Below are 57,671 nucleotides of genomic sequence, written 5' to 3' on the forward strand. Positions count from 1 at the left end.
TAATTTTTCATCGTACACCAAGGCATTATAGTGGTAAGCTATTTGGTGCCCTTTTTCTACTATGAAGTTGGCAAACATTTTATCCTCACCATAAATAACGCCTTCCATTAGCTGCTCCACTTCCTTATCAAATAGAAATGACTCTAATAATGAAGTCAAAAAAAGCCATACCTGAACCTGATAAATTAGAAGATGAACCCAATTTATATGGAGCGTATTTATCTTCATCATTATGATATTTTTCACCTGTTTCATCAAGTGAGGCAACGAATGTATCCAGATTTTTGGCCACCCTTCTACCTTGCACAGCCATAAAATACGCTATCTAGTTATTCATCTCCATTAAGAAATCACTATGCACCAGATTATCAGAATCCAGGATGATAGATGTATCATGCTCCCGCACATAATGGGTTACAGCATATTTAATAGACTTGAGTTTAGAGCTTAAAGCTGTTTCGGGTTTCAAGATGCTTAATTTCAGATTCTCTTTCACCAAACTACAATCCGGGCAATCATCTGCCACCACATAAATGTGATAGTTAGAATAATTTGATTTGTAAATGGAAGATAAGAGCTGAGGGACTAGATCCACATTTTTATAAGCAGTTATAATCAGAGCCATATCTCACTACTTCCGCTTTAAAGGTGGTTTTTTGGGGCTGGTAAAAAGGGATATTATTGTTACTATCGAACTGAATAACAATAATGATGCAAAAATGCAGGTTAAAGCTATTAAATAGAACTGTCATGATGTAATTAATTAAGTAACCATATAATAGACTTGTTTATATCAAATTAAAACAAATAATAAACATATTATAGTAATTACTATTTTATTTCATCACATTAATATTGATAATATTTAAATAAACTTACATCAGTCATTCAGCCCGCTTATAACTATCTGGCAATATCTTACCATCGAAATAATCGAAACTAACTATTTGAGAATCTGGGCTTAATAATTTCAGGTGATATACCTTATCCGGAGTACACATGGGGAAAGTTTTTTATTGTGTCTTCATTTTTAAAAAAGTAGAGATCTTTAAGATTGAATCTTTATAATATAGTGCAGATCTGAACAGCTCTCCTGATGGATAATAGCTCCCGAATTTTGATGCCTGAGACTATCTTGGTATTTCGTTTCCGCAGCCTTCCCTCCTCTTTTATAATAATCGACTCGAAGCTGTTCTCTATCGATTTTTTTAAAATAGATAGTTCTGAAGTATTCTTTTTTTGGAGGTACAAATCTTACTGGAGCTGACTCAAAAACGAAGTATACAATTATGAAGCCTATTATTATGGAGAGAAAAAGCAATACAGATAATCTTCGGTTACGAGAGGACTGCTTCCTTTCCCACTTCAGACGCAGACCTACCCGCTCATTAACATCTGCTTCATTGAAATGATCGGTGTGGCTCTTATGCTCGTGCTCGTAAATATCCTTTAATGATTTTCTTTTATTTCTTAAGTCACGGTTTTGCTTAAGAGAATCATTCATTCCTTTAAAAAACCTCCGAGCATAATTATTTTCATTTAAAATTAAGGTTTCCAATTTTATAAATAATCACCAAATATAAAAATCAAATCACTTGTTCTTTGATATTCCATCCAGCATTTAACACATAAAAACCAGAAGTTGAAGTCCCGGTTTTTTTATGTAATCAATTCTCTTTTAATGATCTGCCTCGCAGCTGCAGCCCACTTTCATGTAACTTTCAGCGGTTTCATGCCAGTCAAACGCCTCGTTATTTTTCTTATTTTCCCCATATAATTTGCTTCTGGTTTGCTCCTGATTACCTATCTCATTCATGGTGGCGGCATCATACAACCTGCCATTAGCCATAGTATAACGTACAGAGTTAGAGTTCGTAATTCCATTTAAAGGATTTTTATCTAACCCTTCTTAAATCAGCGAGTTTACCTTCCTTTAAAGAGCCCACTTGCTCATCTATACCTAAATAATTAGCTCCATTGATAGTAGCAGCTTTCAAGGCTTCCATATTACTCATTCCTCCCTGCTTGAGCATCCATAACTCCCAGTGAGCACCAAGTCCATGCAGCTGTCCATGTGCTCCAAGGTTTACCTCACGCCATGATCGGCCAATGTTTTGCAGGTTTCTGACACCGGAATGTTGCCATTTTGATACTCCTCTTCTGGAGCCATAATTCTGTGACGTAATGGAATGTATAATACCCCTCGGGTAAAATGTAAGAAGCTTTTCGTCTTCCCAAACATTATAATTCTGATAGAAATAATTCTCCGCTAAGACCTCCATAATTCACGATTAATGTTAGGATTATGTCCGGAATTCTATTTTTCCAAAGCTCCAACACATCTTTATAAACAGGAGCTACTGGTATGTTGTTTTCTATTCCGGTATGTCCGTCATTAACCATGCTCATGTTATGGTCCGAAGGTAGATCCTCCTTCAGGTACCACTAGCATGTTCAACTCTCTGGCAGCTTGAATGACCTTGTTCCTGGTTTCTTCTTGGCTGGTTATAGTTATTTCTTTACAGAGAATGCTCCAAAAGGCGTTCAGTCTCCTTAAAGCCAAACGTGCATGTATTCAGACTATTAATTTTAGCTTTGGAAATCGCCATCTGCACCATCGAGGATGATACGGGTTGAGAACAATCTCGGACCGCTCATCTCTCCTGCATTAATCAGCTCTGACATAGCAAACACCGTCTCCGTGTTAGCTGAAGGATCATGTGCTGTAGTTACGCCATACGCCAGGTTAGCATATAAAGGCCAATGTTTCTGAGGTGTAATTCCGTAACCAAAAGCACTTACATGAGCGTGTACATCTACAGAACCAGGCATAATGGTTTTTCCCTGTACATCATACACTTTAGCGCCAGCGGGTATAGCTACTGATGCATCTCCAATGGCCTCTATTTTATTGCCATTAATTACTATGGTTCCATTTTCAATTACCTGATCATCTTCCATAGTAATAATGGTAGCTCCCGTAAAAGCGATAACACCATCAGGGCGGTAAGTATCTGCCTCAAGAGCTACTTTGACACCCACAGTATCCACAGGAGGGATACTATCAGGAGATCCTTCTAAAAAGGTAAACCTCTCATTAATATCATTAGTGAAATACTCATCGCCTAAAGTCCAATGGATTTTCTTACTATCTGCTGACCAGTGTAGGTTAATACCTGCATCTCTAGTGATAGGCGCCACCGGCACCGATTTACTATTAGGATCGATATCCAGCGTTTGTCCGGTTAATGGAAGCGGCGCTAGATAAGCCTTATGCAAATTCATAAATGCCACCCATTTGTTATCAGGACTAGGAATTAGTCGGTTAGCATATTTAGACTCTACATGCGTAATTTCATCATCACCGCTAAGGTTGACACTTTTTAGTCTTTTAGTAAGGTTGCCAAAAACGTAGCCTCCCGTCTGGTAAAATATACTATGTCCTTTTACACTAAATTGAGGATATTCCCCACTTTCGGTAATTCGTTTACCTTTGCCGCCTTCAATGAGAACCGTATAGATTGCCTGGCTTTTTATCGAATGTGCCACCTAAGGTGTTGTTACCTGATTCCTTTCACATAAACCACCGTTTTTCCATCTGGTGAGATAGAGGGTGTGCGGTAAATTCCTTTTTACTGAAGTAACATCTACAGGCTGTCTTTTTCTTCCTTTTTAGGGTTCCCTTTTTTCACAGCTCCCATGCTTTCATCTTCCCATGATACATATACCAGTATTTGCCGTCAGGAGTGAAAGCAGGTTCAAATTCAAATTCCTTGGAAGAAGTAATTCGTTCAGGCTCCCCGTTAGGCAGTTCTTTTCTGTATAATCGACCTAAAGCGTTAAACACTAACCTCTTTCCGTCCGGTGAAGTAACGGCATTTCTGATATCCTTTACTTCAAACTTATCAGGATTAATGTCTCTCTTAAATTTAAGAGCTTCGGCTATTTTTATAGTGTTTTCTACTTCAAAAGGAACCTCTGTTACTTGAAGCGAGCTCACGTCAATTTTCTTTATTTTTCCCTCAGCCCAAAAATAAATGAACTTATCATCTGGTGACCAATCGAAGTTAGGGTAGGTTCCAAAAATAGCCCATGCTTCTTGCTGATCTTTGTTCAGCTTATCATAAATAGGCCATTCTTCTCCGGTTGCCAAATCATGAAGATAAAGTACTGTTTTAATACGAACACGTTTTACAAAAGCAAGGTATTTACCATTATTTGAAATAGTCGGGTCTACAGGCACCACCAGGGCCGCCAGTAACACCACTCACCTCTCCTGTTTCCATATCATATCTACGCACCTGATAAATCTGGCTATTCGGATCTTTATTATATTGAAAATAGCCTCCAGGATATACATCTTCACAGAAATATAAATATTTACCATCTGGCGAAGCATACGGCTCATTCACATCTTGCTGATCATTTTTCCTTTTTGTAAGCTGTAACCCACTACCACCAGTGATATGGTACATCCACATTTCTCCAGCTCCAAGACTACGGCCAGACGTAAAATGCTTTCTGGCTATTAAATAGTCTCCATCAGGAGTCCAAACGGCATTATTTAGCAGCCTGAAATCTTCTTTAGTTACCTGATGGGCATCGGACTCCATCAGTATTCATTACCCAAATATTATCACCTCCGCCGGCATCACTGGTAAATGATATCTTCGTGCCATCAGGATTAAACCTGGGCTGCACTTCAAACCGGCAAGCCCCCGACCGAAGGGCCGTAGCCTTCCCTCCTGCTATAGGCATAATATAAATATCTCCAACAGATCAAATACTACCTGACTGCCATCAGGACTCACGTCCAGGTTCATCCAGGTGCCTTCAGTAGTAGAAAGCGCCATCTCTTTAAAATTCCATTCTCCTTCAGGGTCGGGCCACATCCCATTCCTTCTTATCCTGGGCAGTGACTATCCCTGCAATGCATAATAACACACAGAGGTATAAATATTTCATAATACAGTTTTGGTTTAAGAAAGCCCAAAATATAAGAGATCAATATTTAGAAATGAAGCAAGTATTTATAAGTGGTTATTTTAAAGTCGATTTTCTGGAAGATTTAAATAATCCTAAATACTCATTATTGAATTTCGCAAATCCATACTCATTTAAATCACATTTTACTACCTTTGGTTACCCATCTGAAAATAGAAACGAGTCAAATCATTTATTATGGAATGAGATCCTACCCTATATGAAGACAAGCACGCATTTGTGTTTGATTATGGCGATTCGCTGATATCATTGCTAAACCCTCAGCTAGGAGAACGCATACTAGATGTAGGCTGTGGCACAGGAGAGCTAACCTATGAGATCAGCAGGCTTGGTGCCAATGTAAAAGGCATTGACCTCTCTGAGGACATGGTAAAAAGAGCCAAGGAAAAATACCCGAACGTACCTTTCTCTACTAAAGATGCTGCCCATTTCCACTTCAAACACCCTTTTGATGCTATATTTTCTAATGCTGCACTACACTGGGTAAAAAACTATCAGGGAGCCATTAAATCTATATATAGCAGCTTAAAACATGGTGGACGTATGGTGGTAGAATTTGGAGGAAAAGGAAATGTAGACACCATAATAAGGCAGTTAAAATTAGAATTAAAGCGGGCTGATTATGATCAGGCTGCAGCACTTGAGCCCTGGTATTTCCCTTCTATAGGTGAGTACACTTCTGAGTTAGAAAAAGAAGGCTTTGAAGTAACCCTGGCTCAGCTCTATGAAAGACCTACTCAACTGGCCGATCAGGAAAAGGTATAGAAGACTGGATCACCATGTTTGGCAAAGTGTTTTTTGAAGGCATCAATAAAGTAGAACAGATACAAATAGCCAAGAAAGTACAACAGGGTGTTTTTCACCAGCTGTTTCATAACGACCAATGGTACGCGGATTACAAGCGAATAAGGGTAGTGGCTGTTAAGAAGTAGGGTTTGATTGACATACTTGATCAAAACAACACAAAAGCCCTGCAACCATGCAAGGCTTTTATTTTTTATCTACAAATTGAGATCAAAGACCCCACACCTCTTCCGCAATAGAAACCATGTTTTTCACTTTTTCCCATTGCTGCTCATAGGCTAGTTTATTACCATCTTCTGTAGTATGAGAACCCACATTGAGGACTGAGGCATAAGTGCTCTAAAGCCACATATTCTGAAGCTTCTTTTATTCGGTTCTTAATAGCTTCCTTATCTTCTATATCTCCTGTTTTAGAGGTGATTAAACCCAGCACAATATTTTGATTCTTAGACTTGGCTAATGGAGCAAAATCACCACTACGTTCATCATCATACTCTAAAAAGAAACCATCTATATTCACACTGAACATCTCCTCTGCTATTACATCATAACCTCCAGAGTAGATCCAGGCGGAGTGGAAATTACCACGACAAACATGCATGGTCACCAATAAATCATCTGGCTTATCTTGCAGCGCATCATTCAATATTTAGCAGCCAAACGACCACTTCTACAGGATCAAGTCCTTCTGCTTTAAGCGCCTCACGCTGACCTTCGTCTACCAGCGTGGCCCAATACACATCATCTAGCTGTAAGTAGCGGCATCCTAAATCATAGAAATGCTTAATGGTGAGTCTATATGCCTCCTGATAAGTCTTTTGCCAAATCATAAAATACTAGCATATACAGGCGTATTTCTAATGTTGGGCTGAAAGAACATGTTGGGGCTAGGTATAGTCTGCTTAGCCACAAAATCATCTCCAACATGGGCTTTTAAAAAGGCAAAATGTTTAACAAAAAACGGATGATTGGGGTTATAGCGAATAGGCTCATAAATGTCTATCAATCGGCCAGGAGTGGTAATACCATGAAATTCGTAAGGAGGGCCGTCTATCTGGCGAGTACCAATAAAGTCCTTCATAAAATCAAAGTGCCACCATGAGCGACGGAACTCACCATCTGTAATGCTCTTTAAGCCAGATTCCTTTTGTTTTTCTATCAGTTTTATGATTTCCTGATCTTCTACTTCCTTTAACGCCTCGGCATTAATGGTGCCGGCGGCAAATTTCTCTCTTGCTTCTTTAAGTGCCTCAGGCCTTAGGAAAAGCTCCCCACATGATCTGCTTTAAAAGGAGTCAGTTTTGTGTTTAGGGTTGTTCCCATAATATGTATTACTAATAATTGATTTTAAAATGCTTTATAAGCTCTTTAAAATGCTTCGTAATGCTATGAGAAAAGAAATTTTAGAAATAATAATGTACAGAAATGACAGAGTTTACCTGTTGAGCAACACGCACTACCATTAATGTATTCATTGTAAGACCTAAAGCTTCAAATCGCGAAAGCATTGTCCATTCAGAATAGGCAGGTCTCCTGACTTGTAACCGATTGATCAGCCTTCCCATTCCTGATAAGCTCAGAACAGTGGACATTGAAAATGATGAATCGTTTGGTGTGTTACTTACAGTTGCGCGACAGTTCGTGATTTTCACACGATTCCCTATTAATCTACGTTAAGTAAAACCTTTTCTGATTGATGAAAGTATGTAAAAGAACCAATGAAGGGTAAAGTTAAAGATCCTTTTCAATTTTATAGCATGATTTGCTGGTACCCGGCTAAAATAGCTGTTGCTCTTGTATGAAGATGAATAAAAGATGCGTCACCAATGCCCATAGACTTACAAGTGCCATAATCTAAAGTCTCATCAGGGTGATATTAAAAGAGCCATCTTACTGCAGTTACAAAGCCAATGACTACAAAAATCCCAATAAGCAATAAAATCAAGCCCACGACAAATGCCATTACTTTTCCTTTAAAAGTTTGTTTATTGTTAGAATGACACCCTTTTTATTCGTTTTGGGGGCTGAAAAGTGGGGACGTAATTATTCTTCTTTTTACTGTCTAATTTTAATTCCGACAATTTCTTTTGAGCATATTTAGATAGTTTAGACTTATCTCCACGAAAAACAATTTCTTGCAATATTTGATACCCAGAATAATTAACTGACTTTTCGTAAATGGCAACGCATTTTTTCAATTCGATCGCTGACAGGTTCTGTTAAAATCCAATATTTTCCCGCTGCATCCAAAAAACCACTGTCATAATAAAGTTTGGCAAGTTTATCCCATAATTCAATCTCATTAGGATTCTTTGTATCAAATTCCGCAAGCTATCAGCAGCTTTGAATTTTAGTCCACGATCAATTTCAGAATCGATTCTATCTATTTTTTTCTGTAAACTGACCACTTATGCTTAGCAGACGACAACCTCATATCGCCTTTCATTTTTAAATTAAAACTGACTTGTGAGATATTATGAATTCTGATAATCAGACAATACCCATCTCAATCATAACGATAATTTAATTATTTTAATAAAAAATCAAGCTTAATAGGATTAAAACTTCCCCAGCACATCCAATCCATTTTCCGCTAATAGATCAAGAGACCATATAATTGTTGAGCAAGAGCATTTGGCCTATCTTCACACAAATTTTCTGCAGCATGATCCAAGACAACACTTACAATCTTAAATTGGTAAAAGCATTTACTACTATAGCTATACTGGAAGCCATATCTTATCTGGCTTTGCTTCTAATAGCTATGCCTTTGAAATATTTCATGGATATACCTGAGGCTGTAAAATACACAGGCTGGGCCCATGGACGACTATTTGTTCTCTATGTAACTATGCTGATGGCCTGCTGGATAACCTATCGCTGGAGATTTTTAAGAGTGGTAACATTTTTTGTAGGCTCTCTCCTACCCATTGTTCCTTTTATAATAGAAAAGAGGCTGAAGAAAGAGTATAATTTATGAACAGAAAAACCTGGACGCTCCACTTTCATATAAAAAGCTTTATATCAAACGGTTACAGAAAATGTAGCATTACAAATGCCTTAGGAGTTGAAATTGGAATTTAGTGGAGATGGGGCAGCCTGTAATGAGCTTTAAACTAAATAAACTCAGATTTTCTTAAGCCAAGTTTCGGTTTGTTTAATTTTTCAATCGATTCTCTTACTTGGGCTCTTGTTTCTGATTGCAAAAAAGTTGGGATCAAAACATTTAGTTTAACTCCTAAAATCCGATGAATAATTACTAAATCCTTAAGTGTAAATTGAGAGACCCCATTCATTAATTCACTCATATATGATTTTGGATGGCCTAAGACCAATCCTAAATCTTGTTGGGTCATATCAAACTCTTTAAGCCTTTTTCTAATCACCTCTTTTCGTTTGTTAATGAATTTTTGTTCATAATTCACTATCTCCTCTGCTTTATCAGACTCATCTACTTGTGAATCAGTAATATTTTCAAAATCAGACCATTCTTTATCCTCGTATTCTTTAATCAAATCACGAAGCTTTTTTCTCAAAGGCTTTAACTCTGGATTGTCATCAATCATCAATCGTAATTTACGTTCTAGTAGAGATGCCTTTTCCAAATCATATTCATTCTCCAACCTATCTATATCTTCAATTTCTCTTATGTCTAGAATATCTCTCATAATTACTTTTTTAAATCCAGCTATTATCTCTCAGCCATTTTTTAATTACATTCCGATTGTTTTTAAAGGTCAGTTCATAATCATCATAACTACCAGCCAAAACTATCGTTGCTTCACCGTTTTCTTCAAATTCAATCATTATCAACGTACGGTGTATATTAATATTGAAGAAGTAGAACTCTCCGCCATAAACACAATCTGCATCAGATCGATTTGTAATTAAATCATGAGGTGTTTTCCAATCGCCCTCCTCAATATTAGAAATCAATTGATGAACAGATTTTACCAATTTTGAATTACCCCGATTCTTCCTAATCAGTTTGCCCAGAATGTGTTTATTAATAATCCTCAAATTATTTTTATTATAATCATTCTATGACAAAGATACGGAATAGTTCTGTAATATTCCGAACTTTATTTTTATACAAAACTCCTTCCCAATTCTAATAATAGTCGGCACTAAAAAGGAATGACAGCTTTTCATGACTGAACTCTTTTTTCAACTTGGTATAATTGGGCGTGATTAAATTTTGATAGGTTTTAGGTGATATATTATAACCATTGAATTTTGAAATATAATATTTCACTTCTTTCAGTTTCAATTTTTGGAAATACTCAGGAATATCATTTTCAAACGTGCAGCTATTAATTCCCAAGTATTGTAACTGTTGCAGATCAGCAATCCATTTAGGGAAACCGACAAATTGTATACCTTCTAAATAAAGGGTTTCCAAATTAGAAAACGCTTTAAGGTAATCTGGAAGTGTTTCTATTTTATGATGAGGATTAAAATCAATAAGATCCAGGCTGGTTAAACTTTCGGGTATGGTTTTAATATCATCTCCAACTCCCATCAGATGCAGCCTCTGCAAGGCCGTAAATTGATTAAGCTGAGCATAAGCTTCTTTACCAAAAGCATAACATAAAGACAACTCTATATCTTTTAGCTTAGGAGCCTCTAGCGCGGCCAAAGAAGACACCTCGGTACGCGATAGAGAAAGCTTTTTAAATGATTCAGCTGCACGGCAGGAAATTCGTGTATTACCTGGTTCTATTGAATGGAAAGCGCCTGTAAATTGGGCATCTCCTGAAGTAGTTGAAGCACATTTTCTGCCTTATAATTCTCTAGTTTTAACCCTTTTAACTGTGGAGCCAGATGGGCATTAAGTGCCGCTTCGCTTCCGGCCTCGTTTTCTATAAATAGTTTTTCAAGGTTAGGGCAATGCTTTAAAACATCTTTAATCGCTTCTGGAGACCATTTTAAGCGCAATTTTCTTAAGTATTCAGGCTTAGGAAGGTAGGCCGAATAATCGACAGCAGGAGCTGAGAGGTCTTTTGGCAAAGATAGATCTAAAGTCTCTGCTATTATTTTACTGAAAAAACCTTCCATATCTGTAATGCTTACGGATTGTAACAAAGCCTTTTCAGTGTTTATGAATTGTTCTCCTACAATAAATTCTTTGATTTGAAGAAGGTAAAGATCATTAACTTGCTGAGGAAGTGCATCCGCTTGAATAATCAAATTCGGACATCTTTGAATTTCTAAAGAATCAAGTAAGGCTATACTTTTCAAAATTTCAGGTAGCCTCTCTACATCAGAATTCCATATTTTTATAGCAGATAAGTTAGGACATGCTCCCAGATTAGAGAATAAAGAATCGAATTTTCCCACACCAAAACAAGCAATTTTCTCTAACGCAGGTAAACCTTCTAAGCCGGCAGAAAGCTCAGGCAGCTCATTCATACGGTAGATTTCTACCTCTTTTAGATTCGGGAAACTTTCAGGATGTTGAAAAACATAGGCTAATAAATCTGCTCTGTGAAAACTCAGTTTAGCAATCTCCAGCGCTTTACCTGTATGTATAATTTTAACTGATTTATCTAATCGAATAGCTCCTATATTCGGCAAAAAAGCACAGTAATCTTCAACCTCCTTCACCTTGGGCAATTTTTTAAACTCGGCTTTTTCTAAGGTTTTTAACTGCGGAATACATTTTGGTATTTCAATCAGGTTAGGGCAGTCGTAAACTTCTATTTCTTTCAGACTTTTTAAAGAAGATATATCCGGGAAAGCTTTCAATTTCGCTAAATCCTCCAATTCCAATACCTGTATAGAAGTCGGAAGTTTTAATTGATCAATACTTGTAGTGGTTAACCCTTCTAATTGTAAGGTTTCAAGATTGCTGAGTTGCTGCAAATCTTGTGGTATTTCTAAAGTCACAGGCTCTTCTGCCCCGGTCTGATCAATGGAAAGCTCTTTTAAATGCTCTAATTGGCTGAAATATTTTGGAAACTCTTGTAAATATGGGGTTTTCAGCTTTAAAGTTTCTAAGTCTTTTAAGTTACTGAAGCTATCCGGCAATTGGGTATATGCTCCATCAATTTGAAGCACGTGTATCGAATTTACTGTCCCGAATTCTTCTGGAATACCGTTGGCAAATACATCTCCTATAAACAAGCCCGTTATACCTTGAAGACGTCTGATTATAGAAGGGTCTTTGCTTATTTTTTTAGCCACGCTTTCTTCATCTATAAAAAAGCAAATAAACCCTAACAGCTGATATAGTCTGCCAATAAGAAAATCAGGATCTATAGTGGCAAAATGCACTAGCGCGCTAATTATTTTACTCGTATCATCTAATTTTTCAGGAAGTTTATTACGGGTTTTAAAAGCTTTTAATTGGGCTTTGTTACCATTTTTTTCTAAAGTATCGGTAATCTCCTGTACAATTTCTTTATCTCTGCAGATTTTACCTATCATAAAAAGTTCATAAAGGACACCCTGCGGGTAGTTCTTGTTTTCTTGCAGATGTTTGTAGTAAGATGATATATTTTCTACATTAAATTTCATGGCAATTTTACGTCTTCGTGTTGTATGATCTTTCGCTCTGTTTTGATCGTTTGATCCTATTTCTATTCAAATAATAAGCACACTTGAAATGTGTAAGGCTTTAATACTACTTTTAGAGTTAACCGATAGCTTATTTCAAAGCCAATCTGCTTCTATACCTAATTTCTCAAATTCTTCCACAATGGATCCTGAGGCATAACACAGGGTTACTTCTTTTAAGTTAGGAAAGTGCTTAGCATCTTCTACACTTTCTATATCCCAATAGTCTACTGCTCCACCAGAGAAAGGAGCTAAATTCATATAAACATCATTACCTCCATCCTGATAGATCTCCGTTAATTTGGAAGCCAAACGTTTAGGAATCGGTAAGTTTTTGAAATATTGCGTCACTTCTGCGATAGGCTCGTAGCCTTCTTCATCTACATCAATGTCTCTCTTGGTATACCATTTTGCGAATTCATAGACATCAAACTTAGGAGTTAACAGCTCTTGAGTATACATCAACTCTTCTATCACCGCGAGTTTAAAACCAAAATCAGTAAAGGTAATGAGCTCTTCATCGGGTGTAGTAATCTCATATTTATCTTTCGGAATACCTGCTGCACGGTCATACGGCTTGTAATGACTAACTTCAATGGCTTTAATACGGTCTTCTTCAACATCAAACCAGGCACTTACCGCATTGACCACCAAGGCTCCGGAGGAGTCTCCCTCAAACAGTTTTACTCGCTTTTCCGGGTGATTATGATAATAAGTAACAATAGCCTCATCTTCAAAATCAAAGGTTCCAGAAAATGCTTGAGAAGGACTAAATTGATAATCTTCTTGCTCAAAAATGGCGCTTATAGCATAGATAACATTTTCTTCTTTACAATAGCCAAGTATACCAAGCTCATCCCAGATGTAGACACCGCCTTTTTTACCCTTAAAGAAGCGAGGATTTTCACCTAGTACACTTTCTAATAGCGTTAAAGAAACGGGGAATGTAATGGCTGTATTATTGATTTCAAAACCAGTTGTAGAAAGGCGTAAATTCATCATAATGAGTTAATTTATAATACTTTATAAAGGCTTTTCTCTTTTAAGAATTTATCAAAGGAACCTGAAACTTTAGTTATTCCTCCCCCATCATGGTAATAGGCCCATAATGAAAAACTACATTCCGGATCAATATAGAGATAGTCTCCATTTTCGTGTGCTATCACAAAACCTTTGGCTACCCTCTCGAGTTTCACCCTACCAAAATGTGCCGAATGAGCGTATATATCTTCCGAGTGCTCGCTTTGTACCTGAGTGTAAAGCTTTAAACATTCATAATTAGCGGCTTCACCCACTCCGTCCATAGTCCAACGTTTTAATAGCTCTTCTTTACCCATCATATTCCAAGTACGTGCATCATAGCGCCCTTTAATTTTAATCTGAGTGCCATCAGGGTGCTTATCAAGAAATTGAAGATACCTGTTTGGTAATTCTTGCTGAAAAGTTTCGCTAAACTCTAATTTCATAGACCAGTGTGTTTATTAAAAGTATGGTCACAAAACTGAGAACATTTAAAGGAAATAAAATCACTGATTTCAGTGATATTGAATTTTAGGGGTGATCTACCATTGAAGAATGGCCATGAAGCCGATAGTGCCTCGGGCAGGGTGAAATGACCTTAACTTAAACGGCATTACCAATGCCTTTGAAGGTCGAAATCGCTGTCTTTTTGTGGTGGAGTTGGGTTTAAAACTTCCATTTATCAAAATACTTCAAGAAAATCTTACTGATGTTCTTCGCGTCATCAATTCCACGATGATGCATCCCATCCAAATTTAGATTTTCATGCTTAAGAGCATTTGCTAGTCCTATTGCTCTTTTTAACCTATTAATGGTGGCATGTTGATGCTTAAGGCTGATGTGATTGGCAAGCCATCCTTTATCTAATTGATGCAAATCACAATCCTGTTCAAGTTGCTTTTTATCGTAGAAACCCCAACTACATAACATGTATTTTTCATCGGGATTGATCCAATTTTTAAATCGATGTAAAGCCTCCGGGAAATGATCAGCCTGATCAATATCTGACTGCTGAATAGTAGTTAATTCTTGACAAAAATCTGATAAGATGGGATGTATGGCCGGTTTCACAAACGCATTAAATTGATCGATCATTTTAGCTTGTTCGCTGATCTTGACTGCACCAATTTCAATCACCTCTCTTTTTCTATCAGTTTTATTTTTCCAGCACGTTGCCTCTAGATCAAATATTATGTAATTCATTTTTTATAGGGTGTAACGACTCGGCTAAAAAGCGTAGGCTGGACATGTGTAAATATCGGGAAAGTATCTTGCCCTACCAACCTAAACAAGTACCTCAGTAAGCCTATGGATTTAGCATTTGTTACAGCTCGTTTAGTCATTTTTCATAAAGTATTTGCAAACAGTTCCTGGTCGGACCTCCCTAAATGGAAAGTTATTTCTTAACACTTCCTCAAATTCAATGTCATGTTCCCAAGGCGCATTGACCAGACACCAATTCATATCCCAAAATTTTTGATCTGAATTATGATATACAATCATTCCTATGCATTTGTCGAGTTTCTGATCATACTTATGGGCTTCCGTATAATTTAAAAGAGCGTTGTGCCATTTATCCTTATTCTCAAACAAAAAGGGTATAAATACAAAACCACATTTAGTATTGAGGCTTACAATTCTATATGGAATTGTGAATTCTTGATTTTTAGACTTTTCCAAGGAGAGAGTCCAACGTTTTTTGAACTCTCTTAATTCTGCTCTGTGGAGTTTTGCAATTTCTTTTATGATTTGATAATAATCCCGATTTTCGGGGTTCTTAATGATCATGTCTTGGAATCGATCAATTACAAACGAAATATCAAAGCTCTCAAAATCATCCTGTAATCTTGCGAAGTTGTTGATATAGGAGGCATTAATATGGTCAGTTTCTAGAGTTTCAAAGTAGTGTCCCAAAACATATTGTTCCGGCAATGAATTAAGAGATATCTTCTGAGCTTGATAGAATCATTCTCTAAATTTTAAATACTCATGAATTTCAGACGGTGTTACTAGATACTTACAAATCCATGAATAATCCTCCAAATGCAACAGGTGTATCAAACCAGCACTTGAACTTTCATGAAATTTCTGGAATCGAATACTATCGGGTAAATCAGCTGAGTAAATGATAACTTTTTGTTGGAGAGATATTCCTGGCCTCAGAAACATCAAACTCATGCCCCTTTTCATTTTGAACTTTGATTTGCTTAAAGCTATTTAGGTATTCTAGACTGTTTTTTATTTGACCTACTGCAACATTTCTAACCTTCTTTTTGTACCACTTTTCTACTGATCCTGTAGCTTTTTCGTTTCTTCCCTTAATTTGGAAAATAAAAAGAAAATCATCCAGCCATACAAAGTTGTCAGCTAGTTCTACCTCTTCTTTTTGTCGATGGTGGTTGGAATTTATTTTTACTGAATGTGAACTCCTTGAAAAAGAAATTTGCATTTACTGCTGAAATATGTTCTTCTGAAGCCTCCATGTATGAGCTGTAACATCGGTGTAAGGGAAACGCATTCCCCTATTTCTTTTATGGGGTCAATATAACTAATTTAATCTTAAAAATGAATAACAGCGTTTTGTGAGACTTTTAAGGTTTGGTATGGATAGCCAGGCCAGCCTATTCAACTGAGTTGGGGTAACCATGCCGAGCATGGCGGCAACGGGGGGTAGCGTTTTAACTCCAGCTCATGTCAATTATTACTATTCTATTTGCTTTGTCGATATAAACATGACCACCAATAGAACCTTCTTGTCCGTCAATCCAATATTCTACTTGGTCTACTTCGGTCTTTATTGGATCAATATTATTTAGTCCGCTTTGCTCAATCCATTCATTCAGTCCTTCTGAATCACATTGAAATTCAACAATAAATTCTCTTGTAAACATGCTTCCTGCAGTTTCTACCGAAAGAATATCAGCAGATTCTGGAATGTCTGCAAGTCCACCCCAATTCAATGTAGCTTCTATTGCTTCCGCTCTATCCCATGGCATTACAATGTTAGCAAAGTAAGGCACAACGAATAGCCCAATGAATAGAGCAATAACTATTGCCAGTCCTATAAATACACGTATTAATATTTTCTTAAAGGTTTTCATTAGCCCGATCAGATGAAACTATGCTACACATCCGCATAAAGGAAACACATCCCTTTTTTCTGTTATTGGGTCAATCTAACTAATTTAATCTTAAAAACGAATAGCCGCATTTTGTGCGACTTGCGAATAGCCAGGTCTCACGATGCAAAAGAGCTATGGTAGGCATACCTCCATGCTGGGCATGGCGGCAATTGGGGCTAGTTTTTTCTATTTAAATGTTAATTGCCATTGATACTTATCAACCTGTTTAAACGAAGATTCAATTCCCTTAATCCCATTTAGTGATAAAGTGTCGTCAGAAATTATGGTCATTTTATTGAATAAATCATAGTTAGGTTTTATGCCTTGCCCATGCTCTAAAATAAAGTATGAATTCGGTAAAACTTCATATTTAGACACAAGGTTTGTAGAATCAAAGTATATGATTTTGCTACCTTCGCTAAGTGCATATGTTTGTAGAAATGGCATATAAGGTCTTCCATCCCAAGCTTCTTCAAGTGTATTTCGGTTAAATTCAAGAATAATAGAAGAATTGTTCTTTATTGATGAGTCATAGAATGGTTCACATGAAGCAATTATGAAAGTTAAAACTAATATAAGTAATGTATTCTTCATTTTAGCAATAGTGAATATGTAATAGGATTTATGCTTATGAGCTACAACCTCCATGTAACGGTAACACATCCCTTATTTCTTTTGTGGGGTCAATCTAACTAATTTAATGTTAAAAATGAATAGCAACGCTTTGTGAGACTTTTAAGGTTTGATGCATCGCTAGGACAGCCTGTGCAATAGAGCTATGGTAGGCTGACCACCATGCTGAGCATGGCGGCAACGGGGGGTTGTAAGCACCCCAAAATTAGGACTGTTTAAATGTATAGATTTCTAACAATTATTATTATTGAAATCAGGTGTTAATTGTGGGTAACTCGATAGAGTTATCCACTGTTAACGCCCTCTGTGCATACAGCACCGGACTCAAGTCATTCAGACTTTCATGAGGCCTGAAAAAGTTATAGTCATTCATCCACTTTTCAGTAGCTTCACGCACTTCATTTATATCATCAAAAAGATACACATCCAATACATTTCTTCTGAAGGTGCCATTCAGCCTTTCTATGTAGGCATTTTGAGTGGGCTTACCTGGTTGTATATAAATGAAGTCGATTTCGTGCATTTGGCTCCATTCCTTAGTTAATGTTGCAATAAATTCAGGGCCATTATCCATCCTGATCCGCTCAGGTTTGCCTCGACGTTTAATTAAATGGTTTAAAACCCATACTATTTTATTGCTCTTAAGAGAATAGTCAATCTCTATATGTAGCGCTTCCCTGTTAAAATCATCCATTACATTGAAAGATCGAAACTTTCTGCCGTTCAATAGAGCATCACTCATAAAGTCAATAGACCAGGTATGATTGATTACAGGCGGTATTTCCAAAGGCTCTTTCACTCTTGCGGGCAGTCTTTTTTTTGTCTTTCTACGCATACTTAATCCCATGGATTTATAGACTCTATGTACTTTCTTATGATTCCATTGATGCACCTCATTGCGAAGTCGCCTGAAAGCTTTCCAAAAACCTTCTCTGGGAAACTGCTCTGCTTTTTCTTTTAAAGCAGCCATAATAGGCTCATCATTTTTAATAGATGAATAATAATAGACGGATTTGGCAAGATTTAAAACCCGGCACGCCCTGCTGATGCTGATCGCGTAATTAAATTCCCTTTTTATTTCCGTAACTAGCTGCTTATTCTGGCAGGGCTTTAAAGCTTTTTTTCGATAATCTCTTTAGCAAGCTTAAGATCAAGGGCTAATTCCGCATACATGTGTTTAAGCCTGCGATTTTCCTCTTCAAGTTCTTTTAGCTTCCGTAACTCTGAAGCATCCATGCCTCCAAATCGCTGGCGCCACTTGTAGAAGGCTGCCTGACTAACGCCATGCTCACGGCTGATCTCAGCCGCGGTCTTACCTGCATCAAATTCCTTCAAGATGCTGGCAATCTGTTGGGGTGAAAATTTCTTTCGTTTCATAGTGAACAGTTTAAATTTAATTAAATTTTTCTACTTTTAAACTGTCCTATTTTTAGGGGGCCTTACAATACTTCCAAACATTGATCTATCTGTTTCTGGCTCAGCTTCTGCGTTTCTTTGCCTCCCTTTAAATCCTCCATAGTATGATGTGTTTATGGGGTGAAGTTAGTTATTAATATTTGATCAATGCAATAGGCACCAGAATAGCCAGGCTATATTATACAATAAAGCCGTGGTAATCATGCCACCATGCCAAGCATGGCGGCAACGGCGTATCCTGACCGATAAAATTTATTCATAGCATTTATTGTGAGCTCGCTTTCAATGCTTCAAGGCTATCCAAAAGCCACTCTTCGTTTACTCGATTCGTTCTTTTGTTCGTCTCAATTTGGCGCTCCAACAATGGAATGAAGTCTTTATCTCCATAATCTTCTATGCTCTCCAAAATTAAAGATCCATGATCATCTATATTTTCCAGTTCTTTCTTGAGAATTTCCTTAACTCTAGTATCCTTTCGTTTCGACAACCCGGCAATTGCCTCATGTCGCGTTTTTTCGTCCTCATCGTTAATTCGATCCCAAAGAGCATGAATGATTTCCGAGTTGTTAGTTTCTATTTGTGAGCCGATTGCAAATGTTGCCCAGTCTCTAATTTCAGTGTTTTTGTCTCTAGAAAGTTCAATTAGTGTTTCTATAGCCAACGTATTTTCCACACCGCATAGCGCAAAAACTAAACTAACCCTCACACTGGAATATCTGTGGTTTTTGAAGTCTATTAGTTTTGAGATTTGGGTAGTATTTAAGTCTTCATTGTTATGTCCAATGGCATGCAGAATACTATAAAGAACCTTGGGCGATAGTTCGTTTTCAAGAAGTTTGAAGTACAATTTGACTGTTTGAGATTTGTTCAGTCTGGGATCGAAACCTAATTGTGCTAAAACATCTATTCCAATGATTTTTTCATTGTCATTATCAGAATTAGCAAGTTCCGTTGACCTATCATAGACCTCTTGGCTAACTCGTTTCCTCAGCTCACTTATATTATCCCAGTAGGTTTTCTGAGTTTTATTCTCCAACAGATGTTGGAATATTTTATTACTTGTCCAGTTCTTTCTACTCATCTTTTAGGAATGACAAATCTTTCTTTTAACAAAGAGGATGAGTATACAAGAATCAGATTCCCATCAGAATCCTTGTATTCTTGATCAAACTCTAAACCTGCTCCAACGGCATGTTTGCTGAAATATTCTTCGATTGCATTCTTACTTAATGCTATCTGAGGTCGACTTTTGTCTTCGCTATAACCGCTGGCCTGCATTCCTTCGAAGATAGTTCCTAATCTGTGTGCATACACTTCTGATGAATCCTTCTTATTTAACTGTAAATATGAATACCACATAACCATAGTCGCTTTCGCACTTAATGGAAATGTCTCAAGGCACTTGTTCGCTGTTAAGATAGCTTCGCTATATTTCTGTTTATCCATGAGAGAGTCAGCTTTTCTTTCAAGTCGTACATTCTCATTTTTGCCATAACCAGGATGATTTAAGGCCCCATACAATAGTGCCACAGACTCCTGCTCATTCATGTCAAGGGAATCAGAAAGAAATGAGCGCAATAATCTTTTAAAGTAATAGTGGCTGTTTGAGTCTGTTACGGCTTCATTAATGAGGTCAAGGTCTCTGTAAAAACTGACAGTTTTAAATAGTTCCTTGGTGGTTTTATAAGTAGTGCTATTCGATTTCAAATCTTCTTTCTTAAACATTGAACAGCTCGTAAATGCGGCAATAAGTGAAAGAAGACCAGTGGTGTAAAGAGCTTTTTTCATATTTCGGTTAAATGTGCCAATACGTTTCCGCTAAAGCAACACGGATCTACGAAGCGCGTTTCTGTCCAACCGTGAAAAAGCAAACTACGGCTACTTAAGTAACGGTTTTCGAGTCAGCCCTTGTAAATTTCAGCGTGTACTATATGGCCTTTTTTTATTCTTTGTTGTATTCAAAAACATCAATCTTATTAATGATTGGTCTCCAATTCTCGTCTTTAAAAAAGCCATCTATTTGATTAGGCTCGTAAAATTCAACAAAGGACGTGTCATCTTCAGCAAACCAAAAGAGCTGTTCATCTTTTAGCCATTCTAGTTTTGAGTCATAAAGCTTATCTGCTTGTTCAGTTTCCCAAGTATTTGAAGCACAAACATTACATTCATTCTCTTGCTTGTCAATTGCTTTGTATCCACATATTTCGCACGTTTTCAAGACTTCAACGGAACTTGTATGCACAATTCTGATTATCGCAATTCCAAGGACTAGAATTGAAACTATCCCAATGATTTTAGTTTTAGTCGATTTACTTTTAGTCCAACTATACAGTCCGAATCCAATTAATCCACCAAGTCCACCAAGCAGTGCACTAACAAGTGTTTGATTAATTCCTTGTTCTTCAAAATATTCACCTAGTGGCCATAAAAGCGAAACTGGTAATACAGTAAAAAGGGCAAGCCAAATAGGCTCCTTTTTCTTATCGTTCATTTTAATCTTTTCGGTCAGTTTTTTAATGCCACACAACGGGCGCGTTTAAAAATCCGTGCGCCACATTTAATTAAGGGGATGAAGTTAGCAATTTTTACTTTGCTACCTGGACCTGCTACATTTGATTGGACAGTAAGTTAAGCGCATTTGAGTTAAATTTACTAAATATGAAAAGAGTAAGAAGAGAGTTTGACAAGGAGTTTAAACAGATGGCAGTGAACCTGTGCCTGTCAGGAAAAAGTACAAGAGAAGTAGCTGATGAGCTTGGTTTAAGGACTGAGCTGGTTACCCGATGGAAACGTGAATACAATGAGTACAAAGAAGGTAGTTTTTCAGGTCATGGTAATCAGAATTTAACCTCAGAACAAAAGGAGATAGCCCGTTTAAAACGAGAACTGCGTGAAGCCCAACTAGAAAGGGATATTTTAAAAAAGGCAGTAAGCATCTTCTCCAAGGGAGACAACAAATATTCCGGTTCATAAAGGAATACAACCACAGATTTGGTGTTGAGAGGATGTGTAAAGTACTTAAAGTCAGTAGAAGTGGTTTCTATAATTGGAGCAACAGAAGGCCATCAATGAGAAAGTTGGAGAATGAAAAGGTATCCGCATATATCAGGACTATACACAGCAATAGCAGAGGAAGGTATGGTAGCCCGAAGATCACCGAGGAGTTACGAGACCTGGGTTGGCGTATCTCTCGCCCCAGAGTGGCCAGGATCATGCGTAACCAGGGCATTAGAAGTATTATTTGCAGAAAGTTCAGAGGAACTACCACCCAATCAAGACACAACTATCCAGTAGCTAAAAACCTATTAAACAGAGATTTTCAGGCAAACCTTCCGGGGCATAAATGGGTCTCTGATATTACATACATCCCCACTGGTCAAGGTTGGATGTATTTAACCATCATTATGGATTTGTACGATCGAAAGATTATAGGATGGTCATTGAGTAGGTCTATGGCGTGCCATGATACAATATGGCCAGCCTGGAGAATGGCTTTAATTAATAGGCCAATAACAAACCAATTAATATTTCATTCCGACCGGGGAGTGCAGTATGCCACCTATTCTTTTTCAGATCACCTCAAAAGTAAGGGTATACAACAAAGCATGAGTAGAAAAGGTAATTGCTGGGATAATGCTGTGGCAGAAAACTTCTTTAAGATACTGAAGTCAGAACTGGTCAAACATACCAATTTCTATAGTATTCTTCAGGCCAAGAATGACCTGTTCGAATTTATAGAAATATGGTATAATAGAAAAAGAAAACATTCGTACTTAGGATATAAGACGCCTGAACAATTTAATAACCATAACTATTCAAAATGCGCTTAACTTATTGTCCAGTTTTTTGTTGCAAATCCAACCAATGAGTTGATTGCTTTGACTAAAATGGCTTGATACACTCTTTTGCAAAGCTTGCAAAATTGCGGTTAACAAGCTCTCGGCTGGCATGAACCTGCTTAAGCGCATGGTTTTAACATAGTGTTGTGTGCTAATTTTTCAAATATCTTCTTCGATATACTCCTTTACAGTAAAAGTCTGTGATTCTATATCAAAAAAGTGATAAAAAGGTATCCCCCAGTCTGTTTCAGGTTTATTAATGATACCAAAAAACTCAATTGTATCGTTCCTTAATTCGCGAAACCAATAATTATGAAAATCAGCAATCTCTAAGAACTCCGGTCCTGTAAGTGCAATAAAGTCATCTTTTCTAAATACAGTATCTACAAGAGTTTGATTCAAATATTTAATGATTATTTGCTTCTCGCTATCACGGTATTTGTCGATATGTTTGGCTTCTTCAGCTTCAAACTCATTCACTACAAATGAATCAAGATATCGATTTATTATTTTAATTGAGATACTTGAAGATGCAATAATGGTATCAAATTCGGTAATTTCTTTCTCTGAAGGAAAGTATCTTTCAATAACAATTTGATCTTCTACAGATTCTTTTTGAGCAACTTCTTTCGACTCCGTTTTTGTTACTACTGGTTTATGCTCTGACTGTTCCTTTTTAGTAACCGTCTTCTCATTAGAATTACCACTACAGCCTAAAAACAGAAGCCCTATTATAATAATTGAATAAAATTTTATCATTGATTACTTAGTTGCACGACAACGGTTTGGGTAAGAACCGTGGCGTGATTTAGTAGTAGTTCGTTTCGGTTTTCAAAGTAGCGAATTCTTCGAATTCGCGGGCTAGCAAGTAACCGCAAACGAGACTGTCAATTCATCTCTGTCTAAACTTTGGATATAAAGAAATAATGTTTAGACTAAAGAGCAATGAACAAACAAGAGAAAGAAGAATTAAAGGAAAAAGCACTTAAACAATTTTTAAAAGGAGAATCTCTATTTGGTAAGGATGGGGCTTTCAGCCCCATGTTGAAGGAGTTCTTAGAAGAAGCTCTGGAAGCAGAAATGGAGGATCACCTATCCAGTGAAGAAAAAGGACGCTCTCATGGTAATAAGCGCAATGGCAAAGGCCAGAAAACAGTTAAGAGTAGTTTAGGAGACGTTGAGATAAATACTCTTCAAGATCGTCATAGCAGCTTTGAGCCAAGAATAGTAGAGAAACGCCAGCGTATACTGGCAGACAACCTAGAGAAGCAAATAATAGCCATGTATGGGCTAGGTAATAGTTTGAGAGATATTCAAGAGCACATCAAGGAGATGTATGACACAAATATATCAACAGAGGTGTTAAGTGATATCACAGACCGAGTGATCCCTAAAGTAAAGGAGTGGCAAAACAGGCCATTAGAATCGGTCTATTGTATTGTTTGGCTAGATGCCATGCATTTCAAGGTGCGAGATGAAGGTAAGGTGAAGCATAAAGCCCTTTATAATATTTTAGGGATCAATAAGCAGGGCAACAAGGAGATATTGGGCATGTACCTATCAGAAAGCGAAGGAGCTAATTTTTGGCTTCAGATACTTACTGAGCTACAAAATAGAGGCTTGAAAGATATTTTGATAGCCTGCACTGATAACTTGAAAGGTTTTAGTGAAGCGATACACTCCATCTACCCACAAACAGATGTTCAACTTTGTGTAGTTCATCAGATTCGAAATAGCTTGAAATATGTAGCCAGTAAAGAACAGAAAGTGTTTATACAAGATCTTAAATTAGTTTATCAAGCAGACACAAAAGATCAGGCAGAGACTGCTTTATTAGAACTGGAAGAAAAATGGGGAAAGAAATATCCTGTGGTGATACGATCTTGGAATGATAACTGGGAACTACTTAGCACTTATTTCGATTACAGTAAACCCATAAGAAAGTTAATATACACTACAAATCCAGTGGAAGGCTTTCATAGACAAGTAAGAAAAGTTACCAAGAGTAAGGGAGCATTTACCAGTGATATGGCCTTGATGAAATTAGTTTACTTAGTTTGCAGACGTATTGAGAAAAAATGGACTTCACCTTTGCGGAATTGGGGTTTGACGGTGCAGCAATTAGCCATTAGATTTGAGGGAAGATTGGAACTGGAACTAAAAACCAGTCAAACCAAAAAATAAAAAATTCCCTCCCAGGGGCTAGCCCCTGGGAGGGAAGCAGACAGAGATGAGCTAACACTCCCCCGCAAACCTCTCGTGACCTACTTACACGCTATGGTTTCTTACCCATTGTTGTAGCCGTTTTTTTAATTAAATAGCTCTGCGATTTCTGATTCTGGACACTTCTTTAGTTCAATGATTCGCGTAAGTCCTTCCGTTATCTTTATCTTAGATCTATATGATCTGAGCTGACCATGATGGTTGCTAATGGCAATAAGATTTACAGAGGATCCAACAGGGATATTCTTAAATGTGTTACCGTATTTTTTGTCATTCTTTGAGTAGTAATGATTCTGCAAAACAGAATTGATTTCATTGAAAACTAAGTATATGTTACATGTTGTAATTGTAGAATCTTTTAGCTCTACAATTAGGTCTGTTTTTTCTTTAAAATCTATGAACCTATCGCAATTAATCCAGCCAATATTTTCGAGTTCGATTACTTTATATAATTTCGAGTCCAGTGATTTGTTGACGTAAGTTGTGTCCCATATGATAGTAGTATCACTCACTTCAATTGTTCCTTCACTATATTTGTTAACTCCCCACATTTTAATACAGTTAACATCTATATCAATGCTGTCTGTAAGCTTAATATCCGATTTCTCCCAGTTCATTATTCCGTTATCTAATCGTGAGCCATAGAATAAGTTCATTTCTTTCTCAGATGTAATTGGTAATTCGACTTTCAAGTTTTTTCCCTTACTTAGGTTCAGTTTATTTCCTGATTTGTTGAAAAACTCTATGTTATAAGCTCCTCCTGATTCAAGAATTCGTTCGTCTGATATTGTCGGAGCGTTATTAAGCGCAAAGTCAGATTTATTAAATAATTCAATTATTTCTAAACGAATTTCCCCTGTTGGCTATTTCGGTCGGACTATGCCAGTTGTTTCGGTCAAACTATGCCAGTGATTTCGGTGTATCTATGCCACTTTAAGAGTTTCGTAATTTTAGTAAATATTAATGTTTCAACATACCTTTTCTCAAAGATTCTCCTTTGAGATCTATTCTATGAGAAGAGTTAACGAGCCTGTCTAATATGGCATCAGCAATAGTGCCTTCACCAATAATATCATACCAGGCTGATACTGGTATTTGAGAGGAGATTATAGTTGAAGTTTTTCCATGACGATCATCGATAATATCCATAAGTACTTCTCTTGCAATATTGTCCATGCTTTGTAAACCAAAATCATCTAGTATTAAGAGTTGGGCAGAGGTAATTCTTTTAAGTTCTTTGATATAGGTGCCATCTACTTTGGCGAGTTTCATTTTGTTGAACAGGCGAGCTGTTACCTGATAGATGGTGCTATAGCCCATCAGACAAGCTTGTCTGCCTATGGCCTGACTCATAAAGCTTTTGCCTACTCCTGAAGCACCTGTAATAATGATGTTTTCACTTTGCTTGATGAACTGTAAGGAGGACAACCTGTTGAACATGTTTTTATCCAGATTCCTATTTTCAGAGAAGATTATTTCATCCATGTCTGCCTGCTGCTTGAAGGTGGCCTTTTTCATCAGCCGTGTAATCTTCTTATTCTGCCTGTCTTCCCATTCACTTTCAGTGAGTAAGGCCAGATATTCATCTGGGGTGCATTTTTGATAAGCATTGCTGCTGAGTTGTTGTCTGTGCAGTTCAGCCATCGCAGATAGCCTCATGGATTTTAGTTTTTCTATTGTTTGATTATTGTTCATAAAATTATTGTTTACTGGTAATGGTTAGCCCCTCTGATGTTTTTGTGAGAAGGGATATGTGATTGATGATTTTCTTGTTCTATTTCATGCTCGTCCATATTATTACTGAGTATATTTTTGAGCCTTTGATAGCTGTATGTGTCATGATGAACAGCCCTTAGGCAGGCTTTATCTACACGCTCATGGCCATAGTTTTTGGCCAGCATTAAAATGCCCATGGCTCTTTTGTAGTTAATCTCAGGATAGTCACCCTGCAGGAATAAACCTGTCATAAACAGCTTTACATTTACACCTATTTTACCTCCCTGATCAGAAAAATACTGGGGACTCCATTGGCTATAAGCACGGTGTGTACTGGAGAGGTGATTCTTATTAGTAATATAAGCACCCTTACTCATTACTCTATTATGCAGCGCAATGCGTTGGCTTTTGTAGTATACTTCAACATGTTTGGAGGTGTACTGTATCTGAGTTTGAGAGCCAATGTAGCGATAGGGAACGCTATAATAAGTCTTGTCAGCCGAGAAGTATACATATCCCATCTTCTGTACCTTGGCTCTGGCGTATTCTTTAACCTGATAAGTACTTTGGGGTAAGCTTTTTAGAAGGGATGATTCTACGGATTGGAACAGCTCTTTTCTGGAAGCTTCTTTTCTTTGAAAAAGCACATTATTATAGCCCTTAAGATGATGCTGGATCTCTTCATTAAGCGCTTCAATAGAGAAGAAAGTCATTTTACGCATAGGGTAATAAATGCGCTGATAGGCCAGCTGAACAGCATTTTCTACCAGTGCTTTATCTTGTGGGGCATAACTACGTGTAGGGTTTATGGCACACCCATAGTGATGAGCGAAGTCTTTGAAAGTTTTATTAATAACCGCCTCATACTTACTGGATCGGGTAACTGCCGATTTAAGGTTGTCTGACACGATGGCTACAGGTACTCCTCCAAAGAAGCGGAGTGCATTATTGAGGCATTGAATAAAGTCCTCCCTTTTTTGACTTTTACATGCTTCCACATAAGTATACTGACTAAAAGGAAGTGTGGCCACAAAAACTTCTACCTGGCTTACTTCTCCTGTAGATGGATCTACTACTTCTAATTTCTTACCTGCAAAATCAACATAAAGCTCTTTTCCTGCCTTGTGCTCTAACTTCATAGAACCTTTGGCCTGTTTGTACTTACGCTGATAATGGGTGGTAAACTGAGTGTAACTGTAACTATCCTGAGTTTGCTCAGCATACAACTGGTAGTGGTACTGAAGGGTAAAGCCAGGGTGATGACGCTGTGGGTGCATGGTCTCAAAAAAACGCATTAAAACCGCATAACGATCATTGTTTATGGTTGTCTTAGACGAAAATAGCTCTTCTAAAGCATCAGTATCCAACTGTAGCAATGCTTCCATGGGCTGATCGCTTGACTGAAGTGATCGCAAATAATGGTTAACAGTGTTTCTATTCACACCCAGGGTCAAAGCAATTTGCCGATTGCTCAGCCCTCTCAAATGAAGATTGATAATTTGTTTTAAGTCCATTATGTCAAGTTTATTCGCCATCCTTTTTTTGGGGCGATATTAACAATCAATGAACTCTTAAAGTGGCATAAATCGAACCGTAATAGGTATCAATTATTATAATATGGTGGCACAAATCGAACCGTAATCAAATAGATACACTGGCACGGTTTGAACCGAAATCACTGGCATATACCTAACCGAAATGGGTGGCATAATTCAAACCGTTGTATCCACCTGTTTGGATTTGACCTTTATCGTCGATCAATAATTCATCTTCAAAGTGAATTTTCAATCCAGAATTAGTTGTAATAGTTGTGTCACGAGTACCATTTAATGAGAAGGTTATTGGTTCATAAGAGAACTCTTTAAGAATTGATGATTTTTCAGTCACTAAAGTTTCGCCCAGTTTTTTTTGAGTCTCTTTAGTTGCATTCTCACATGCTAGTAGAGTAATTGTTAAAACTATAAAAAGTACTTTTTTCATCTTATTGGCTACACCATCCGTGTAAAGGAAACACATTCCCCTATTTCTTTTATGTGGTTAATCTAACTAATTAAATGATAAAAATGAATAGCAGCTCTTTGTGAGACTTTTAAAGTTTTGATGCGAATAGCTAGGCCATACTATGCAGCAGAGCCGTGGTAAGCATACTACCATGCCAAGCATGGCGGCAGCGGGGTAGGATTATTGTGTCGATTTCGCATCCGATAGGACGGTGAAATCCAGCGAATCCAGCACTTGAGCTGACTCCAGCTCATACATACTACTATAAAATGTTTCTATTTTCAATATTCTTTAAATATTTTAACAAGTCCACTATGTGTTGCTCTGAATGCGACCTTATAATCCAATCCAAATGCCACGCAGCATTTTTCTCATTCAAATTTTCATAAATGCATTTAACTTCCAAAAGGTCTTTTACAATATCTGTTAAATCATCTACTGAATCTCCAATAACTGGCACTTGAACTTCCTCAATATTATTAACATCTGATATTGAGTTATAATAACCGAAATCCGGAAAATTCTGCCCAACATTTTTCCTAATTTCCTCATAGTTGAAGTTGTACAATGGTTCTTCAAATTCACTATCCATCACAAATTCATTATCCAGAAACATTGAATATAGTTTAACTAAATGCTGCTTTAAGAATAATGTTTTATTATCTAATTCAACATTTGGTTTTAAGCCAAGTATCGTAATCCTGTCAATAAGTTTTATTAGCTCTTCCAATGTTTTACAACGTTCCTTGTAGTGGAAACACATCCCTTATTTCTCACGCATTTAATGTAACTAATTTAACATTAAACATAAACACTTACACTTTCAAGACTTATAAAGTTTGATCCGAACAGCCAGGCCATATTCATACCACCATGCTAAGTATAGCGGCACCGGGGATGCAACGGCTTAGATGCTGTTTTCTGCCGGGTTTCATTTATCTTACTTGTTTGCATTTATGCTTCAATCACTCGTTTCGCAGCCGTAGCTCCTACTCTTTGTTACCTTGTATTTTTCATCACTTCAAATTCCAAATCATGCTTCTTTAGGCTATCTATCAGCTCGTTATATTCATATTCCCTTTCATCCAATTGATCTATTGATTGATCAGAAGTCAATATGATTTCTTGAGCGTCAATAAATTTAGATAGCCATAAAATAACACCTTTGAAGTATAAATTCAATTCGTCATTCTCTTTAAATTGATGCCAGTTTATCCAATTGCTAATCGAGATCGTTTTAGGAAAATATGAATGAAGATTGAAATAATCGGGTCCTGTTATCATAGCTAAATCTTCTTCTGACCACTTGTTCTTGGTATACCAACGCCATGATCTATCCCAGTAGTCTTTCAAAAAGAGCGCATCGATATTCTCCCTCGTCCATTTCCACTCCTCATAACTTTCGTCTTTTTTTATGGGCGAACATATTTCATTGTCATTGAATCTATTGGGTAAATCAAGCAATTCAATTGCTAGTAGTTCATGTCTAATTATTGCGTTTACTTTATCTCCCATTTGTTTTTAAGTGCAAGGTAACACCCGCATAACGGAAACACATTCCCCTATTTCTTTTATGCGGTCAATCTAACTAATTTAATGATAAAAATGAATAGCAGCTCTTTGTGAGACTTTTAAAGGTTGACGGGAATAGACAGGCTATACTCAGGCCCATGGTAATCATGCCACCATGTCAAGCATGGCGTCAGCGGAGTTGGCGGTAGTTATTTTTTGACTAAATTGCTATTCATAACGATTTTTCTAATTTCTTTTTCAAAATGGTAGACGATATCAATATCTCTGTCATAAACATTTTCCATTATAATGATGTCTAACTTTTTTTCTGGCACATATATTTTAAGGTTTACGAATCCGATACCTCTTCCAGCGTGTCCGATGTATTTAAATGGTTTGCCTTCGTGTATATTGACGCCATACCCATAATTCGATTGTTTATTGCTGAACGTATAATCTGAATCGACTACCTCGGAATTTACCATAAGATTGTAGGTTTCAGATTTTAAGATGTCGCCATTGTGTAATTTTGTATCCCAAATATTCAAGTCGTGAGGATTTGAAATAATGCCTCCTGCAGGAACAAAGTTTGCCCAAGATTCTTTAGTGAAATTTAAGCTATCAAAATCTACCTTTTCCAATTCTTCGTTTGAAACCCAGTAACCATTTACGAGATCAGGATTAACTCCATCAATTTCATAACAATATGTTTTAGTCATCCCTAACTCTTTAAAAAGAGTATTAGCTGCCTCCGTGTAATTGTCGCCGGTTACAGCCTCTATAGTTTTACCTAACAATCCATAAGCAGGATTACTGTAGCGAAAATCCGTGCCTGGCTTAAAAGCTAAAGGCCCTTCAATATTCAAAACTCCCGATGACATATTCATTAACTGATGGACTGTTACCGTGTCTGCCCAAGTTTGTTCAAGTTTAGGAAGATATTTCCTAATTGGACTTTCCAAATCAATATTTCCTTTTTCGGCTTCCTTCAAAACGAGAACTGCTGTTATCTGTTTGCTATTTGATTGGATTCGAAAATTACTGTTCGAGATAATAGGCGTTTTCTTTTCAAAGTCTGAAAATCCATATTCCTTGAAGTATTTGGTTTCGCCATTTTGAGTTATCAGAACAACACCATTAAACTTTCTTGGATTGGTTGTTTTGATTAAGCTATCGATTGCGGCAGAATAGTCATCGACCGCTTGTTTCTCATTTTTGGTATTCGTCTTATTCTTATTCTCTCTACAACTTATGTGGGTGAGGACGATAAAAAGAAGTAAGATTTTAAAAGTTTGTTCCATTAAATATTTGATTTCGCGTTATTGCCCTAATTACCGCCAGCACCCGTGTAAAGGAAACACATTCCCTTATTTCTTTTATGTGATCAATCTAACTAATTTAATAATAAAAATGAATAGCGCCGTTTTGTGAGACTTTTAAAGTTTTGATGCTAATAGCCAGGCAATATTATGCAAAAGAGCCGTGGTAATCATACCTCCATGCCAAGCATGGCGGCAACGGGCGCTGCATATTGTTGGGCGTTCGTTTTGTTTTATTTCCATCAATCATAAACCGCAAAATGATAGAAACCACCTTCCATCCTCTCAAAAACATCATATCTTGAAGAATCCTTATCAAGTGATTTCTGACTGTAAATGATTCCTTCTTCACCATACATAGCGGAAACTCTCCAACGGTATGATATTGTACTTTCACTAATTGCTATATCTGATATATGGCACTCTTTCATTTTAGAAATTATTGGTAATACCTTTACGCTATCAATCCTAATATGATGCATAGCAAGCAAACTATCTAAAGAAGCATATGCAATCTTATCTCCTTCTTGGTAATAGCTAAAGTAAAATCCTAATACAGGTTCAATTCCATACGTTTGTTTACTTTGATTTATCACTATACCATCAATTACAATATATCGTTCTTCAGGCAATACAGCTATATTTCTAACGCTATCAAGTTTTAGAATAGCTTCATGTAATTCATTAAATCTTCCACTTTTAATCAGTATTTTGGAATTGACTTTTACTTCGTCTGAACTAAAAATGATAGATATAAAGATGAAAAGACCAATCCCCCCCCCCCTAGTACTACCAGGAAAGCAACTCCTATATATTTAAGTATTTTCATTTTTCTAATGACGCACAACGTGTTTGTATAGGCTAAGTAGGCAATTGCGAGCTTCAAACTCATCAAACCGTTACTATTTTAAAGCGGGCTACAACCGTTGAATTTACTACTATATCGCCTATTTTGTATATACAGTGCTACCAGCTTTTATTTTATCTAAATATCTTTTAATTCCTTTTAAGAAATTTGGAGTTACTGCTGATTCCTTTATTGAATCATCAATTAATTTTTTCAGCTTATTTTTTTGATAGTCCGTTAATTCCTTAACTCTAAAATTTTCCTTTGGCAATAGCTTTTTCAAAATAATAGTCGAGCTGTTACCACAAGACTTTTTAAACTTCCTAACGCATTGCATTTCAGTTTCTGAAAGATTTTCTTTCAAAAAGAGGTGTCGCCCAGCGCTAACCTTATCATCTTTATGAAGATATAATTCAGCTATTTTGTTATGCAAATCCTGGTTGATAGAATAGTATTGGAAAAATCCTTCATATCTACTAATTGCCTTGTCGATATCGCCATCAAGTACATCTTTTTCAGCGCGTTTTATTATTCTTAATTCAAGAGCGTTTCTATAGTCTTTAATTGTTCGATGTCTCTCCCAAAGTGACAATCTTGTTTTTTTGACTTCTGAGTTTTCAGATGACAAAATCCAAGATCTAAAATTTGAGATTAGCTTCTTCATTGTTGCTGGTAACATCCGTGTAAAGGAAACACATTCCCTTATTTCTTTTATATGGTTAATCTAACTAATTTAATGATAAAAATGAAGAGCAGCGTTTTGTGAGACTTTAAAAGTTTGATGGGAATAGCCAGGCTATACTCAGGCCCATGGTAATCATGCCATCATGCCAAGCATGGCGGCAACGGGAGTTATTCTTCTCCAAATTTTCCATTCATTTCTTCTAAAATCAGATTAGGGTCATATCCATAACCATCTTTGAAAACTAACTCAACATTGCGTATGTTTTCTTTAATATCTCCATTAATTACTACAAAGTCTGCTTTTTTTCCGCTCTCAATTACCCCAATTTCAGAATTGGAAAGAACTTCCGCTCCATTACTTGTCATAATTTTGATTGCTTCCTCGCTCGTAAATCCTGCTTCTTTTAGTAACTCAAAATTTCTTTGGTCTCCAAAGCCTGGAAGTACGTGTCTACCTGCATCAACTCCTGCAGTTAAAGTTCCTCCCATTTTAAAAAATTGATATTCAAACTCCATTATTCTTTTTAATCTACTCTCCCTAACGCTATCACTCGACTTTTGAATATCGAAATTATTTCTTCTCTCATTATATTGTGATTTTAAAAATGGCGACATTACTTCTAACGCACGTTCATCTGCAAAGGCTCTATTTGGAATACTTGCCTCATAAATAGCCAATGTCGAAGTCAAAAAAACATTGCTATCAATCATTAACTGTTGAAGTCGTTTAACTTCCTCACTTTTTATATCCAACTCGTCTATGTATTCTCTTGAGCCGTCACAAATACCGAACGTTTTGTTCTTTCTAAAATCGCTTGTGCTGTTCAGTCCGTGTTCTATTCCATCAATGCCAAAATTTGTAGCCTCTTCAAAGGTGATTGAACATAAATGTCCCGTTACTTTTGCATTCCGTTTATGTGCTTCTTTGATAATAACTTCCAAGTCACTTGGTGTTGTATGGCGATAAACTTTAAACCATCGAACTCCTTTTTCTGTCCAATATTGAATGGTATCCTTTATATGGTTTTCATTGCGTGGGATAATCATATTTGGGTTACCTCCTTTTCCCGTAAAATAAGGTCCGCTTATTATTATTTTGGGTCCAATAACTTTGCCTTGCTCTATTTTTTTTGATAATTTTATTTCTTGCTCTGGTGATGCTGAACCACAAGTTTGAATAGTGGTTACTCCCGAAGCCAAGTAAAGTTTTGAGGCGGTTTCTCCAACAAATGGAAATCTTGGGATATGTAGATGATTGTGAACTCCAACAATTCCGGGAATCACTGTTTTTCCCTCTAAATCAATTATAGTCGCTCCTTTTGGTATTTTAATTTCCGAGGTATGTCCAATTGATTGGAAATAACCATTTTCAACAATCAATGTTTGTTTATTATTAGCTGAATTTCCCTTTCCGTCAAAAACAGTTGCATTGGTTAGGACAAGAACATCAGATTTATACTTTATATATTTCAGTACTTTTTGATTTAATTCAGTTCGTTTTTGGATTGAGCTTTTATCTGAGTTCAGAGCGATAAATTCAGATTTTGAATTTTGTTTGCAACCAATAAGAGTTATAAATAGAAGTATGAATGTTAATTGTTTCAATGTGTGTTTTTTATAATTGCATAGAACGGTCTTGTATATGAAAAGTAGCGGGTTTTAGGGACTAACTTTTCGGATTATAACAGACCTTAAATTCATACAATTCGTTTTCGTTTGAGCGATTAAACCGCTATTTTTTATATACGTTATTAGGCAAAGTATTTATTTGTTAATGATTTTAAAATAACTCCCGCTCTTTATCAATACTCCTTTTTCACTAATAAGCGGATGTTTTGTTCCCCACCAATTGAACTGGAAATAATAGGCATCTCGGTCACTAGGAAAACTTAATTCAAATTCTAATTCCTTTCCGTTTTCCGACCAACGTAGATTATTTTCACTACTATTTAGGTCTATAAATTGTCTTAAATTTTTTCCATCTTGAAAAATCGTTGTTATTGTATCGCTTTTCTTCATTGGTTCTGAAAACAGAATAGTGATTTTAGTTTTTCCAGAAAATTTGATGTAAGTTGAATCTTTTGGTGAGATTATTTTCGGTTTTGATAAGTCTTTCTGAATTTCAGAAGTCCAGTCTAGCATTTTAGGATATAAGTCCTTTAAAGTTTCTTTATCTTCTTTTTGATTGTAAAGAGTCAAGAGTTGTTGTGTAAATAGTTGAGGATATTCAAAACCCCTACTGTCATTTTGAAAACTCCAATTTAGGCCAACTTCATTTGCATAATTGGGAAAATGCCTTTTCAAGAATATGTCATAAACTGCCCAGGTCATATATTCGTTAAACACTCCAAATCCATTATTTTCATTGTATCCACTTTTATTGTCCCATAAATTAGCATTGAAATTTTTATTGACCAATTCTTTATATTGGTTTGTAGTTGGATTTACATATCCGTGGTCCATTTCTGTAAACAAGTTGTGAATTGAAGTGGCTATGTCTTTATCATTTGTTGAAATTGTATCGGATAAAACGTAATCAGGAATTGTTATGAAATCAGCCACAGTCATTGAATCGATATCTCTATGGCAATTCATCCTATAAACAAAAGGGGAAAGCACAACATTATATTTTTCATTGTTCGAATACTGCTCGCCAAATTCTTTTGTCAGGAACTCACGCATTTCGTTTAAGTATTGTGTTTTCTTATATTTGTTTGAAACAGAATTGTAATAGTCCTTATTTTGTTCAAAGAACTCTCTAAAGTTTGATTTTTGAACAAAGTCGTTTATTAAGTTTAAATGGTCATCAAAAGGTTGAAATCCCTTATTTGCATAGAACTCAAAACTTCTTTTTAATTCATTGTTTTCATCAAATTCGAATGCGTAAGAATCAGTCCTAAAGCTTAAATATTCTTCCCATCTTTCTCTTGAATAGTTTACAGAATCTAATAAAGGGTGTTGATTTACTGGTTTAAAATATTCTTGAACTTTGTTATAATAATCGAAACCTTGTCGGACTTCCCACTTATCAGTTTTTCCATATTTAGTAAGTGCCAGAATGATATTTGCTAATTCATAGGTTTCGGGATATTCCACACTTATTATTTCCTTCGATTCTTTACTTTCCTTTTTTGCCTTTTGGCAGGAAGAAATAAAAAACACGATTGATAACGTATAAATTGTAATTCTTAATGCTTGTTTTATTTTCATTCTCGGTTTTATATTTTGCCTAACGTTTAATGTAAAATGCATTTTAATGCATTTTTACATAGTGTTACCATTTCGTTTTTTTATCTATTGGAGGAAAGTTCAGAAATTAACCTGCAATCATCACACTTAAATGCGTAAAAGTCGTTGAATGTTGAACCATCTATCAACCAATCATTTCCGCATATCGGACATTTTCTTTCTTTGTCTTTCTTTTGTCCCCAAGCTCTATAATTGAAGAGAAAATAATAAGTGGGTATTTGTGTTACTTCCTCAATTTTTTTACAACAATCAATTCCTTGTTTACTAAGATCACTATCATGGTTTTGTAATTGGTTTTGTGCCCACCTTTCACCTACAATGCCATTAAACCAAAGTCCTTCAACCCTTTCATAATTATTTTCCCAGAAGTTAATATCGTTATAGCATTCTCCATCATGATGAGTATAAGGTATCTTGTATAATGGAATTTGATTAAGTGATGAGCCTTCAATTATTGGTGAAAACCTTGTAGTTTTAAGAATTAAAAATTCTCGCTTTTTTGGAATGATTGTTTTTCCAAACTCAGGGTCTAACCCCATGTGCCTGAAGTCAAATTTACACTTCAATTCTCCTTCAATTCGTTTTTTCCACTTAATTCCATAAATGGTTGAATTCTTCTCGCTGTACGAATCTTTCTCAGGGCAAAAAAAGTTAAGACTTAATCCATTGTCAATAGGTTCGTACTGCCATTCTTCATTTATTATTTGCTTTGTTCCATAGAGTGATTGAAAGTAATAATTGGTGCATTCAAAGAACTCCTCCGAACCTACTTCCTTACCTGTTATATTTAACTTTACTATGTGCATTTAATGAATGGTAACATCCGTGTAAAGGAAACACATTCCCTTATTTCTTTTATGTGGTCAATCTAACTAATTTAATCTTAAAAATGAATAGCGGTGTTTTGCGAGGCTTTTAAAGTTTGATGCGAATAGCCAGGCCATACTATGAAAAAGAGCTGAGGTAATCATGCCACGATGCCGAGTATGGCGGCAAGGGGGGTATGCTTCATACAATCTGATATGTGCATTAGCTTCTAGGCAGTTGAAAGTCAATGATTCTTGCTGTTCCGACTTTAGTTGGTGCTTCGTGAATAAACCACTCTCTTCCAGGTTCAAGGAATCTTTCAATTCGTTGAGCCAACAGGAATCTAACAACAACCATCTGTGCCACACCAGGCTCCAAAACTTTTGGATGGTCAAATTGGATATCCCCCATGAATGCCTCAACCATTTCTCCGTTCTCTCGATATTCAAATACGTGGTTAGGTCTGTATCCGCTGATAATTCCTGACTTGCGACCTCCCTCTTTCGTTGGTGTTAGTCTGAAGACCGCGTTTACCTTAATCAAGTGTTTAGAGTTTTCAATATCAAGATCAGTAATGCTTGAATAAGTGTACTTATCATAAGCCATTACGTCAAATACTTTTGACTGTCCAGTGTTCAGCCATCGTTTGTATATCAGTTGGCCGTTCTGGTACAAAAGCAGTTCGTTATCTTCTGTTAATTCCTTTGTAAACATGACTTTTATGATATGGCTATTTTCTCTTCAAATCAGTCATATCAAATGACTTCAATTCCAGTTTCTCTGATACTGGATTATTTCTGAAGCATTCGGCATTATAGAAGATGTGCTTCTTAGGTTTATAGTCAAGGAAGAGGTAAACACGTTCTTTTATATCTGCATCTAGAAACTTAGGTTCTACAAGATAGGCTGTTGGCCCTAGAGATGTTGTATCTCCAACCAAATAGTAATAGGTGTAAGTTGTGCATTTCTTCTTATCAATCGTTAACAGAGCAAGTTGCTTGTCTTTATAAAGCTCAACTGATTTCATTAATTCGGGATTACGTTTAGTTGAATAGTACAAGCCTACTTGCACTTCGCACTCACGAAGTTCATTTTCTCCATCAAACCGTTCTTTATCTTGCCCGAAAGCTGATACAGAAAGAACAATTAAAAATATCAATGCTAGTTGTTTCATTAGTTTAGAAGACATTAAACATAACGTGGTTTGGCTATACCCAGTAAGGGATTTTAAAGCACTTCCATTTCAATTTATTACTAATTTTCCTTGCTTGCACTTCCAATGTTTTGTCCTAATGTTTTACAACGCCCAGATATGGCGCTGTGGCCATACCCTTTCTAAATACCTCTAAAGTAGTGAAACTGCCCAACACCCACAACGCCATCTACGAGGCACGTCGCTCTGAAAGTCTAAATCCAGAAAGAAGAAAGTAGCTAGAATCACAAAGGCCAGCAGAATGGGCAGGGTCCCGGTCAAGTTTCACAGAAGTATCAAATACGCAGTTTGGCCATTCGCTATATCGCTTGTTATGTGTATGTTTTCCCAGCGTTCAACCAGTTCCGAGCTTCTTCGACAAGGTGTTTCTCAAACTTCTTCTTTTGTTCAGTTCGAGGTAGTTCGTTGTAATAAAGTAGCATACTTCCATCTTCTAAATCTTGAAGTTCGCGATACCAAGTATAAAGATGTTGAAGCCCCAGTTCTTCACCCAAATATTTGTTTGTACTTTCTTGAGGCCATTCAAAGGAGTCGACAATATCATTTTTAATCTTAGTCATGAGTTCAAAAGCACGAGGTGGTTCAGCTACCATCAGCCTCATGTAGAAGTTCAGTAAAATATTGGCCGCCTCCATTTTTGTTGGAAGGTCAATTTGAAGTTCCGATAACATCTGCCGGAAATATTACTCCAGTTCGAATGAATTATCCCGTTCGTTCATGCCTGCTAGAATTACAAGGGACTCAGATTCCAGTTTTTCGTTCATTCCAGTTAGTGCAATGTCTGGATATTGGCTAATTGTTCGGTTGCCAAGTACAAAGTCTGCAAGTTTTTGCTGGAAGTTCATCTGTTCGAGTTGCAGATATTACACACAACATCCATATAAGGGAAATACATCCCCTTATTCCTTTCATGGGGTCAATCTAACTAATTTAATATTAAAAATGAAGAGCATCGTTTTGCGAGACTTTTAAAGTTTGATGCGAATAGCTAGGCCATACTACGCAACAGAGCTGGGGTAAGCATACCATCATGCCAGGCATTGCGGCAAAGAAGTCTTTACTACTCATGAATTTCGAATTTGCTTATTACTCCGTTTCGAAAATCAACATGAAGTTGCCTGTTATCAGTATTGGAGTGAATGTAAAATTCAATCACCAAAGGGTCTTCAAAAAAGGATTCTATAGTAATAATTCTGAAGCGATTTTCCCAGTTGTTCCAGCGTTGTTCGAATTCTAGGTTTGAGAGAACATTCCCTTTAAGTTTCGTATTGATAAGGGCATTAATGCGGTCCCTTTCTTTAATAAATGGGCGAATCAGGTTCAACTTGCTTTGGTTTGGCCCGTTCTTGTCCCCAGAAACAGTAATAAAAGTTGGATGTGCTGACTCTGGATAAAAGTGTTCGTATTCCCAACAAATAAAATTTGATCTTTCCTTAAATCTGGATTTAAATTCACCGATATCAGAGACAACTGAAGAATGTTTATTACCGAATAAGAAGTTCTTGATATTATTCATCATTGGGAAAATGGAGCACAACATCCGTTCAAGGGAAACACATTCCCCTATTCCTGTTATGGCTTCAATATAACTAATTTAATATTAAAAATGAATTTAAGCGTTTTGCGAGGCTTTTAAAGTTTGATGCGAATAGCCAGGCCATACTACGCAACAGAGCTGAGGTAATCATGCCACGATGTCGAGCATGGCGGTGGCTATGCTTTCGCCTTTAATTTATTCAATTTACTTTTTATAATTTCATATAAATCCAAAAACTCATCATTTGTACCATCAGACCAAGTTTGTCTTAATTCATCGAAAGTCAAGCTACAATAATGTTTTTCAGCTACATTACTACCTCCTATACTTGCACGAACAATACTATCAGGATAAGATTTGCATATATTTTTGGCGTGGTCAAAATCACCGTATGCAATTGTTGCATCTGGAACAAGTCTTTCAATTGCAGCTGGAGGAATATAGTTTTCTAAAAGCCTTTTCTTTGTAATCTTAAAATCTTGACTATCTACCAATCCATAATTTTCTAGGTTAGTTTGATTTGGTGAAATCTCATCTGCACTATCTTTATCACTATCTAAAAATATAAAGAAAGGCTTTTCCAATTTTGTAAATAAATCTAGGTTAACCCAATGCTTAACTCCTCCACAACCCCCAATAGGAATTATATTTACACTAAGCTCGTTAAAAGTGTGCTCAATTAAGCCTTGTTGTTTATATAAATCTGCTTGATAATGCATTGCTTTAACATCATCAATTCCTTCTACTAAAAATAACAATCTAGATGTTGAGAATAATGGACTAAATACATTGTCAGGTTTAATCCCTAAATCCATAGCTAAAGCCTTAAAATCAATATTTGCTTGGTCTACTGTATATAGGTTGTTGGGTTTTGATATGTGAATAACAAATTCTCGTTGCGTATTTCCTACAATGGTTGGAGAATGGGTCGATGTTATAACTTGGTATCCATTTTCAGAAAGAGAAATTAGTTTTTCAACTAAGTTTTCCTGAGCAGAAGGATGAAGAAATGTCTCAGGTTCTTCAAATCCGAAAATTATTGTTTGGCTATCATTAGACCTTTCAGATTCTGCCAAGTATTCAAAATATGACATCATTGTTATTCTTCTAAAACCGTCGCCTCTTGAACTTAATGGAATATTATTTCCTGAAGAATTACTAACAAATGATGTTGAAATTAACTTGCTCCAATCGAAACTAATTTTGGGTTCTACCTTTTCATCTGCATTAACAACCTCATTTATTTTATTCGTAATCTCACCTAGAACTGATTCAAGAGCTGTTCGAACAGTTGTTTCAATCTCATCTGTATCAATATTATCTTTGATTAAATTGAAAGCCATATCCTTAAAGTATTTTTGAATTGAGGTGTCAGTATCAGATAAAGATGTGTCAGCTTTGAAATACTGGAAGGATGGTAAATTACTCTTAATTGAATCGCCAATTAGTCTAAGTTTTGTCTTCCCTGATGACGGAATTTCCTCATAATCAAAGGTAAAATCGATTCCATTTTGCTGATTATAAGTTCTTAATTTTTCACGTTTCTCTACATTATTGAATTCTTCTCCATTTCCTTTTGAAGTTTCAATTTCGTTAGCTTTACATTGAGCAATTAATTGTTTTTCTGTATTAAATATAAAGTCATTTTTATCAGAATATTTCTTTCTTACGATGAAAGTTTTTGGATTTGATAATCTGGTTTCTGAGACAGCCCAGTACTTTTTCCAAACAAGTAAATTTTCTTCATTTACTAATTCTTCAGATTCAATTGTTGTTTCTATTTCTTCTCCTAATTTGTAATCATTATTCTCACAATCGAAATAAAGTTCAATTGAAATACTGTCTTCTTGAGAATTTGAATTAAAATCAGACAATAATAATCTCGTGTCATTCAGTACTGCATCAATTGCCTTCAAAACTGTAGATTTACCTGCATCGTTTTGTCCTACAATTGTGTTAAAGAACCCGAAATTTACATCTACAGTACCATTAACACCTCTAAAATTTGAAATTCTAACTTTCTTTAAAATCATAGCTAATTATTTGCAGTATGGTTTTTAGGTGAAACATAACGGTTTACATATGGCTTGTTGGTGGTAGTATTTTCTTTTATTCTATTGGCCATAATTCTGAATATTATGCTGCAGCCAGCTTGCGTAATACCTTATAAATGGTAAAAGTTCCGTTGAACGAAATCGTATCATTTCAGAAGTATTCTTCTCTTGGTCTAAGAAAATAATCTCATCAATTCGGTCACAGTCGTCATAAGATTTGACTCGAATATCAAAATGGGCTACAGAGTGCCTTAGTTTCATTATCAAGTCTCTTAGGTCTATAATATCTGGATTTATCTGAGATTCTTCTAATCCCATTTCCTGTAGAAGTTCTTTTGTTAATCTGCCATTTGGAATATGGGAAATGACTTTTTCTTTTGGCATTACAATGAGTCCCAGAAGGCAATTTATCAGAAGAGTATAGTTGTATTGCTCTTCATAAGGATATTTATGCAGATTGTTTTCATATTGGGAAATCAATGCCAAAGTCCGATTTATAAAATCAAATTCAATTCTTTTGTAATTTCCCATTTGTTGTCATTTTACATCACCACCAATATCCGTGTAAAGGAAACACATTCCCTTATTTCTTTCATACATTTCATACAATTAATTTAACTAAATTAATATTAAAAATGAATATTATTATTCTACAAAGCTTTTATAGTTTGATGCCAATAGCCGAGACATACTATACAAAAGAGCTGTGGTAATCATACCACCATGCCAAGCATGGCGGCAAGGGAGATATTTACCTTCTTTATTCTCACACCACCCCCACCCCATCAAACTCCCTCCTCCTCCACAGGTATTCTCTCCAATGGAAGTTGAAGCAGTTAATTGATTTAGTGAATTTAAAAATTGGGTATCTGCATCCTTACCAGACAGTAAGGCAAAAAGGTAATTGACTAAAATGAATCGGCTTTTCATGAGTAAAAAGTTGTGCGCCAACAGATTATAATTCAGATAAAATGAATTCTAATACTGCTTCGCTTTCATTCCTTTATAAATATAAAACTTTTTAAACATTTTTTATCATTAAACAAAACACATTACCTCTTCTCTGTTACTACTACTGCATTTACAGCTCCGCACTTTCAATACGCATCTTTCGGCCTTTACTATTTTAATAGTGCATAATTTTCATTAAATTATATAACACAGATCGCTATCAGGAGGCTTCTACTGTAAAATGCTCCTGACAGGCATCTGTAACCATTTGTTAAACCTAAACCAACCACCTCATGAAAGAGCTATTATTAATGCTGTCGGCCATGTGCCTGACAGTGACGTTGGCTATAGCACAGCTTAATGTAAACTACACCATCTCCCCCCAGACCGACAGAAAACCAATAAGTCCGCTAATTTATGGCTGTAACTGGGAGCAAAATGTAAACCCTAGCACAGATGAAAATTACACTCTGGTGCGTATGGGCGGCAATCGTGCCACAGGTTACAACTGGGAGAATAATGCCTCTAATGCAGGCGAAGATTATTTCCATGTAAATGATAACTTCTGGCCCTGGCATGTAGGCGTTACTAATTCTGAAGAGCCCGGCATAGTGGTTACTACTATTGTAGACCAGGCTAAGGCCAATGATGCTGAAGCGCTCATTACCCTGCAAATGGCCGGATATGTTTCTGCCGATAAAGATGGCGAGGTAACTACCACCGCCCCGAGCCCTCGCTGGTATGAAGCCGTGTATGAAAAAGGTTCTGCCTTTAGCCTTACGCCTGATAAAACCGATGATAAGGTGTATATTGATGAATTTGTAAATTTCCTTACCGATAAATATGGTACCGGAGGCCTGAAATATGCGCTGGATAATGAACCTGACCTATGGCATGAAACCCACCCATACATCTACCCTACGCAGCCTACCTGCGAGGACCTGATCAATAGATCTACCGCCCTGGCCTCTGCAGTAAAAAATGTAGATCCTGATGCTGAAATTTTCGGATTGGTATCTTATGGTTTTAACGGCTACCTCTCCTTTCAAAATGCCCCTGACTGGCCTGCTTTACAAGGTGATTACTCTTGGTTTATAGATTATTATTTAGATGAAATGAATGCTGCCGGCACCCAGGCTAACCGCCGCCTGGTAGATGTAATAGACCTGCACTGGTACCCTGAGGCTTCCGGAGACCAGCGCATCATCGACCCTTCGGCTAATTCTACTAATGATAAACTAGCCAGGCTACAGGCTCCCCGTGCCTTCTGGGATCCTGATTACACTGAAAACAGCTGGATATTTGAATATTTTGACAATTTTATGCCGCTGATCCCTACCGTTCAAAATTCTATAGACACTTACTACCCCGGCACTAAACTGTCTTTTAATGAGTTCCAGTTTGGGGGTTATGAAGACGTTACCGGAGCCATCACTCTGGCTGATGTATTAGGAATATTTGCCAAATATGAAGTTTATGCCGCCACCCACTGGTATGATCCTGGTAGCTACGGCTCTCTGGCCTATGAGTTATATAACAACTATGATGGTAATAATGCCTCCTTCGGAGAGGTATATGTAGATGCCACCATGGATGACAAAATCAACAGCTCCGTATACGCCTCCGTAAGTGGTGATGCGGACGAAGAGCTGCACATCTTAGTACTAAACAAAAGCCTTACCTCCTCCATCAGCGGCTCGTTTGATATTTCTGGCAGCACCGTTAACTACACCTCTGCCACCGTGTATGCCGTGGAAGAAGGTACAGCCGCCATTACTCAAAAAAGCAATATGAGCCTTACCGGCAATGAGTTCAGCTACTCACTGCCTGCACTATCAGCCTATCATTTCATCCTTACCAGTGATGGCAGCTCCGTACCCGTAGCCAGCATCACCGTAAGTCCGGATACAGCCACAGTAGGCGTAGGCGCCACCGTGCCCCTCACCGCGGAAGTACTACCTGCGGATGCCACCAACAAAACCGTGACCTGGAGTGCTAATGATACCGCTATTGCCACGGTCAGCAGCACGGGTCTGGTTACAGGAATAGCCGAAGGAAATACCTACATCATTGGTACTACAGCTGATGGCAGCTTTCAAGACAGCAGCTATATTGCTGTAACTAACCAAACCATACCAGTTACCGGAGTAAGCCTCTCTTTACCGGCTGCCAGTATGGAGGTAGGCAATAGCGTGCAAGCTACCGCCACCGTATCTCCGGCCAATGCCACTGATCCTTCTGTTTCGTTTACTTCTTCTGATGAAAGCATTGCTACCGTCAGCACCAGCGGCTTAATCAGCGGTGTGGAAGAAGGCAGCGCCATCATTACGGTCACCACTACAGATGGCAGCTATACTGATCAGGCAGCCATCACAGTAACAGCAGCTGCCGATTTCTGCGCCAGCCCTACCACTGTATCGGTACCTTTCTCTAAAGATGGCGCTGGTGAATTTTGCTATTTTATTACTGGCCAGGTATCATACATCAACTCATGGAATCTGGAATTATTGGAAATCAACGGCGTAGACTACACTAACACATGGTCTAACAGTCTGCCTGCCGCTGAAAATGGAGGCTGGTACATCTATTACATAGGTAATTTTGGATGGTCTCATCTGGAAATCAATGGCCCTGCGCAAAGCATAGCCGCCAGAAGCAGCAGTAATAAGCGGTTAACCCAAATAGATGAAACCGAGGAGATGGATATTTTCCCTAATCCGGTGAATAATCAGCATATGTGGTTGAAATTTAAAGACAATCCTAACCACACCACTGTCATCTCTTTATATGATGCTGCTGGCATGCAGGTATATCAAAAAGAGCTCACTACTCAGGGTACTGACCAGCAGTTATACAAATTAACACTGGGCAATTTACCTTCCGGGTTATACACGGTCAATGTAGAAACAGACCAAAATATCTATGTGAAAAAGCTATTGATAGAATAAAATCAAATAGAGTCATAAGGAGTGCCACACTCTCCGGCACTCCTTACTTATACTACTACTGTCTTAAAATCAATGTTTAACCAAAATGAATCCCCTCATGAAAACGCACCATTATTTAAAAATGGTTACGCTAATGCTGCTCTGCACTTTTTATTTTAATGCTTTAGGTCAGCTGGCAGATAACCAAAGTAAATTTCTGGGTAACACCCACACCCGCGGACAAACGCCTTTAAATTTTGACCATTACTGGAATCAGCTCACCCCTGGCAATGCCGGTAAATGGGCCTCTTGCGAGCAAAACCGTGATGACTTTAATTACTGGCTGTGGCTAGACCGCGCCTATGACCACGCCCGGGAGTTTGACCTGGTCTTTAAAGAACATACCCTGGTTTGGGGTCACTCTTCCGGAGAACCCGCCTGGATGCGCAATGTACCTCAAAACGAACAGATGGATGAAGTGCTGGAATGGTTCGAAGCCCTCTCTGGCAGGTATCCTGATCTGGAATTAATTGATGTGGTAAACGAACCACTGCATGCCCCGCCCTCATACGCTCCTGCCCTTGGTGGTGCCGGCTCCACTGGCTGGGACTGGGTAATCTGGTCTTTTGAGCAAGCCAGAATTTATTTCCCTAATGCTCAGCTCATCCTTAATGAATATAATGTGCTGAATTACACTAGCACCTGTGATGACTTTTTGGAAATAGTAGAGCTACTACAAGACCGAAACCTTATTGATGGCATAGGCCTGCAAGCCCACAGCCTTGAAAGTATTAACTTCAGCACCATACAAAGAAATATGGAAGTAATGGCGGCCACCGGCTTAGACATTTACATTTCTGAGCTAGATCTTAGAGGTAATGATGCCACTCAGTTGGCATTATATCAGCAGCTTTTTCCTTATTTCTGGGAGCATCCATCTGTAAAGGGAGTAACCTTATGGGGATACTTAGAAGGAGATATGTGGAGAAACGAGGCCTACCTTTTAGCCGCTGATGGCGTTACCGAAAGGCCCGCTTTGCAATGGCTAAAAGATTATTTTGATTATGATGAAACTCCTGGTCCCTATGTATTTAACACCTCTGTTGATGGTGGCGGATCACTGATCCTATCGCCTCAGCAATCTTCTTATGCCAGCGGCAGCAGCGTAACGGCCACCGCAGTGCCCGATCCCGGCTATGAATTTAGTAACTGGAGTGGCGATGTGGGCGGCTCTACCAATCCTACCACCATCTCAGTAATCTCTAACCGCTCATTAACGGCTCATTTTGTATTAGAAGGAGTACCTGACACCGTTTCTTTAGCCATTTCTGTAACGGGCAGCGGCTCGGTTAGCCAAACACCAGAAGGCAGCAGCTTCGCCGAAGGCACCGAAATAACCTTAACCGCCACCCCTGATTCAGGCTACGTATTCCAGGGCTGGAGCGGTGGTGTAAGTGGCACCAGCCCTTCCATCACTTTTACTATAGAAGAAAATACAGTAATCACGGCCACTTTCACAGAAGAAGGAACTAATCCCTCCACTTGCGAAAACCCTGTCACCATTACTACGCCCTTCGCTCAGGATGGTGCCGGTGAGTTTTGCTTTATTACTTCAGGGCCAATCAGCTATATTAACTCCTGGAATTTGGAGCTTTTAGAAATTAATGGCGTGGATTATACTAACACCTGGTCTAACAGCCTTCCTCCTGCTGATAATGGCAGTTGGTACATTCATTATATCGGGAGTTTCCCATGGTCACATTTCGAAGCCGCTGCGCCTTCACAGTTCAATGCCAGAACAGCACAAGCCGAAGAGCCAATAAGCGCATGGCTATATCCTAACCCTGTGAAAGATGAATTGCACATTAGATTACCTCAGCGTAAAGCCACTTCTACCTACATCAGGCTTTACAATCAAAAAGGAATGCTTGTAAAAGAATACACTTCACAAGAAGCCTCCTCCACACTAAGCACCAGCACCTTACTGCCTGGCGTTTATTTACTTACGATTCAAAATGAATCTGATTTTCTAAAGAAAAAGATCATTAGAGAATAAACATTTTATTCAAAAGGTTGTATCTAAAGCAGGGTTTTAAATAGTTAAGATCACTTTAGATACAACTCTTTTTTATTCCCTAAGGCGGGGCTGTCTCAAGTGTAGTTACTGGATACATTCAGGTACTACCAATGACAGTTGAATAAAAGTATAAGTAAATAGCATGTAATATGAAATAGTGAAAACAATTGAGATCCGATAAATCATAAATCAGTACCGGTCGTCTACACTTCGACGGGGCTCAGTGTGACTTTGTAGATGGGGAACCTCACCTTCCCTATATGGTAATTACGAGGAAGACATGACGAAGTAATCTTGAAGCTATAGAAGGCGGATTGCTCTTTCTGCAGAGGCAAGGTTGAGATTGCTTCACTACACTTCGTTTCTATCGCAATGACCATTATAAGTACTATTATCATTTATCGTCATCCCTGCCGCAACGAAGTGAAGAACAGGGATCTCGCTATTCAGATAACACTAACCGAACATTGAGATTGCAAAAAAATAAGGAACCTAAGCTATGGAATGCAGACAGCGGATTAACCAAGCCAGCAGATGTTTGAAAAGACTATGCTAGATGAATACATAGATCTCTCCTTTCGTCGAGATGACAGTTGTGTGAAAGTATAATCAAATAGCACGTATATGAAAAAATCAAAACGATTGAGATCCAGTTAAATTATGAATCAGTACCGATCGTCTACACTTCGACGGGGCTCAGTGTGACTCGGTGGGTGCGATCGTCACCTTCCCTATCTGGTAATTACGAGGAAGACATGACGAAGTAATCTTGAAGCTATGAAATACTGTATCTCGCCGGACTGCAAAAGTAACTTCGAGATTGCTTCACTACACTTAGCTTCTATCGCAATGACCATTATAAGTGCTATCATCATTTATCGTCATCCCTGCCGAAACGAAGTGAAGAGCAGGGATCTCGCTGTTCAGGTAACACTAACCGAACAGTAAGATTGCAAAAAAGTAAGGGACCTGAGCGATGGAATGTAGAAAGTGGATTAACCAAGCCAGCAGATGTTTGAAAAGACTATGCTAGATGAATACATAGATCTCTCCTTTCGTCGAGATGACAGTTGTGTGAAAGTATAATCAAATAGCACGTATATGAAAAAATCAAAACGATTGAGATCCAGTTAAATTATGAATCAGTACCGATCGTCTACACTTCGACGGGGCTACCAATGACGTAATACACTAAATAGGTATTTGTTCAAGCTCATAACCTAATTCTTTAGCTGTTTTTACTAGCCATCTTTCTCTATGGAGCTGCATTTTTTCTTCATATGCTTTGATGCCCCGTTCTGTGTAATCAAGCCCTTTTACCATAAGCCGCCAGTAGAGTACGGCCAGTTTTCGGGCTGTAGCTTTAGTGGCTATGCCTGGACCTCTTTTGCTCTTCAATCTACGCCCAAAAGCTCCCAGTGCTATCTTTTTGCTTTCTATTAAACTTTGGGCTATTTGTCTGAATATTTGTCCTGCCTTTGGCCTGTACTTTCTGTTTCTGGTTTTATTTTTCTTGCCAGACTGGTGTTGACCTGGAGATAATCCTAGCCATGAAGTGAAGTGTTTCTCACTGGGCCACTTACAAAGTTCCATGCCTATTTCAGAATATAATTGTAGCCAGGTATAATCGGTAATACCCGGCAAACACGTAGCATCTTTGCCTGAAAAGATTTTCAGCAGGTGTCCTCCTAAGTGGTCTATATCAGGTTTATTATGTCTAACAGGTTTTCGATCTTTAACAGAATCTATTTCATTTTTGCTTTCCATATCTGAATCGTAGTTATTGAACCGCTTCATGACTTCTTCCAGTTTTTGGTCACATGCCAGTATTTGTTGTTTATAAAATTTGTAACCACTGTATGCCTGTCCCAAAGCAAATAACCCTGACTCGGTATAATAGCCTGAAAGTGCCTTGATGACTTGAGAGGCTTTCTTTTCTCTAATACTGCTATGGCACAGGGATAAGAGCTTTTGGGCATCACGTTCCCCTGCCAGGATGGCTTCTATGATCGCCAGACCACTGGCGCCATGTATCTGACTGAGCACTTCTTTGAGTCGAATGTTCATCTCTATTAGTGACTTTTGCATATGATTTACATGCATAGAGGCTGTTCTCAGATGATCTTCTCTCAAGCGCTGGTAAGCACGAACTTCCTTCACTTGTGCATCGGGAACAAAACAGCGATTCAATAAACCATGACTATGGAGTTGCTGAATCCATTGACAGTCCTTTACATCAGTCTTTCGACCTGGTACTTGTCTCGTCTGACGCCCATCTACTAACCAGACATCCAAACCTGCTGATTCAAGAATCTCATAAAGAATAATCCAGTAAACACCCGTAGCTTCCATAGCCACTGTCTGGATCCCCTCTGATAATAAATAGCACGATGCCTCTCGAAAACTTTCAGTGAAAGTCTCAAAAACACGAACATCCTTGTTTTCTACGGATATGAAAATGTGCTTGGCTCCTATATCTATGCCTGCAGCATTTGCTCTCATCTTTTTCATGACTAATTTTCTAAAAGTTAAACAAAGACCTGTAGGATGAAATATTGTACACGACAGACTACCAATCGGACATTCCTATAAAAACAAGGAAGTACCATACTTTGTGACTCCTTTCTATCCAACCATGCTCAGGGACAGGCAAATTGCACTATGCCAGGTTCGGCTATATTGTACAGGCCACTTCTATTCTTAACGTCATTTCTTTTTGTGCGGTTGAAACAAATGTTAGGTCTCAGTGTGACTCGGTGGGTGCGATCGTCACCTTCCCTATCTGGTAATTACGAGGAAGACATGACGAAGTAATCTTGAAGCTATGAAATACTGTATCTCGCCGGACTGCAAAAGTAACTTCGAGATTGCTTCACTACACTTAGCTTCTATCGCAATGACCATTATAAGTGCTATCATCATTTATCGTCATCCCTGCCGAAACGAAGTGAAGAGCAGGGATCTCGCTGTTCAGGTAACACTAACCGAACAGTAAGATTGCAAAAAAGTAAGGAACCTAAGCGATGGAATGTAGAAAGTGGATAAACCAAGCCAGCAGATGTTTGAAAAGCATATGCTAGATGAATACATAGATCTCTCCTTTCGTCGAGATGACAGTTGTGTGAAAGTATAATCAAATAGCACGTATATGAAAAAATCAAAACGATTGAGATCCAGTTAAATTATGAATCAGTACCGATCGTCTACACTTCGACGGGGCTCAGTGTGACTCGGTGGGTGCGATCGTCACCTTCCCTATCTGGTAATTATGAGAAAGACATGACGAAGTAATCTTGAAGCTATAGAAGGCGGACTGCTCTTGTATGCAGGGGCAAGGTTGAGATTGCTTCACTACACTTCGTTTCTATCGCAATGACCATTATAAGTACTATTATCATTTATCGTCATCCCTGCCGCAACGAAGTGAAGAGCAGGGATCTCGCTGTTCAGATAACACTAACCGAACATTGAGATTGCAAAAAAGTAAGGGACCTGAGCGATGGAATGTAGAAAGTGGATAAACCAAGCCAGCAGATGTTTGAAAAGCATATGCTAGATGAATACATAGATCTCTCCTTTCGTCGAGATGACCCTGGATTTTAGGGAGGAGGTTTTGTCAATTCTATTGGTGCGGTTGAGACAAAGGTTGGGCTCAGTGTGACTCGGCGGTGGCTTACTCTTGCTGTACAGTCGTGAGGTTAAAGAGGTTTGAAAAGCAGACCTTTCTCGAGTCCTTAGAGGTAATTCATTACTATGAAATGCTTCAGTGAGCGGAAGACCTCACAGCAAGAAAGAGTTTTTTGTTACTTTTTTGATCGATTGCAAAAAAGTAAGAAACCTAAGCGATGCAATGCAGACAGCGGATTAACCAGGCAAACAGCTGTATGAAAAGCTTTCTTTAAACCAATAAATAGATCTCTCCTTTCGTCGAGATGACCCTGGATTTTAGGAAGGAGGTTTTGTCAATTCTATTGGTGCGGTTGAGACAAAGGTTAGGGCTCAGTGTGATTCGATAGCGGTTTCATCTTGCTGTACAGTCGTGAGGTGAAAGAGGTTTGAAAAGCAGACCTTTCTCAAGTCCTTAGAGGTAATTCATTACTATGAAATGCTTCAGTGAGCGGAAGACCTCACAGCAAGAAAGAGTTTTTTGTTACTTTTTTGATCGATTGTAAAAAAGTAAGGAACCTAAGCGATGGAATGTAGGCAGTGGATTAACCAGGCCAGCAGATGTTTGAAAAGCATATGCTAGATGAATACATAGATCTCTCCTTTCGTCGAGATGACCCTGGACTTTAGGGAGGAGGTTTTATCAATTCTATTGGTGCGGTTGAGACAAAGGTTAGGTCTCAATGTGACTCGGCGGTGGTTTACTCTTGCATAATGAAGATTTCGAGCACTTGTTTACTTAAAATTCACTTTGAAACAACTCCATTTTTTGATTGTTGCTAAATCAATTTATTAGACATTAATTGTGAATTTGTTGAAAATAAAAACAAATTCTTTATTTTTGTCCAAAATTAGACATTAAATCAATTTTTGTCGAAAATGAAATCGAAAGAGGAGTTTGTAAAATCACAGATCATTGCTTCGTCAAAAGAAGTTTTCAGGAAACTGGGGTATGCCAAAGTAACTATGGATGACATAGCCAAGGCATCAGGAAAAGGCAGGAGCACTTTATACTATTATTATAAAAATAAGCGGGCCGTATTTGAAGCTTTTGTAAAAGAAGAATACAATGAGATCATAGAGAAAGCTCAGCAAAAAGTGAGCAGTGACCGCACTATCAACGAAAACCTATTTGACTACAATCAGATAAAATTATCCTTCCTACTCAAAAAATCAAAAGAGTATAAGCACTTGCTTTCAGACCTTAAGGAGAACGAGGACATATTGACCAAGGTATTTTTACAGATGCGTAATGCTGATATACAGCTGGTAGATAACTGCCTTACCTGGGCTATGGAGAAGAAGGAAATACAACATATTTCTAAAACTGATCAGGAGTTTTTAGCTCTGGCTATAATCACCGCCACGGGCAGTTTAGAGAAGGAAATGTTTTTATATGATTCCATAAAAGACGACATGTTTGATCGGCTACACTGGATCAGCGAACTATTAATAAAAGGACTACAATAAGAGAGAATATATAATTCATAAGTATCATGCGCAATTTAAGTACACATTTTTACTATTGTCTGCTACTGGCAGTGTTTGCTCTGGCCAGCTGTGAGAAGAAAAAGGAGACCAAAGAGGTAGATCCAATAGAAGTACAAACCATAGCCGTAGGTGAGCAAGGGGCTTTTAATGCTCACGAGATTAGTTATAGCGGCGCTATTACAGCCAATAAAAATGTAAATATCACCTTTCAGGTTCCCGGCACTATAGAACAGATTACCGTGGATATGGGTGATTTTATCAATAAAAATGATCTTATCGCCAGAATAGAAGCCACCACCTATCAAAACCAGTATGAAGCCCGAAAAGCACAGGCAGAGCTGGCCAAAGAGAACTACGAACGTATAAATGAAGTATATAAAAAGGGCAGTATTGCGGAAATAAAAATGATAGAGGCGCGCTCTAACTACAAGCAAGCTGAAGCTGCTGCCACCGCTGCCTATCAAAATGTAAAACACACTAAGGTATTTGCACCATTCAGTGGCTATGTAGGAGCTAAAATAATGGAAGCCGGTGATCTGGCCAGCCCTGGCATGCCTGTAATACAGCTGCTGGATATTGACATGGTAAAAGCCATGGTTCCATTACCTGATCAGGAAGTGAACCAATACCACAGCGGAGACAGTGCCCGCGTAACTATTGATGCGCTGGGTGATCAATCTTTTACCGGAATTATATCTGAAGTTTCTGTACAGTCTAACCGAGCTAACCCGGTTTATACCGCGCAAATTAACATTCAAAACCCAGACCATAAAATAAAACCGGGCATGGCCTGCAAGGTCAATCTGTTTAAAGGTGAGGACAGCTCTACGGCTAATAATGCTTTAGTAATTCCTATATCAAGCGTTTCTGTTACTGATGACAATAAAAACTTTGTGTACATCATAAACACTAAAGACAGTACCGCACAACGTAAATATGTTACCACCGGAGAGCTATATGATAACGGCATAGCCATTAAAGAAGGCTTGCAACCAGGAGACCAGCTCGTTACCTCGGGCTACCACAAACTCACTGATAAAACTCCTGTAAAAGTCATTAAATAATTTTTTAGCCTAGTCATGAAAAATAAGCACACACTAATAGAGTGGGCCATGAAGCATAAGGCTTTTCCTTTGGCTCTGGCCTTCACCTTTGTAGCCATAGGTATTTTAGGCCTCTTCAAAATGCCGCGAAACGAATTTCCGGAGTTCACCATAAGACAAGGCCTGGTGATAGGGTACTTCCCCGGCGCCAGCTCAGCACAAGTAGAAGAGCAGCTCACCAGTAAAGTAGAACAATACCTATTTGGCTATAACGAAGTAGATAAAACAAAAACCTACTCCTACTCTCGTGATGGCGTCATGTACATCTACGTAGAAGTAGCTAACCGCATAGATGCTAACGGCACCGAGCAGTTTTGGAATAAGCTTAAAAATGGTCTTTTTGTCTTCCAACAACAGAGCCTGCCCTCAGGCGTACGAGGAGTTATAGTAAACAGTGATTTTGGTAATACTGCCGCCATGATTCTGGCTGTAGAATCAGAAACACGGCCTTACAAAGACCTGGAAAGACATGTAGAAGATATTGAAGATAACTTCAGACAAATTGAGGACATGGCCAAGATCAGCCATTCCGGAGGTTTAACAGAACAAGTTTCTATATATGTAGACCAAAACAAACTGGCTACGTATCGCATCAGCCCGGCTACGCTTATGCAAAGCCTGCAAACACAAGGCGCTATAAATGCCGGTGGTTCACTGGAAGGGCAAGACTTTAACAGGCCGATACACCTTAACACTTTTTTGAAAGATGAAACGGACATAGCTCAGCAGATCATCAGAACCGATCAGAACGGCAATGCAATAAGAGTAAAAGATGTAGCTCAGGTAAAAAGAGAGTATGAAGAACCTGACTCCTACATTTATGCTGATGGAACCAAAGCCATGATCATTACCCTGGAAATGGCTCCCGGCCATAACATTGTGCAGTTCGGAAAAGAAATAGATGAACACCTGGAAGCCTTAGAGCAAAACCTGCCTGAAGACATCAAAATCAATAAAATAGCGAACCAGCCAGAAGTAGTGCACCACTCTATTTCTCACTTTATGAAAGAGTTTGGGTATGCACTGATCGGCGTTATTTTGGTATCTCTAATACTGCTTCCGTTCAGGGTAGCATCAGTAGCTGCAGCCACTATACCTATCACCATATCATGTACTTTGGCTATTATGTACCTGCTGGGCATGGAGCTCAACACCGTAACGCTGGCAGCGCTTATAGTAGTACTGGGTATTGTAGTAGATGACCCTATTGTGGTTATAGATAACCACGTAGAAAAGCTGGATGAAGGCCATTCCGTTTGGAAATCAGCCCTCAACAGTGCTATAGAGCTATTCCCTTCCGTGTTTACGGCTACTTTAGCCATATCAGCTACCTTTTTACCGCTGATATTCTTCCTATCAGGTGTGGCTAGCGACTTTTTGAGCACCTTCCCTTTCACCATAATGATTGCGCTCTTCCTTTCGCTGTCAGTCTCTGTGCTGTTAGTGCCTTTTATCAATACCGTTTTTATTAAAAGAGGCCTCCACAATGACGAAAAGAAGAAAAAGAACAAAAAGTCTATGCTAGACAAGCTACAAGACGTGTTCGACAAGTCAGTAGAAAAAGCCATGAACCATTACAGGTTAACTGGTGCGCTGGGTATCTTATCCATTATAGTTGGTATCTTTCTTTTCTCACTACTAAGTCAGGAGCTATTCCCGATTATTGAAAGAAACCAATTTGCCGTGGAGATTTCATTAGCTAAAGGTAAAAATCTGGCTGAAACCGAAAAAGTGGTGAAGAAATTTGAGAAGATCCTGGAAAAAGACGAGCGAATTCTGAACTATACCAGCTTCATAGGCAGTAGCTCTCCAAGGTTCCATATGGTTTATGCACCTAAGCTTCCGTCAGAAAATTTCGCACAGATGCTAATCACTACCGCTTCTGATGATGCCACTGAAGAAGTACTGAGAGAATATGATAAAAAGTATTCTGAAATGTTTCCTGATGCATATTTGAGAATGAAGCAGCTGAATATGGTGAACAAGCCTGCTCCTGTAGAAGTGCGCCTGTTTGGTGATGATATTCCTGAAATGAAAAAGTATGCTGACCAGATCATAGACCTGGCGCGTGCCACACCGGAGACCATTTGGAGTCGCAGCAATTACGGTGAAATGCAAAAATCTATTAAAATAGATATCAAGGAAGATGAAGCTGCTAAAGCAGGACTTACCAAAGAAATAATAGCTAACACCATAGCCATGAATCTGGAAGGCATTTCTGCCACTCAGATCTGGGATGAAGATTATCCTATTGAGGTAAAAATAAAGTCTACGAATAAAAAGCAGCAGAAGCCTTCTGAGTTAGAAGCACTCACCATCATATCTCCAGAAACCGGAAGCATAGTTCCTTTAAGACAGGTAGCAAACGTAGAGCCCAGCTGGAACCAGGAACAGATTGTGAGAAGAAACGGTATGCGCTGCCTCACTGTAAGAGTAGATATTGAAAAAGGAGCTGTTGCCAATGAGGTATTAAACCTTCTTAAACCTAAAATTGAAGCACTTAACATCCCTAAAAGCATTAGAGTAGATTACGGTGGTGAGTTTGAAATGCAACAGGAAAACTTACTCCCTATGGGTATATCACTGCTGATCAGTGTGCTGGTTATCTTCTTGATATTAGTATGGCACTTTAAATCTACCAAACATGCCTTTTTAAGCTTTATGACTATGCCTTTGAGCATTTTCGGGGCAGCTTTAGGCTTGGTACTGATGCAGTATCCGTTTGGCTTTACCTCCTTTTTAGGACTGCTGGCCTTGTGCGGTATTGTGGTAAGAAACGGCATTATCCTTATCGATTTTGCTGATGAACTGAGAAAGGAAAGCGGCTATTCTGTAAAAGAAGCAGCCATTGCGGCGGCACAGCGTAGAATGAGACCCATATTCCTTACCTCTTCTGCAGCTGCTGTAGGCGTTATACCTATGATCGCCAGCCGCTCCAGCCTGTGGGGACCTTTGGGTACCGTAATAGCCTTTGGGCTCATGCTCTCCATGGTGCTTACACTATTTGTGCTGCCAGTATTGTATTGGCTATTCTTCAAAAAAGAAGATGAGCACAACGATGAAAAATCTGGTGTACAATTATCAAAATCTTAAACAGCCATGAATAATAATAAAATATATAAAGGCTTTTTTCTATTGGCACTGCTTGTACTTGCTCCCTGCTGGGCTCAGGTACACGCACAAAGCAACACCATTACCCTAGAGGAAGCTAAAAAATCAGCTTTGCAATACAGCAATGACATTAAAAACGGGAAACTGAGCATAGAACAGGCCGAAGCCATTAAAAGCCAGGCCTTATCTCACTACTTCCCTACCGTTCAGGCTTTGGGAGCAGGCATCTATGGCTTCGATGATTTTGTAGAGCCTATTCCGCCATTTCTCAATGAAGGAATAGATAACGCCTACATGGCCTCAGCGGTAGCCTCAGAAGTGGTGTACGCCGGCGGCAGAGTGAGAACAGGCAATGATCTGGCCCAGGTACGTATAGAGGCCAGCAGGATCAGAGCAGAACAGTCCATTGATTCGGTAATATTACTCACAGAGAAAAAATACTGGCAGCTGGTACAGCTTCAGGAGCAGCAAAAAGTGATAGTAGCCAGCAAGGTTTACTTAAACGAACTAATAAAACAACAGCAAGACTTGCTTGATGCCGGGCTTATCCCCAGCAACCAGCTATTGCAAGTGAAGGTAAGCCGCAGCCGACTTACACTTCAGGAGAGTAAAGTGAACAATATGAGAAAACTTGCCTTATTAGATTTCGCTCTGTATACCGGCATTTCTTATGACACTACGCTAGTAGCTCAAGACAGTCTGCATGCCGTATCGGCACCCAGCGCCACCTACACTTCACCAGCATTAAACCTGGAAAGCAACAGCAATTATCAGCTGGTAGAAAAAT

64 protein-coding genes and 1 riboswitch (1 of these 65 running past the window's edge) are annotated in these 57,671 nt (G+C 38.0%); of the genes, 12 read left to right on the forward strand and 52 right to left on the reverse strand.

The genetic code is table 11. The features are described 5' to 3' along the window. Window positions 1-127: 127 nt before the first annotated feature. The 11 genes from LVD15_RS00005 to LVD15_RS00055 all read right to left on the reverse strand — a co-directional run bounded on the left by LVD15_RS00005 (window position 128) and on the right by LVD15_RS00055 (window position 4,892). Complete coding sequence (locus tag LVD15_RS00005; protein ID WP_233778259.1) at window positions 128-313, reverse strand: hypothetical protein; 186 nt, start codon at window positions 311-313, stop codon at window positions 128-130. Window positions 314-325: 12 nt separating this feature from the next. Next, window positions 326-625, reverse strand: a complete 300-nt coding sequence (locus tag LVD15_RS00010) for a glycosyltransferase (protein ID WP_233778260.1) — start codon at window positions 623-625, stop codon at window positions 326-328. A gap of 423 nt (window positions 626-1,048) precedes the next feature. After that, a complete protein-coding gene (locus tag LVD15_RS00015) occupies window positions 1,049-1,504 on the reverse strand; it encodes a hypothetical protein (protein ID WP_233778261.1) in 456 nt (151 codons plus the stop codon). Between the two features lie 174 nt (window positions 1,505-1,678). Continuing rightward, window positions 1,679-1,849 carry a hypothetical protein gene (locus tag LVD15_RS00020; RefSeq protein WP_233778262.1) on the reverse strand — a complete coding sequence of 57 codons (171 nt, stop codon included), beginning with the start codon at window positions 1,847-1,849 and terminating at the stop codon, window positions 1,679-1,681. A 46-nt stretch (window positions 1,850-1,895) separates the two neighbouring features. Next, a complete protein-coding gene (locus LVD15_RS00025; RefSeq protein WP_233778263.1) occupies window positions 1,896-2,282 on the reverse strand; it encodes an amidohydrolase family protein in 387 nt (128 codons plus the stop codon). Next, window positions 2,242-2,409, reverse strand: coding sequence for a hypothetical protein (locus LVD15_RS00030; RefSeq protein ID WP_233778264.1), 168 nt, complete (start codon window positions 2,407-2,409; stop codon window positions 2,242-2,244). The genes LVD15_RS00025 and LVD15_RS00030 overlap by 41 nt, the downstream gene beginning before the upstream one ends. 180 nt (window positions 2,410-2,589) lie before the next feature. Continuing rightward, on the reverse strand, window positions 2,590-3,549 hold the full coding sequence (locus LVD15_RS00035; RefSeq protein ID WP_233778265.1) for an amidohydrolase family protein: 960 nt from the start codon (window positions 3,547-3,549) through the stop codon (window positions 2,590-2,592). A gap of 139 nt (window positions 3,550-3,688) precedes the next feature. Further along, window positions 3,689-4,267 (reverse strand): TolB family protein, encoded by a 579-nt coding sequence (locus LVD15_RS00040; RefSeq protein ID WP_233778266.1) that lies wholly within the window; start codon window positions 4,265-4,267, stop codon window positions 3,689-3,691. Then, on the reverse strand, window positions 4,215-4,613 hold the full coding sequence (locus LVD15_RS00045; RefSeq protein ID WP_233778267.1) for a TolB family protein: 399 nt from the start codon (window positions 4,611-4,613) through the stop codon (window positions 4,215-4,217). The genes LVD15_RS00040 and LVD15_RS00045 overlap by 53 nt, the downstream gene beginning before the upstream one ends. Further along, window positions 4,585-4,758 (reverse strand): TolB family protein, encoded by a 174-nt coding sequence (locus tag LVD15_RS00050; protein ID WP_233778268.1) that lies wholly within the window; start codon window positions 4,756-4,758, stop codon window positions 4,585-4,587. The genes LVD15_RS00045 and LVD15_RS00050 overlap by 29 nt, the downstream gene beginning before the upstream one ends. Beyond that, the gene (locus tag LVD15_RS00055; protein WP_233778269.1) at window positions 4,749-4,892 is read right to left on the reverse strand and encodes a hypothetical protein; all 144 of its coding nucleotides are present in this window, start codon (window positions 4,890-4,892) and stop codon (window positions 4,749-4,751) included. Before LVD15_RS00055 ends, LVD15_RS00050 begins: the two co-directional genes overlap by 10 nt. A 331-nt stretch (window positions 4,893-5,223) precedes the next feature. On the opposite strand from LVD15_RS00055, the gene LVD15_RS00060 reads away from it, so the two are divergent. Together LVD15_RS00060 and LVD15_RS00065 are read left to right on the forward strand one after the other, a co-directional pair. Further along, window positions 5,224-5,769 carry a class I SAM-dependent methyltransferase gene (locus LVD15_RS00060; RefSeq protein ID WP_233778270.1) on the forward strand — a complete coding sequence of 182 codons (546 nt, stop codon included), beginning with the start codon at window positions 5,224-5,226 and terminating at the stop codon, window positions 5,767-5,769. A 14-nt stretch (window positions 5,770-5,783) separates the two neighbouring features. Further along, window positions 5,784-5,936, forward strand: coding sequence for a hypothetical protein (locus LVD15_RS00065; RefSeq protein ID WP_233778271.1), 153 nt, complete (start codon window positions 5,784-5,786; stop codon window positions 5,934-5,936). 158 nt (window positions 5,937-6,094) lie between these two features. Here LVD15_RS00065 and LVD15_RS00070 read toward each other — a convergent pair whose 3' ends face one another. The 5 genes from LVD15_RS00070 to LVD15_RS27230 form a co-directional block, all read right to left on the reverse strand. After that, window positions 6,095-6,454 carry a uroporphyrinogen decarboxylase/cobalamine-independent methonine synthase family protein gene (locus tag LVD15_RS00070; RefSeq protein ID WP_233778272.1) on the reverse strand — a complete coding sequence of 120 codons (360 nt, stop codon included), beginning with the start codon at window positions 6,452-6,454 and terminating at the stop codon, window positions 6,095-6,097. Beyond that, on the reverse strand, window positions 6,447-6,638 hold the full coding sequence (locus tag LVD15_RS00075) for a hypothetical protein (RefSeq protein WP_233778273.1): 192 nt from the start codon (window positions 6,636-6,638) through the stop codon (window positions 6,447-6,449). Before LVD15_RS00075 ends, LVD15_RS00070 begins: the two co-directional genes overlap by 8 nt. After that, on the reverse strand, window positions 6,635-6,889 hold the full coding sequence (locus LVD15_RS00080; RefSeq protein WP_233778274.1) for a hypothetical protein: 255 nt from the start codon (window positions 6,887-6,889) through the stop codon (window positions 6,635-6,637). The genes LVD15_RS00075 and LVD15_RS00080 overlap by 4 nt, the downstream gene beginning before the upstream one ends. A 425-nt stretch (window positions 6,890-7,314) precedes the next feature. Then, a riboswitch (cobalamin riboswitch) is annotated at window positions 7,315-7,511 on the reverse strand. A gap of 288 nt (window positions 7,512-7,799) precedes the next feature. Next, window positions 7,800-8,006 carry a DUF6584 family protein gene (locus tag LVD15_RS27225; protein ID WP_370687389.1) on the reverse strand — a complete coding sequence of 69 codons (207 nt, stop codon included), beginning with the start codon at window positions 8,004-8,006 and terminating at the stop codon, window positions 7,800-7,802. Further along, entirely contained in the window at window positions 7,969-8,106 is a 138-nt protein-coding gene (locus LVD15_RS27230) for a DUF6584 family protein (RefSeq protein WP_370687409.1), read from the reverse strand. Before LVD15_RS27230 ends, LVD15_RS27225 begins: the two co-directional genes overlap by 38 nt. A 367-nt stretch (window positions 8,107-8,473) precedes the next feature. On the opposite strand from LVD15_RS27230, the gene LVD15_RS00085 reads away from it, so the two are divergent. Continuing rightward, window positions 8,474-8,788: a DUF3817 domain-containing protein gene (locus tag LVD15_RS00085; protein WP_233778275.1), complete on the forward strand. Its 315-nt coding sequence runs from the start codon at window positions 8,474-8,476 to the stop codon at window positions 8,786-8,788. A gap of 136 nt (window positions 8,789-8,924) precedes the next feature. Here the strand turns inward: LVD15_RS00085 and LVD15_RS00090 are convergent, their stop codons facing one another. From LVD15_RS00090 to LVD15_RS00160, 15 genes are all read right to left on the reverse strand, one after another. Next, window positions 8,925-9,476, reverse strand: coding sequence for a helix-turn-helix domain-containing protein (locus LVD15_RS00090; RefSeq protein ID WP_233778276.1), 552 nt, complete (start codon window positions 9,474-9,476; stop codon window positions 8,925-8,927). 10 nt (window positions 9,477-9,486) lie between these two features. Then, on the reverse strand, window positions 9,487-9,744 hold the full coding sequence (locus tag LVD15_RS00095; protein ID WP_233778277.1) for a type II toxin-antitoxin system HigB family toxin: 258 nt from the start codon (window positions 9,742-9,744) through the stop codon (window positions 9,487-9,489). A 175-nt stretch (window positions 9,745-9,919) separates the two neighbouring features. Beyond that, a complete protein-coding gene (locus LVD15_RS00100) occupies window positions 9,920-10,447 on the reverse strand; it encodes a leucine-rich repeat domain-containing protein (RefSeq protein ID WP_233778278.1) in 528 nt (175 codons plus the stop codon). Between the two features lie 80 nt (window positions 10,448-10,527). Further along, complete coding sequence (locus tag LVD15_RS00105; protein WP_233778279.1) at window positions 10,528-12,327, reverse strand: leucine-rich repeat domain-containing protein; 1,800 nt, start codon at window positions 12,325-12,327, stop codon at window positions 10,528-10,530. Between the two features lie 135 nt (window positions 12,328-12,462). After that, window positions 12,463-13,368, reverse strand: a complete 906-nt coding sequence (locus LVD15_RS00110; protein ID WP_233778280.1) for a DUF6892 domain-containing protein — start codon at window positions 13,366-13,368, stop codon at window positions 12,463-12,465. Between the two features lie 11 nt (window positions 13,369-13,379). Then, window positions 13,380-13,832, reverse strand: a complete 453-nt coding sequence (locus tag LVD15_RS00115; protein ID WP_233778281.1) for an SMI1/KNR4 family protein — start codon at window positions 13,830-13,832, stop codon at window positions 13,380-13,382. Between the two features lie 220 nt (window positions 13,833-14,052). After that, window positions 14,053-14,589 (reverse strand): 3'-5' exonuclease, encoded by a 537-nt coding sequence (locus LVD15_RS00120; RefSeq protein WP_233778282.1) that lies wholly within the window; start codon window positions 14,587-14,589, stop codon window positions 14,053-14,055. Between the two features lie 132 nt (window positions 14,590-14,721). After that, a complete protein-coding gene (locus tag LVD15_RS00125; protein WP_233778283.1) occupies window positions 14,722-15,318 on the reverse strand; it encodes a hypothetical protein in 597 nt (198 codons plus the stop codon). 181 nt (window positions 15,319-15,499) lie between these two features. Then, window positions 15,500-15,835, reverse strand: coding sequence for a hypothetical protein (locus LVD15_RS00130; protein WP_233778284.1), 336 nt, complete (start codon window positions 15,833-15,835; stop codon window positions 15,500-15,502). A 229-nt stretch (window positions 15,836-16,064) separates the two neighbouring features. Continuing rightward, window positions 16,065-16,382, reverse strand: coding sequence for a hypothetical protein (locus tag LVD15_RS00135; protein WP_233778285.1), 318 nt, complete (start codon window positions 16,380-16,382; stop codon window positions 16,065-16,067). Window positions 16,383-16,694: 312 nt separating this feature from the next. Continuing rightward, a complete protein-coding gene (locus tag LVD15_RS00140; RefSeq protein WP_233778286.1) occupies window positions 16,695-17,102 on the reverse strand; it encodes a hypothetical protein in 408 nt (135 codons plus the stop codon). Window positions 17,103-17,394: 292 nt separating this feature from the next. Next, window positions 17,395-18,518, reverse strand: a protein-coding gene (locus LVD15_RS00145; RefSeq protein WP_233778287.1) for an IS3 family transposase whose coding sequence is annotated in 2 segments (ribosomal slippage) — window positions 17,395-18,257 and window positions 18,257-18,518 — 1,125 coding nt in all. Because the reading frame shifts where the segments join, the coding sequence is not laid out codon by codon here. 304 nt (window positions 18,519-18,822) lie between these two features. Next, entirely contained in the window at window positions 18,823-19,638 is an 816-nt protein-coding gene (locus LVD15_RS00150; RefSeq protein WP_233778288.1) for a HEAT repeat domain-containing protein, read from the reverse strand. Continuing rightward, entirely contained in the window at window positions 19,635-20,345 is a 711-nt protein-coding gene (locus tag LVD15_RS00155) for a DUF4919 domain-containing protein (RefSeq protein WP_233778289.1), read from the reverse strand. The genes LVD15_RS00150 and LVD15_RS00155 overlap by 4 nt, the downstream gene beginning before the upstream one ends. A 154-nt stretch (window positions 20,346-20,499) precedes the next feature. Beyond that, window positions 20,500-21,048 carry a hypothetical protein gene (locus tag LVD15_RS00160; RefSeq protein WP_233778290.1) on the reverse strand — a complete coding sequence of 183 codons (549 nt, stop codon included), beginning with the start codon at window positions 21,046-21,048 and terminating at the stop codon, window positions 20,500-20,502. 167 nt (window positions 21,049-21,215) lie between these two features. Here LVD15_RS00160 and LVD15_RS00165 point away from each other — a divergent pair, with 167 nt between their 5' ends. Both LVD15_RS00165 and LVD15_RS00170 read left to right on the forward strand, forming a co-directional pair. Next, complete coding sequence (locus LVD15_RS00165; RefSeq protein WP_233777529.1) at window positions 21,216-21,530, forward strand: transposase; 315 nt, start codon at window positions 21,216-21,218, stop codon at window positions 21,528-21,530. Further along, window positions 21,527-22,387, forward strand: coding sequence for an IS3 family transposase (locus LVD15_RS00170; protein WP_233780918.1), 861 nt, complete (start codon window positions 21,527-21,529; stop codon window positions 22,385-22,387). The genes LVD15_RS00165 and LVD15_RS00170 overlap by 4 nt, the downstream gene beginning before the upstream one ends. A gap of 168 nt (window positions 22,388-22,555) precedes the next feature. On the opposite strand, the gene LVD15_RS00175 is transcribed toward LVD15_RS00170, so the two are convergent. After that, window positions 22,556-23,155, reverse strand: a complete 600-nt coding sequence (locus LVD15_RS00175) for a hypothetical protein (protein WP_233778291.1) — start codon at window positions 23,153-23,155, stop codon at window positions 22,556-22,558. A 186-nt stretch (window positions 23,156-23,341) separates the two neighbouring features. On the opposite strand from LVD15_RS00175, the gene LVD15_RS00180 reads away from it, so the two are divergent. Then, window positions 23,342-24,580, forward strand: coding sequence for an IS256 family transposase (locus tag LVD15_RS00180; RefSeq protein WP_233778292.1), 1,239 nt, complete (start codon window positions 23,342-23,344; stop codon window positions 24,578-24,580). Between the two features lie 125 nt (window positions 24,581-24,705). Here LVD15_RS00180 and LVD15_RS00185 read toward each other — a convergent pair whose 3' ends face one another. The 19 genes from LVD15_RS00185 to LVD15_RS00275 form a co-directional block, all read right to left on the reverse strand. After that, a complete protein-coding gene (locus LVD15_RS00185; RefSeq protein ID WP_233778293.1) occupies window positions 24,706-25,236 on the reverse strand; it encodes a hypothetical protein in 531 nt (176 codons plus the stop codon). A 343-nt stretch (window positions 25,237-25,579) separates the two neighbouring features. Then, window positions 25,580-26,314, reverse strand: coding sequence for an IS21-like element helper ATPase IstB (istB, locus tag LVD15_RS00190; RefSeq protein WP_233776529.1), 735 nt, complete (start codon window positions 26,312-26,314; stop codon window positions 25,580-25,582). An 11-nt stretch (window positions 26,315-26,325) separates the two neighbouring features. Continuing rightward, the gene (gene istA, locus LVD15_RS00195) at window positions 26,326-27,849 is read right to left on the reverse strand and encodes an IS21 family transposase (protein ID WP_233776528.1); all 1,524 of its coding nucleotides are present in this window, start codon (window positions 27,847-27,849) and stop codon (window positions 26,326-26,328) included. A 175-nt stretch (window positions 27,850-28,024) separates the two neighbouring features. Beyond that, complete coding sequence (locus LVD15_RS00200; RefSeq protein ID WP_233778294.1) at window positions 28,025-28,315, reverse strand: hypothetical protein; 291 nt, start codon at window positions 28,313-28,315, stop codon at window positions 28,025-28,027. Window positions 28,316-28,598: 283 nt separating this feature from the next. Continuing rightward, window positions 28,599-29,066 (reverse strand): hypothetical protein, encoded by a 468-nt coding sequence (locus LVD15_RS00205; protein WP_233778295.1) that lies wholly within the window; start codon window positions 29,064-29,066, stop codon window positions 28,599-28,601. Between the two features lie 269 nt (window positions 29,067-29,335). Then, window positions 29,336-29,851 carry a hypothetical protein gene (locus tag LVD15_RS00210; protein WP_233778296.1) on the reverse strand — a complete coding sequence of 172 codons (516 nt, stop codon included), beginning with the start codon at window positions 29,849-29,851 and terminating at the stop codon, window positions 29,336-29,338. Between the two features lie 206 nt (window positions 29,852-30,057). Next, complete coding sequence (locus LVD15_RS00215; protein WP_233778297.1) at window positions 30,058-31,149, reverse strand: serine hydrolase domain-containing protein; 1,092 nt, start codon at window positions 31,147-31,149, stop codon at window positions 30,058-30,060. A 260-nt stretch (window positions 31,150-31,409) separates the two neighbouring features. Further along, complete coding sequence (locus LVD15_RS00220) at window positions 31,410-31,799, reverse strand: hypothetical protein (protein WP_233778298.1); 390 nt, start codon at window positions 31,797-31,799, stop codon at window positions 31,410-31,412. Window positions 31,800-32,114: 315 nt separating this feature from the next. Beyond that, the gene (locus LVD15_RS00225; protein ID WP_233778299.1) at window positions 32,115-32,693 is read right to left on the reverse strand and encodes a DUF6584 family protein; all 579 of its coding nucleotides are present in this window, start codon (window positions 32,691-32,693) and stop codon (window positions 32,115-32,117) included. A gap of 173 nt (window positions 32,694-32,866) precedes the next feature. Next, complete coding sequence (locus LVD15_RS00230; RefSeq protein WP_233778300.1) at window positions 32,867-34,303, reverse strand: amidohydrolase family protein; 1,437 nt, start codon at window positions 34,301-34,303, stop codon at window positions 32,867-32,869. 159 nt (window positions 34,304-34,462) lie between these two features. Further along, a complete protein-coding gene (locus LVD15_RS00235) occupies window positions 34,463-35,908 on the reverse strand; it encodes a DUF4932 domain-containing protein (RefSeq protein WP_233778301.1) in 1,446 nt (481 codons plus the stop codon). 80 nt (window positions 35,909-35,988) lie between these two features. Continuing rightward, a complete protein-coding gene (locus LVD15_RS00240) occupies window positions 35,989-36,753 on the reverse strand; it encodes a DUF2310 family Zn-ribbon-containing protein (protein WP_233778302.1) in 765 nt (254 codons plus the stop codon). Window positions 36,754-36,976: 223 nt separating this feature from the next. After that, window positions 36,977-37,468 (reverse strand): hypothetical protein, encoded by a 492-nt coding sequence (locus tag LVD15_RS00245; RefSeq protein WP_233778303.1) that lies wholly within the window; start codon window positions 37,466-37,468, stop codon window positions 36,977-36,979. Window positions 37,469-37,484: 16 nt separating this feature from the next. Continuing rightward, on the reverse strand, window positions 37,485-37,928 hold the full coding sequence (locus LVD15_RS00250; RefSeq protein ID WP_233778304.1) for a hypothetical protein: 444 nt from the start codon (window positions 37,926-37,928) through the stop codon (window positions 37,485-37,487). A gap of 350 nt (window positions 37,929-38,278) precedes the next feature. Next, complete coding sequence (locus LVD15_RS00255) at window positions 38,279-38,638, reverse strand: hypothetical protein (protein WP_233778305.1); 360 nt, start codon at window positions 38,636-38,638, stop codon at window positions 38,279-38,281. Window positions 38,639-39,027: 389 nt separating this feature from the next. Further along, on the reverse strand, window positions 39,028-39,486 hold the full coding sequence (locus LVD15_RS00260) for a hypothetical protein (protein ID WP_233778306.1): 459 nt from the start codon (window positions 39,484-39,486) through the stop codon (window positions 39,028-39,030). Between the two features lie 194 nt (window positions 39,487-39,680). Continuing rightward, complete coding sequence (locus tag LVD15_RS00265) at window positions 39,681-41,537, reverse strand: ATP-dependent nuclease (RefSeq protein WP_233778307.1); 1,857 nt, start codon at window positions 41,535-41,537, stop codon at window positions 39,681-39,683. A gap of 81 nt (window positions 41,538-41,618) precedes the next feature. After that, window positions 41,619-42,089, reverse strand: a complete 471-nt coding sequence (locus LVD15_RS00270; RefSeq protein WP_233778308.1) for a HEPN family nuclease — start codon at window positions 42,087-42,089, stop codon at window positions 41,619-41,621. Between the two features lie 114 nt (window positions 42,090-42,203). Next, on the reverse strand, window positions 42,204-42,488 hold the full coding sequence (locus LVD15_RS00275) for a hypothetical protein (protein WP_233778309.1): 285 nt from the start codon (window positions 42,486-42,488) through the stop codon (window positions 42,204-42,206). A gap of 314 nt (window positions 42,489-42,802) precedes the next feature. Here LVD15_RS00275 and LVD15_RS00280 point away from each other — a divergent pair, with 314 nt between their 5' ends. Both LVD15_RS00280 and LVD15_RS00285 read left to right on the forward strand, forming a co-directional pair. Beyond that, a complete protein-coding gene (locus tag LVD15_RS00280) occupies window positions 42,803-45,457 on the forward strand; it encodes a glycoside hydrolase family 44 protein (protein WP_233778310.1) in 2,655 nt (884 codons plus the stop codon). A gap of 97 nt (window positions 45,458-45,554) precedes the next feature. Then, window positions 45,555-47,492, forward strand: coding sequence for an endo-1,4-beta-xylanase (locus tag LVD15_RS00285; protein ID WP_233778311.1), 1,938 nt, complete (start codon window positions 45,555-45,557; stop codon window positions 47,490-47,492). A gap of 1,212 nt (window positions 47,493-48,704) precedes the next feature. On the opposite strand, the gene LVD15_RS00290 is transcribed toward LVD15_RS00285, so the two are convergent. Further along, window positions 48,705-50,024, reverse strand: a complete 1,320-nt coding sequence (locus tag LVD15_RS00290) for an IS110 family RNA-guided transposase (RefSeq protein WP_233777920.1) — start codon at window positions 50,022-50,024, stop codon at window positions 48,705-48,707. A gap of 2,034 nt (window positions 50,025-52,058) precedes the next feature. Here LVD15_RS00290 and LVD15_RS00295 point away from each other — a divergent pair. The 4 genes in view from LVD15_RS00295 to LVD15_RS00310 are tightly spaced (at most 26 nt apart) and all read left to right on the forward strand, a layout consistent with a single transcriptional unit that may run on beyond the window. Next, window positions 52,059-52,649, forward strand: a complete 591-nt coding sequence (locus tag LVD15_RS00295) for a TetR/AcrR family transcriptional regulator (RefSeq protein WP_233778312.1) — start codon at window positions 52,059-52,061, stop codon at window positions 52,647-52,649. Window positions 52,650-52,675: 26 nt separating this feature from the next. Next, on the forward strand, window positions 52,676-53,734 hold the full coding sequence (locus LVD15_RS00300) for an efflux RND transporter periplasmic adaptor subunit (RefSeq protein WP_233778313.1): 1,059 nt from the start codon (window positions 52,676-52,678) through the stop codon (window positions 53,732-53,734). 15 nt (window positions 53,735-53,749) lie between these two features. Beyond that, the gene (locus LVD15_RS00305; RefSeq protein WP_233778314.1) at window positions 53,750-56,866 is read left to right on the forward strand and encodes an efflux RND transporter permease subunit; all 3,117 of its coding nucleotides are present in this window, start codon (window positions 53,750-53,752) and stop codon (window positions 56,864-56,866) included. Between the two features lie 6 nt (window positions 56,867-56,872). Continuing rightward, window positions 56,873-57,671: the 5' portion of a TolC family protein gene (locus LVD15_RS00310; protein WP_233778315.1), read on the forward strand. The gene runs 527 nt beyond the window's last position; only the first 799 of its 1,326 coding nucleotides appear in the window; it begins with the start codon at window positions 56,873-56,875; the stop codon falls past the right edge of the window.

Source organism: Fulvivirga maritima, from assembly GCF_021389955.1.
GTDB lineage: Bacteria > Bacteroidota > Bacteroidia > Cytophagales > Cyclobacteriaceae > Fulvivirga > Fulvivirga maritima.

Bases quoted from the DNA above. Each gene is read 5' to 3' on its own strand.
- LVD15_RS00005 (WP_233778259.1), bottom strand. From the start codon at position 313: ATGGCTGTGCAAGGTAGAAGGGTGGCCAAAAATCTGGATACATTCGTT.
- LVD15_RS00010 (WP_233778260.1), bottom strand. From the start codon at position 625: ATGGCTCTGATTATAACTGCTTATAAAAATGTGGATCTAGTCCCTCAG.
- LVD15_RS00015 (WP_233778261.1), bottom strand. From the start codon at position 1,504: ATGAATGATTCTCTTAAGCAAAACCGTGACTTAAGAAATAAAAGAAAA.
- LVD15_RS00020 (WP_233778262.1), bottom strand. From the start codon at position 1,849: ATGGCTAATGGCAGGTTGTATGATGCCGCCACCATGAATGAGATAGGT.
- LVD15_RS00025 (WP_233778263.1), bottom strand. From the start codon at position 2,282: ATGGAGGTCTTAGCGGAGAATTATTTCTATCAGAATTATAATGTTTGG.
- LVD15_RS00030 (WP_233778264.1), bottom strand. From the start codon at position 2,409: ATGAGCATGGTTAATGACGGACATACCGGAATAGAAAACAACATACCA.
- LVD15_RS00045 (WP_233778267.1), bottom strand. From the start codon at position 4,613: ATGGAGTCCGATGCCCATCAGGTAACTAAAGAAGATTTCAGGCTGCTA.
- LVD15_RS00050 (WP_233778268.1), bottom strand. From the start codon at position 4,758: ATGCCTATAGCAGGAGGGAAGGCTACGGCCCTTCGGTCGGGGGCTTGC.
- LVD15_RS00055 (WP_233778269.1), bottom strand. From the start codon at position 4,892: ATGTGGCCCGACCCTGAAGGAGAATGGAATTTTAAAGAGATGGCGCTT.
- LVD15_RS00065 (WP_233778271.1), top strand. From the start codon at position 5,784: ATGTTTGGCAAAGTGTTTTTTGAAGGCATCAATAAAGTAGAACAGATA.
- LVD15_RS00075 (WP_233778273.1), bottom strand. From the start codon at position 6,638: ATGATTTGGCAAAAGACTTATCAGGAGGCATATAGACTCACCATTAAG.
- LVD15_RS00080 (WP_233778274.1), bottom strand. From the start codon at position 6,889: ATGAAGGACTTTATTGGTACTCGCCAGATAGACGGCCCTCCTTACGAA.
- LVD15_RS00085 (WP_233778275.1), top strand. From the start codon at position 8,474: ATGATCCAAGACAACACTTACAATCTTAAATTGGTAAAAGCATTTACT.
- LVD15_RS00090 (WP_233778276.1), bottom strand. From the start codon at position 9,476: ATGAGAGATATTCTAGACATAAGAGAAATTGAAGATATAGATAGGTTG.
- LVD15_RS00105 (WP_233778279.1), bottom strand. From the start codon at position 12,327: ATGAAATTTAATGTAGAAAATATATCATCTTACTACAAACATCTGCAA.
- LVD15_RS00110 (WP_233778280.1), bottom strand. From the start codon at position 13,368: ATGATGAATTTACGCCTTTCTACAACTGGTTTTGAAATCAATAATACA.
- LVD15_RS00115 (WP_233778281.1), bottom strand. From the start codon at position 13,832: ATGAAATTAGAGTTTAGCGAAACTTTTCAGCAAGAATTACCAAACAGG.
- LVD15_RS00120 (WP_233778282.1), bottom strand. From the start codon at position 14,589: ATGAATTACATAATATTTGATCTAGAGGCAACGTGCTGGAAAAATAAA.
- LVD15_RS00130 (WP_233778284.1), bottom strand. From the start codon at position 15,835: ATGCAAATTTCTTTTTCAAGGAGTTCACATTCAGTAAAAATAAATTCC.
- LVD15_RS00135 (WP_233778285.1), bottom strand. From the start codon at position 16,382: ATGCCATGGGATAGAGCGGAAGCAATAGAAGCTACATTGAATTGGGGT.
- LVD15_RS00140 (WP_233778286.1), bottom strand. From the start codon at position 17,102: ATGAAGAATACATTACTTATATTAGTTTTAACTTTCATAATTGCTTCA.
- LVD15_RS00150 (WP_233778288.1), bottom strand. From the start codon at position 19,638: ATGAGTAGAAAGAACTGGACAAGTAATAAAATATTCCAACATCTGTTG.
- LVD15_RS00155 (WP_233778289.1), bottom strand. From the start codon at position 20,345: ATGAAAAAAGCTCTTTACACCACTGGTCTTCTTTCACTTATTGCCGCA.
- LVD15_RS00160 (WP_233778290.1), bottom strand. From the start codon at position 21,048: ATGAACGATAAGAAAAAGGAGCCTATTTGGCTTGCCCTTTTTACTGTA.
- LVD15_RS00165 (WP_233777529.1), top strand. From the start codon at position 21,216: ATGAAAAGAGTAAGAAGAGAGTTTGACAAGGAGTTTAAACAGATGGCA.
- LVD15_RS00175 (WP_233778291.1), bottom strand. From the start codon at position 23,155: ATGATAAAATTTTATTCAATTATTATAATAGGGCTTCTGTTTTTAGGC.
- LVD15_RS00180 (WP_233778292.1), top strand. From the start codon at position 23,342: ATGAACAAACAAGAGAAAGAAGAATTAAAGGAAAAAGCACTTAAACAA.
- LVD15_RS00185 (WP_233778293.1), bottom strand. From the start codon at position 25,236: ATGAACTGGGAGAAATCGGATATTAAGCTTACAGACAGCATTGATATA.
- istB (WP_233776529.1), bottom strand. From the start codon at position 26,314: ATGAACAATAATCAAACAATAGAAAAACTAAAATCCATGAGGCTATCT.
- istA (WP_233776528.1), bottom strand. From the start codon at position 27,849: ATGGACTTAAAACAAATTATCAATCTTCATTTGAGAGGGCTGAGCAAT.
- LVD15_RS00200 (WP_233778294.1), bottom strand. From the start codon at position 28,315: ATGAAAAAAGTACTTTTTATAGTTTTAACAATTACTCTACTAGCATGT.
- LVD15_RS00210 (WP_233778296.1), bottom strand. From the start codon at position 29,851: ATGGGAGATAAAGTAAACGCAATAATTAGACATGAACTACTAGCAATT.
- LVD15_RS00215 (WP_233778297.1), bottom strand. From the start codon at position 31,149: ATGGAACAAACTTTTAAAATCTTACTTCTTTTTATCGTCCTCACCCAC.
- LVD15_RS00225 (WP_233778299.1), bottom strand. From the start codon at position 32,693: ATGTTACCAGCAACAATGAAGAAGCTAATCTCAAATTTTAGATCTTGG.
- LVD15_RS00235 (WP_233778301.1), bottom strand. From the start codon at position 35,908: ATGAAAATAAAACAAGCATTAAGAATTACAATTTATACGTTATCAATC.
- LVD15_RS00240 (WP_233778302.1), bottom strand. From the start codon at position 36,753: ATGCACATAGTAAAGTTAAATATAACAGGTAAGGAAGTAGGTTCGGAG.
- LVD15_RS00245 (WP_233778303.1), bottom strand. From the start codon at position 37,468: ATGTTTACAAAGGAATTAACAGAAGATAACGAACTGCTTTTGTACCAG.
- LVD15_RS00250 (WP_233778304.1), bottom strand. From the start codon at position 37,928: ATGAAACAACTAGCATTGATATTTTTAATTGTTCTTTCTGTATCAGCT.
- LVD15_RS00255 (WP_233778305.1), bottom strand. From the start codon at position 38,638: ATGTTATCGGAACTTCAAATTGACCTTCCAACAAAAATGGAGGCGGCC.
- LVD15_RS00260 (WP_233778306.1), bottom strand. From the start codon at position 39,486: ATGATGAATAATATCAAGAACTTCTTATTCGGTAATAAACATTCTTCA.
- LVD15_RS00265 (WP_233778307.1), bottom strand. From the start codon at position 41,537: ATGATTTTAAAGAAAGTTAGAATTTCAAATTTTAGAGGTGTTAATGGT.
- LVD15_RS00270 (WP_233778308.1), bottom strand. From the start codon at position 42,089: ATGGGAAATTACAAAAGAATTGAATTTGATTTTATAAATCGGACTTTG.
- LVD15_RS00275 (WP_233778309.1), bottom strand. From the start codon at position 42,488: ATGAAAAGCCGATTCATTTTAGTCAATTACCTTTTTGCCTTACTGTCT.
- LVD15_RS00280 (WP_233778310.1), top strand. From the start codon at position 42,803: ATGAAAGAGCTATTATTAATGCTGTCGGCCATGTGCCTGACAGTGACG.
- LVD15_RS00285 (WP_233778311.1), top strand. From the start codon at position 45,555: ATGAAAACGCACCATTATTTAAAAATGGTTACGCTAATGCTGCTCTGC.
- LVD15_RS00290 (WP_233777920.1), bottom strand. From the start codon at position 50,024: ATGAAAAAGATGAGAGCAAATGCTGCAGGCATAGATATAGGAGCCAAG.
- LVD15_RS00295 (WP_233778312.1), top strand. From the start codon at position 52,059: ATGAAATCGAAAGAGGAGTTTGTAAAATCACAGATCATTGCTTCGTCA.
- LVD15_RS00300 (WP_233778313.1), top strand. From the start codon at position 52,676: ATGCGCAATTTAAGTACACATTTTTACTATTGTCTGCTACTGGCAGTG.
- LVD15_RS00305 (WP_233778314.1), top strand. From the start codon at position 53,750: ATGAAAAATAAGCACACACTAATAGAGTGGGCCATGAAGCATAAGGCT.